Below are 56,107 nucleotides of genomic sequence, written 5' to 3'. Positions count from 1 at the left end.
ATCACCGCCCGCGTGTCCTACACCGGCCCCCTTCAGGCGCCGGTGGCCAAGGGCACGCAGGTGGGCCAGATGGAGGTGACGCGCGGCGACATCAAGGTGCTGGAGGTGCCGCTCTTCACGCGGGAAGATGTGCCCGTGGGCTCGCTCTGGGATCGCGCGCTCGACGGTGGAATGACGTTCCTCGGGGATTCCGCGCGCGGGCTCGTGGCGCAGGCGGTCGCGAAGCTGCATAAATGACGGCCCGAAGCTTCAAGGGCGACCCCATGGACCGATCATCTGTCTCCCGCCACCAGGCGCACGCGTCACGATGAGCGCGCGCGGCCTGTTCATCACCCTGGAAGGCGGCGAAGGCACCGGCAAGTCGACCCAGGCACGGCTGTTGGCCGCCCATCTGCGCGCCCGGGGGCGCCGGGTGGTGGAGACACGGGAGCCGGGCGGTTCCGCGGGGGCCGAGGCGGTGCGCCATGTGCTGTTGTCGGGCGCGGCCGAGCCGCTCGGGCCGCGCGTGGAAGCGCTGTTGTTCGCCGCGGCTCGCGCCGATCACGTGGCGGTGCTCATCGCCCCGGCGCTTGCGGCGGGCACCGTGGTGGTGTGCGATCGCTTCATGGATTCCACCCGTGTATACCAGGGCGTCGTCGGCCATGTGGAGCCGGAGCTGCTGCGCGGGCTGGAGCGGGTGTGCGTGAAGGCCCGGCCCGATCTCACCCTGGTGCTCGATGTGCCGCCCGAGGTGGGCCTGGGGCGCGCCGCCGCTCGTGGCAAGGGCGCTGTCGCCGACCGGTTCGAGCGGGAGGGGCTGGCCTATCACGGCGCGGTGCGCGATGCTTTCCTCGCCCTCGCCGCGGCCGAACCGGAACGGTGCGCTGTGGTCGACGCGACCCCGGCCGCGGAGGCCGTGGCCGTCCGGATCGCCGCGCTGGTGGATGCGCGCCTCGCGCTGGAGTCGACCGGCGCCGAGGCGATGCGATGAGCGAGGTGCTGGCCGGGGATGTGCTGCCCGATGCTCCGCATCCGCGCAGCCAGGATCACCTGTTCGGTCATGCCACGCTGGAGGCGGACCTGTCCGCCGACTGGCGCGCGGGCCGGCTGCCCCATGCGCTGCTGCTGGGCGGTCCGGAGGGGGTGGGCAAGGCGACCTTGGCCTATCGGCTCGCCCGCGCGGTGCTCGCCGGCCCCGCGGCTCTGGTCGGTGCCCAGGGGCTGGACCTGCCGGCGCAACATCCGGTGTTCCGGCAGGTCTCCTCTCTCACCCATCCGGACCTGCTGGTGCTGCGCCGCGCGCCGGAGGCGGGTGAGGACAAGATCCCCACGGTGATTCCGGCGGAAATGGTGCGCCGCGTGCGCGCCTTCTTTGGCGCCACGGCGGCCGGGGGCGGCTGGCGGGTGTGCATCGTGGATGCGGTGGACGAGCTCAACGCCTTCGGCGCCAACGCGTTGCTGAAGACCCTGGAGGAGCCGCCGCCGCAGGCGCTGTTCCTGCTGATTTCCCATGCGCCGGGGCGGGTGCTGCCCACCATCCGCTCGCGCACGCGCCTGGTGCGCCTGCGCCCGCTGCACACGGACGAGGTGCTGGCGGCGCTGGACCATTTACGCGCCCAGGGCGTGGAGCTTGATCCCGCGCTTCTGCCATCGGCGGCGGAGGCAAGCCAGGGCAGCGTGCGCCGGGCGGTGGTGCTGGCGCGCGGGGAGGGGATGGAGGTGCGATCGGCCACCCTGCGGGCGCTCGATCAACTGCCGGCGCCCAAGGCGGAAGAACTGCACGCCCTCGGCGCGCGCCTGCAGGGCGACCGGGGCGACGGCCTTGCCTTGTTCATCGAGGCGGTGAGCGATTACATCGCCGCGCGCGCCACCGGCGGCGGCGAGACGCCCCATCGCCTTGTCCGGCTGGGCGAGGTGTGGGAGAAGGTGCGGCGCAACGCGGTCGAGGCGGATGTGTTCAACCTCGATCGCAAGGCGCTGGTGTTCCGCATCTTTGCCGACCTCGCCGACGCCGTGCGCTAGACTGGGGTAAGACCCGGGCGCCGGCCCGGCCGTGGTCGGCCAGACCTCGATCCGCCCCGGCCGCCGGTGCGGTCGAAGAGACGTCCAAGAGCTGCCCATGTCGACGAAGCCGCCGTTCTACATCACGACCGCCATCGCCTATCCCAATGGTGTGCCGCACATGGGCCATGCCTATGAGGCCATCGCATCCGATTGCATCGCCCGCTTCATGCGGCTCGACGGCTACGATGTGCGGTTCCTGACCGGCACCGACGAGCATGGCATCAAGATGCTTCAGACCGCCCAGAAGGCGGGTCTGACACCGCGCGAACTGGTGGAACGCAACGTGCCGCGCTTCCAGGCCATGGTCGAGACCTTCGGCCTGTCCATCGATGATTTCATCCGCACCACCCAGGCGCGGCACGCCGCGTCGAGCCAGGCCATCTGGGAGAAGATGGCGGCCAGGGGCGACATCTACAAATCCACCTATTCCGGCTGGTACTCAGTCCGCGACGAAGCCTATTACGCCGAGGACGAGACGGCGTTGAACGCCGATGGTGTGCGGCTCGGCCCCCAGGGCACGCCGGTGGAATGGGTGGAGGAGGAGAGCTATTTCTTCCGCCTGTCCGCCTATCAGGACCGGCTGCTGGCCTATTATGCGCAGAACCCCGGCTTCATCATGCCGGAGGCACGCCGCAACGAGGTGGTGAGCTTCGTGTCCGGCGGGCTCCAGGATCTCTCCATCTCGCGCACGACGTTCGATTGGGGCATCCCGGTGCCCGGCGATTCCAAGCACATCATGTATGTGTGGGTGGACGCGCTGACCAATTACATCACCGCGCTCGGCTATCCGGACACCGAGGGCGAGCTGTTCAAGCGCTACTGGCCGGCGAATCTGCACGTCATCGGCAAGGACATCATCCGCTTCCATGCGGTCTATTGGCCGGCTTTCCTGTGGTCGGCGGGGCTGGAGGCGCCCAAAAGGGTGTTCGGCCACGGCTTCCTGTTCAACCGCGGGGAGAAGATGTCGAAGTCGGTGGGCAACGTGGTCGATCCGTTCGATCTTGCCGCCACCTATGGCGTGGACGCCATCCGCTATTTCTTCCTGCGCGAGGTGTCGTTCGGCCAGGACGGCTCCTACAGCCACGAGGCCATCGTGGCGCGCATGAACGCGGATCTTGCCAACGACCTTGGCAACCTCGCCCAGCGCTCCTTGTCCATGATCGCCAAGAATCTCGACGGCGTGGTGCCGCAGCCGGGTCCGCTTTCGGCGGAGGACGAGGCCATCGTGGCGCTCGCCGACGGCATTCTGGAAAAGGCGCGGGAGGCCATGTCGTCCCAGGCCATCCACCAGTATCTCAATGCGGTGTGGGCGGTGGTGGCGGACGCCAACCGCTATTTCGCCGCGCAAGCGCCCTGGGCTTTGCGCAAGACCGATCCCGCCCGCATGGCGACCGTGTTGTGGGTGACCGCGGAAATCATCCGCGAGGTGGGCATCCTGGTGCAGCCGGTGATGCCGGAGAGCGCTGGAAAGCTCCTTGACCTCGTGGCGGTGCCGCCGGATGCGCGCGGCTTCGACCGGCTGGGACCCGCCCACCGCCTGTCGGCGGGCCTGCGCCTGCCGACGCCGGTCGGGGTGTTCCCGCGCTATGTGGAGCCCGACACCGCCTCGGCCTGACCGGGGCGGTGGGATGTCCTGCGGCCGGGCACGGTTCGGCCGTCACCCGGCCAGGCGGGTGGTGACCTCCGTCAGGTGACCGTCGGCGGTGGTGTAGGCCTTGATCGCGCCTTCAATATCCCCGGCCTGAAGCTTGCGCCCCAGCTCCCGCGCGGCGGCGCGGATGGCGGTCAGATGGGGCGCGACGGCCTCGCGCACGATCGGCGGCAGCAGCCGCTCGGCGCCGAACGGCGGGTCGTCATAGGCCCGATCCGCGCGGGCGCCGACGAGGCATTGGGCGAGGGCGCCGCGCCAGTTGGCGAGTTCCGCCGCGAATGTCATCGGCGTGTAGGCATGGTCGCCGTCCACGTCCAGGCCGTCGAGCACCGTCATCGCGGCGGCCTGGGCCTTGGCCAGCAAGGCGCCGGACGAATCGCCATCGGCCTTGTTCTGAGTCGCGAGGCGGGCCACCTCGGCGAGGGAGGCGGCGATGGAATTGGTGGCGGTCTTCTGCTCGCCCAAGGCGTGGCTGATGCTTTCGATGCGCTCGGTGGCGCCGCCCACGCGCTCCGACACCTGATCCATGTTGCGCGACACCTCATTGAAGGCGCGGGTGCCGCTTTCCACCCGGCCGCCGCCATCGGCGACCGCCTGGGACACGGCGGCGAGCACCTGATTGAGCTCCGCCAGCTTGGCGCTGATGTTGGCGGTGGTGCGCGCGGTCTGCTCGGACAGAGCCTTCACCTCCGAGGCCACCACGCCGAAGCCGAGGCCCGCCGCCCCGGCCCGCGCCGCCTCGATCGTGGCGTTGAGCGACAAGAGCTTGGTCTGCTTGGAAATGGTGTCGATGTCGCGCGCCATCTCGCCAATGGCGCGGATGGCCTGGGTGAGTTGCCCGATGCGGGATTGGATGTCGGAAAAGGCCGAGGCGATGTCGCCGATGGCGCTTGCCGCCTGGGCCGCCTGTCCCACCGTCTGCGACACGATGCGGGCGGCGTCGGTGGACTGGTCATAGGTGGAGGTGGCGGCCGAGGCGATGTTGTCGGTGGTGCGGGCCAGCTCCTCCACCGCGCCGGAGATGGCGACGCTTTCTCCCGACAGGCGCTGTGCATTGCCGCTGCCCCAGGCGAGCAGGCAACTGAGGTCTCCCAGCAAGCGCGCCGCTTGCGTGATGCCGGCGGCGAGTGCGCCGGTCCGGTCCTCGGCGGCCGAGGCGACGATCACCGCCCCCCCGCCGTTGGTGACAACGGTGTGGTCCCTGTAGGCGTCCATATGGCTTTCCCCTGCAGGCGTTCATTGTTTCTTTGCAGGAACAATATTTTCCGGCAAGTGGTACCGCCGGCTCTCCCTGTTCTCAGCTTGCGTCGGCGCGGCGCCGCTGTCCATTGCGCGTGCAAGGAAAGGTTCGCGGATTTTGATCCAACGCATTGATTTTGCGGTGCAGCGTAATTCTGCATGGCACTCTGCCCTGGCCGTCGAGTGATTTCTCTCGCTTGGTTTTTGTGGCGGTCGGTCCGCGTTATGCGACATATTCGTGCAGGCGCGGAGGCGGGTTTCTTTGTGTATTGGCGCCGTTCGACACCGGTGCGGGCCGGACGGCGCCCCTCCCTGCGCGTAGGCGACTCGGCTGTCGGCGATCCGCATGACGCTAGGACAACCGGTTCATGGATTTTCGCAATTCAATGATGCGGGAAAATGCTTTAGGGTGCCGCCGTCGTGCGAGGCGTGTGGCGCCGTTGGACGGGGAGGTTGCGGGAGCAGTGCCGATGACGAGGCTGAAAGGGGTGTTTGGACTCGCTGCGGTGCTGCTCGTGACAGCCTGTTCGAGCGATCGCGTGGCTCAGACCCCGGCCAATTATGACCCGATTCCCCCCATGATGCCGGCCGGGGCGCCGCCTCCGGTGCCCGAGGGGCCCACGGTGCCCCGCATCGAGGTGCGCTTGCCTGCTGCGGATGCGACCCTGGTCCGCGGACGGTTGGCCACCGCGCGGCGCGCGCGCGGCTATGCCATCACCGTCGATCAACCGGCCCAGCTCGTGGCGGAAAAGCGCCTGCCGCCGGATGAAGCGCTGAAGCGCACCAACGGGGCCTCTTCCAATGCGGCGTTCCGGCTGGACTACATCTTCAACACGTCCGGTGGCGCGGTCACGGTGTCGCTGGAGGCGTCCATCGTCACCAATCCGGGCAGTCCGGGTGAGGTGGTGCGGGCCATCGCCATGCCGGGACCGGACGCGGAAGCCCTCAAGAAGGAAATTGCCGATTCGGTCTGAGCGGCCTTGAACGTCCGCGCATCCCGGCTTCAGTGCCGGGGCGTGCCCGCGAGGCGTTCCACCACGATCACGGTGGCGAGGGCGGCGATGGACTTCACCGCCGCGCCCGGCAGGAAGGGCAGGAAGGCCTTGTCCAAGGCCACGGCATAGCCGCCCTTGATGGCGATCCAGCCCGCGCCCATGGCCATCAGCACCAGATGGCCCAGCGCCAGCGTGGCGAACAGGGGTAGCGGACGCAGCCGGGCCCAATATTGCTGGAGCGCGCCAACACCGACGCCAACCACCACGAACCCCGCGATGAAGCCGGCCGACGGACCCGCGAGCACGGCCAGCCCGCTCCCCCCGTTGGCGAACACCGGCAGGCCAGCCAGCCCGAGCGCCACATAAGCGGCAACCACGAGCGCTCCCAGCTGCCAGCCGAACAGGGCCGCGAGGGTGAGCAGCACATAGCTTTGCAGGGTGATGGGCACCGGCTGGACCGGAAGGGACACCTGCGCACTCCACGCCAGCAGCGCGACCGAGAGCACCACGAGCGCGGCGGCCCATGGCAGGGACGCCTCCGCGAGGCGCTGGAAGGCGGGGCGGAAGGGCGGCACGTTGGAACTCCTGCTGGGCGAGTCGAGGGGCGGCATCCTGGCACGCCGCCCACCGGCTGTCGCGCCGCCTCGACGGCGCGCGCCGATGGGCTTATGGGAAGGGTCATCTTCCGGATATGCGTGACCCGCCATGCTCGTCGACAGCCATTGCCACCTGGATTTCCCCGATTTTTCCGCCGAACTGCCGGACGTGGTGGCGCGCGCGCAGGCCGCGGGCGTCGGCCATCTGGTCACCATCTCGACGCGGGTGCGGAAGTTTGAGGCCATCCGCGCCATCGCCGAGCGGTTCGACGCGGTGAGCTGCTCCGTGGGCACCCATCCCCATTACGCGGTCGAGGAACTCGATGTGACCACCGCGGACCTCGTGGCCCTGGCGGCGCACCCCAAGGTGGTGGCCATCGGCGAGGTGGGGCTCGACTATCATTACGACACCTGCCCGCGCGCGGCGCAGGAGCAGGGCTTCCGTACCCACATCGCCGCCGCGCGCGAGACCGGCCTGCCGCTGGTGATCCACGCCCGCGACGCGGACGATGACACCGCCGCCATCCTGGAGGAGGAAAGCGCCAAGGGCGCCTTTCCCTTCCTGCTGCATTGCTTCACCGCCGGCCCGGAACTGGCGCGGCGGGCGTTGGCGCTGGGCGGTTATATCTCCTTTTCCGGGGTCATCACCTTCAAGAAAAGCGAGGATCTGCGGGCCATTGCCGCCACGGTGCCGGAAGATCGCATTCTGGTGGAGACGGATTCGCCCTATCTCGCGCCCGTGCCCCATCGCGGCAGCCGCAACGAGCCTTCATTCGTGACCCAGACCGCCAAGGTGCTGGCGCAGGCGCGTGGTGTGAGCGCCGAGCAGGTGGCGCAGGCCACCACGGACAACTTCGCCCGGCTGTTCCGCAAGGCGAAGCTCTGACGCCGCGGGCAAGGACGACAGAACGGGAGGCGGCCATGAACCATGATCAGTACGCCGACAGCTATATCCGCGGCATCTTGGAAGAGGTGCGCACCATTGCCATCGTCGGCGCCAGCACCAATAGCGCCCGGCCGTCCTATTTCGTGATGAAATACCTCTCCGAGCGCGGCTATCGCGTGTTCCCGGTCAATCCGGGGCAGGCCGGCAAGGTGGTGGCCGGGCTCACCTTCGTCGCCCGCCTCGCCGACGTGCCCGAGCCCATCGACATGGTGGACGTGTTCCGCGCGCCGGAGCACCTGCCGGCCGTGTGGGAGGAGGTGGCGGCCCTCGTGCCCCCGCCGAAGGTGCTGTGGATGCAGCTCGGGGTGCGCAACGACGAGGTCGCCGCCAAGGCCGAATCCGCCGGGCTCAAGGTGGTGATGAACCGCTGCCCGAAGATCGAATATGCGCGCCTCTCCGGCGAGATCGGCTGGACCGGCGTGAACTCCCGAACCCTGTCGTCGCGCCGGCCGAAGCGGCTGGGGGAGGGGGTGCAGCGGCTTTCCATCGCCTCCCGCAAGCCCCAGGGGCCGGCTTCGGGCGCCTGACGCCACGCCGCGCGGGCTTGACCCGCCGGGAATTTGTTAAACCCCTGCGAGGCTTGCGTGTTTCGAGGCGCGAAGGCATGGGCATTCGCGCGCCTTGGGGCAAGCCGCGAAAAAAATGTATTTTCCAACAAAATACATCGGAATATAAGACTTAACGACGGCCCAAGGGGCCGGCATCCTGGGAGGATCCCGATGACCGACGAGACCAACCCCGAGGCCCCCGTGCACGAGCCGGGATTCGCGACCTTGGCGATTCACGCCGGCGCCCAGCCCGACCCGACCACGGGCGCGCGCGCGACCCCCATCTACCAGACCACGTCGTTCGTGTTCGATGATGTGGACCATGCGGCGGCGCTGTTCGGGTTGCAGACGTTCGGCAACATCTACACCCGCCTCGGCAACCCCACCAATGCGGTGCTGGAGGAGCGGGTGGCGGCGCTGGAAGGCGGCACGGCGGCGCTGGCGGTGGCCTCGGGCCATGCCGCGCAGCACCTCGTGTTCCACACGCTGCTGACGCCGGGGGATGAGTTCGTCGCCTCGCGCAAGCTCTATGGCGGCTCCATCAACCAGTTCAGCCACGCCTTCAAGAGCTTCGGCTGGAACGTGAAGTGGGCGGACCCGGACGACGTCTCCAGCTTCGAGGCGGCGATCACCGACAAGACCAAGGCCATCTTCATCGAGAGCGTGGCCAATCCCGGCGGCGTGGTGGTGGATGTGGCGGCCATTTCCGCCATCGCCAAGAAGGCCGGCGTGCCGCTGATCGTGGACAACACGCTGGCGACGCCCTACCTGTGGCAGCCGATCAAGGACGGCGCCGACATTGTCGTGCATTCGGCCACCAAGTTCCTGGGCGGCCACGGCAATTCGCTCGGCGGCGTCATCGTGGACGGGGGCACCTTCGACTGGTCCGCCTCCGGGCGCTATCCGTTCCTGACCGCGCCGCGCCCGGAATATCAGGGCTTGGTGCTGCACGAGACCTTCGGCAATTTCGCCTTCGCTATCGCCGCGCGGGTGTTGGGGCTGCGCGATCTTGGCCCCTCGCTGTCGCCTTTCAATGCGTTCCTCATCCTTACCGGCATCGAGACGCTGGGTCTGCGCATGCAGCGGCACAGCGACAACGCCCTTGCCGTGGCAAAATACCTAGCGGCCCATCCGAAGGTCGCGTGGGTGAGCTATCCCGGCCTTGAGAGCGATCGCTACCATGCCCTGGCGCAAAAATACCTGCCGAAGGGCGCGGGCGCCGTGTTCACCTTCGGCCTGAAGGGGGGCTACGAAGCCGGCGTCCAACTGGTGTCGAACGTGGAACTGTTCTCGCACCTCGCCAATATCGGCGATACGCGTTCGCTCATCATCCATCCCGCGTCCACCACCCACCGCCAGCTCACCGACGAAGCCAAGGTGATCGCCGGCGCCGGGCCGGAAGTGGTGCGCCTTTCGGTGGGCATCGAGGATGTGGCGGACATCATCGCCGACCTCGACCAGGCGCTCGCCAAGGTCTGAGCCGGGTTCGGACCGTTGCGGGTGGAGACATCCGGCTCCACCCGTCCATTCGCCTGGCCGCGTCCTGCGGCCGGGCGAGAGCCGATCAGTGCTCGAAGTCCTTGTGGAGCAGCTTATAGTCCGGGCCGAACTTGAAGTCGTAGACGTGACCGTCCGCGCAGGTGGCGTTGTCCACCTCGAAGAGACCGTCGTCGACCTTCATGGAGCCGCCCTTGCACCCTTGCGCGGTGAGCGCGGCCTGGACTTTTTCCTGCTCATCCGCGGTGAGCGCGCGATCCGCGAACGCGGCTCCGCTGCTGACCATGAGCAGAGCCATTGCGGCAAGAATTTGCATCTTCATCTGACTCATCCCCCAAAGTGCGAGTCGCGGCCCGACGGTCGCGATTGTAGCGACGCCGATGTTACATCCTCACGAATGGCACCTACCATCCCGGCGTGTATCGCGGCGTGACCGGGCGATGGACAATCGCGTCCAACAGTGCGACCTCCAGCATGGCGGCTGGCGGGCATGATCGCGCCGGTGCCGTGGAGCAAAACCGTTCATCGTTTCCAGCCGACGCGAGGGGGAGCCGTGCCGCAGATGATCTTCCATCCCGTTCTTGTGGTGTTTCTGGGTGCAGGCCTCGGCGGCGTGGTGCGCCATCTGGTGAACCTCACCATCCCCAGGCTGCTCGGGGTCGGCTTTCCCTTCGCCACCCTCTTCATCAATGTCACCGGCAGCTTGTTGATGGGCCTCATCATGGGGTATTTCGCCTTCAAGGACGGCGAAAGCTGGACCCAGAGCATGCGCCTGTTCCTCACCACCGGTGTGCTGGGCGGCTACACCACCTTCTCCACGTTCTCGCTGGATTTCTTTTTCCTGATGGAGCGGGGCGACAGTGGTCTTGCCCTGCTGTATGCGGCGGCATCGGTGGTATTCGGCTTTCTCGGCGTGTTCGCGGGTATCTGGCTGGTGCGCACCCTCACCTGAGCAGCGGGCCGCGACGGTCGAGACGTGACGGCGCGCCCGCCATGCACTATTGCCTGTCGTGAACGCGCGAGCGATGGCGCCCGAGGATCGACACAAGATGGCAGTTGAACTGAAGACGGTGAGTGAGGACGAGGCCGGCATGCGCCTCGACCGCTGGTTCAAGCTGCATTATCCCGACCTGTCCTTCGGTCACCTCCAGAAGCTGGTGCGGACCGGGCAGGTGCGGGTCGATGGCGGTCGCGTCAAGACCTCCACCCGTCTTGATCCCGGCCAGTCCGTGCGCGTGCCGCCGCTCGGCGACGGCGAGGAGGCCCCGGCGGCGCCGGGTGCCCCGAATGCCGCGGGCCGGACCGGAAGCGCCGCCGGCACGGGGCCGGGCGGCGTCCCGGCCAAGGCCGCGCGACCGGGCGTCAAGGTGAATGACGATCTCGCCTTCCTCCGATCCCTGATCCTCTATGAGGACAAGGACGTGATGGTGCTCAACAAGCCGTTCGGCCTTGCGGTGCAGGGCGGCTCCGGCACCTACCGCCATCTGGACGGGCTGCTGGAGACCATGCGCGACAAGGACGGCCAGAAGCCGCGCCTCGTCCACCGCATCGACAAGGATACCTCCGGTTGCCTGCTGGTGGCCAAGACCCGCCTTGCCGCCTCGGTGCTGGCCAAGAGCTTCCGCTCGCGGGAGGCGCGCAAGGTCTATTGGGCGCTGGTGCCCGGCGTGCCAAAGCCCCGCCAGGGCCGCATTTCCACCTATCTCGCCCGCGACGAGGAAGAGGAAAAGATGCGCGTCGCCCGCCACGGCGAGGACGAGGCGAGCCACGCGGTGACCTATTACGCGGTGGTGGATCAGGCGGCGCAGAAGATGAGCTGGCTGTCGCTGAAGCCGGTGACCGGTCGTACCCATCAGCTGCGCGCGCATCTTGCGCACATCGGACATCCCATCGTGGGCGATCCGAAGTATTTCAACATCGAGAACTGGGAGCTGCCCGGCGGCCTCCAGAACAAGTTGCACCTTCTGGCGCGGCGGCTCGTCATTCCCCATCCGCGCGGGCAGGGGGTGATCGACGTGTCGGCGCCGCTGCCGCCGCACATGGCCCAGTCCTTCGCCGTGCTCGGCTTCGACGCCAGCCAGTACGATCCGATCCTGGAGGCGCCGGAGGGATGAGGGCGCCCCTCCCGCGGCTGCTCCTGCTGCTCGCCCTTCTGGTGGCGCCGGCGGTGGGGCGCGCGCAGGAGCCGGACATCCTGGACCTTTATCGCGAGTTGCAGATCGCGCAGCCCAACGGCTTTCCGGCCTATGAGATCACCCTTTCACCCCACGGGCCGACCGCGTCGGGCGGCCTGCTTTATGGGGAACGGGCGCGGGTTTCGGTGCTGCTCGACGTGCCGCGATTCTATCTGCGCCTCACCGACCGGGGCGATATGGACCGCGCCGATGGCATGGTGACCGAAGTGGCGGCCTGGATCGATTCCGAAGGCGCGCCCCTGGTGGGGCTGAGCGAGGTGGCGGTGCGGGTGGGCCGACCCTTTGCCGGGCGGCTGCGCTTCTATTCCCGCGCGTCGGGACGCTGGAACCTCGTCACCGGGCAGGTGTGGCCCCAGGATCTAGGGGCGGACCTGTGCCGCGGCGAAAGCCCCGAAGTGGTGGAAGAAGCCGCAGCCTGGGAGGGGCTTGGCCCGATGGTGGCGCTGCTGCCGCGCAACGGCACCGATATCCAGGTCTGGTGTGTCGGGTCGAGCCCCGTCGCCGGCGTCGGCGCGGCCGTTCTGTGGACGCGCGCGACCGGATCCTTCGCGCGCGGGCCGGCGCTGCCGGGGCCTGTCCCCTGGGCGGAAAAGCCGGAATGAGGTTGTGGCGGGGATCTGCGCGGCAACTCGTCTTGTGCAACGCGGTAGAAGCGCGTGGCGTGCGACTTTTGTCTTAAGCGTGTCCACATCAGAAGGCCGCCACAGGGCCGGGCGGGGCGATTTGACCGCCGCTGCACTTGAAGTGTGGTCCCGTTCGCCTATGGTGCCGCCTCAATGGGCTGCCGTTTTCGTCAATGCAGGCGGCCTGCGATAAACGGTCGCCCGAGGGACGTAACCCATGACACCCCTGCTTGCGCTCGCCCGCGGCATCGATGCGGTCAACAGGCGCATCGGCAAGATTGCCGCCTGGCTCATCGTCGCCGCTATTTTCGTTTCGGCGACCAATGCCGTGGTGCGCAAGGTGTTCGACCTCAGCTCCAATTCGTGGCTGGAACTGCAATGGGTGCTGTTCTCGGCCGTGTTTCTGCTGTGCGCGTCGTGGACCCTGCTCGACAACGAGCATATCCGCATCGACATTGTGAATTCCCACCTCTCCAAGCGGGTCCGGGACGGCATCGATATCTTCGGCCACCTGTTCTTCCTGCTGCCGTTCTCAATCCTGCTGCTGTGGACCTCGGTGCCGTTCTTTCTTTCCTCCTTCGCCATCGACGAGCAGTCCCTGAATGCCGGCGGCCTGCCACAATGGCCGGCCAAGGCGCTGGTACCTCTGGGTTTCTTCTTCCTCACGCTGCAGGGCATCTCCGAGCTCATCAAGCGCGTGGCCATCTTCACCGGGCGCATGGAGGACCCCAACGAGGGCACTGGCGGCAGCCATGCGGCGCTCGCCGCCGAAGCCGAGCGCCTGCTCGAAAGCCAGGCTGATTCCGCAGCCGCTCTCCCGAAGACCGAGCGTTGAGGAGGCCGATGATGCTCGCACTGTTCTCGGCCCTGCGCCGCCCGCGTCTCGCGCATCTGGCCGTCGTGCTGTTTGCGGCGTTCGCGCTCGTCTCGTTCCTCCCCGACACCGCCTTCGCCGCCGAGCCCGGCTTTCGCGGCTGGTTCATCCACAACATGGCGCCCATCATGTTTGTGGCACTGGTGGTGTTCCTGTTGCTGGGGTATCCAGTTGCCTTCTCGCTGGCAGCCAACGGCCTCATCTTCGGCCTCGTCGGCATCTGGCTCGGCCTGTTCCGACCGGATTTCCTTCAGGCGCTGCCCGAGCGCGTCTATGGCACCATGAACAATGAGGTGCTGCTTGCGGTGCCGTTCTTCACCTTCATGGGCCTCATCCTGGAACGCTCCGGCATGGCCGAGGACCTGCTCGATACCATCGGGCAGGTGTTCGGCTCCATCCGCGGCGGCCTTGCCTATGCGGTGATCTTCGTGGGCGCGCTGCTTGCCGCGACCACCGGCGTGGTGGCGGCCTCGGTGATCTCCATGGGCCTCATCTCGCTGCCCATCATGCTGCGTTATGGATATGACCGGCGGGTGGCCTCCGGCGTCATCGCGGCATCGGGTACCCTGGCGCAGATCATTCCGCCCTCGCTCGTGCTCATCGTCATGGCCGACCAGCTCAACCGCTCGGTGGGCGACATGTACGAGGGGGCTTTCATCCCCGGCCTGATGCTCGCGGGGCTCTACGCAGTCTACATCTTCATCGTCTCGTCCTTCTTCCCGAATGCGGCGCCCGGCCTGCCGCTGGCGGCGCAGACCCTGCGTACGCCCGACGAGAAGACCGGTTTCGCCCGCGTGCTCGGGGCGCTGACCGCTGCCGGCTTTGCTCTGCTGATCGCCACCGGCGGCCTGCCGCATCTCAGCGCCGACCTGCTGCCCGCCGTTGCCAACACGGTGGTGTGGGGCGTGGGCGCGTTCGTGGTGCTCTATTTCATCATGGCCGGAACGGCGCGGCTGCTCACGCCCTCGCTCTATCTCACGCTGGCCCTCGCCATCGCCCTGTCGATCGTGCTCATGGGGCGCAGCGGCGTGAAGTTCGGTTCGGATTATGTGGTGCTCGCCATGTCGGCGACGGTGGCGCTCGCCTTCGTCATCGCGGTGGTGAACCGGGTGTTCCGTTTGCACCTGTTGTCCAAGCTGGCGGAGCAGGTGGTGTTCGTGATGGTGCCGCCGCTGGCGCTCATCTTCCTGGTGCTCGGCACCATCTTCGTCGGCGTCGCGACCCCGACCGAAGGCGGCGCCATGGGCTCGGTGGGCGCGCTGGCGCTGGCCGCGGCGCGCGGGCGGCTCAAGTTCGACCTGATGCGGCAGGCCACCTATTCCACCGCCAAGCTGTCGGCGTTCGTGTTGTTCATCCTGCTCGGCGCGCGCGTGTTCTCGCTCACCTTCTACGGGGTGGACGGGCACAAATGGGTGGAAGAGCTGCTGGTGTCACTGCCGGGAGGGCAGACGGGCTTCCTGATCGCGGTGAACCTCCTGGTGTTCGTGCTGGCCTTCTTCCTCGACTATTTCGAGCTGGCCTTCATCATCATTCCGCTGCTGGGACCGGCGGCGGACAAGCTCGGCATCGACCTGATCTGGTTCGGCGTGATGCTGGCGGTGAACATGCAGACTTCGTTCATGCATCCCCCGTTCGGCTTCGCGCTGTTCTTCCTGCGCTCGGTCGCAGCCAAGACGCCTTACCTCGATCGGGTCACGGGCAAGCTCACCCAGCCCGTGACCACCGGCCAGATCTATTGGGGCGCGGTGCCGTTCGTGGTGATTCAGCTCATCATGGTGGCGCTCATCGTCCTGTTCCCGCAGATGGTGACCCATTACAAGGGCAGTGCCGTGCAGCTCGATCAGCAGCAGATTCAGCAGCAGTTCGACAGCCTGTCTCCGAACCTCGACGCTGCGCCACCGCCCGCTCTGGATTTCGGCAATCCCAATTAGGCGCTGCCACATTGCTCTGTTAGAGCTGCTTTTCGGCGCCGCCGTGCGGGCGGGGCTGAAAAATCAGGCTCTCCTGACATGGTCGGGGAGACGCAAGCTCGCCCCGGTCGAATCGGCCCGGCGGGGCAGGTGCCGCGGACCGGTCTGGCGAGCCAGTCGGCGGGCGACGGAGACGGTGAGGTATGAACACAAAGCACGACTTCTGTCCCGGCTGCGGCGCGCAGGTCTATCCCGAGGAGACGCAGTGCCCGTTCTGCGGTCGCTCCCTGCGCTCGGGCGTCCTGACGCCGGTGGTGGTGGGGCTTTCCGGCACAGTCGTCGCGCTCGTGGCCGGTGCCCTCGTGTGGTGGGTGCTGTCGTCGCCGGCGCCGCGGGGCTCGGCGTCAGCGCCCGTGGCACCGCCGGCCGCGGTCACGGCTCAGGCGCCAGAAGCCGCGGCGGAATCTGCGGTGCCGCCGACGGTCAACGTGCTGCCGCGCGTGGACGTGCCGACCGCGGCGCCCGTTTCGCCGCCGCCCGTGGCAGCCGAGCCGCCGCTCGCGCCGCCGCCGGCCGCGCCCCTGTCCGCTGCGCCTGCGCCGCCGCGCGCCGTCTTGCCTGAACCTGCGACGACACCGCCGGCCATGCCCTTTGCCCCGCCGCCGGGGGCCGCCGCGCTGGATTCGGCGCCGCGCGTGGCGGTGACGCCCACGACCCCCGTGGCGCCGGCGGAGGACGCCCCGGCGGGTGATCCCGAATCCCGCCGCGCCTTTGCCAAGAACAAGCAGGACAGCTTCGCCCAGAACGGCCTCGACCTGCAGGTGAGCACCTCGGGGCCCCAGGACACCACCTTGACCATCAAGTTCAATTTCTCCGCCAAGACGGCGGCCGAGCTGATCGTCGCGGGGCCTTTCCCCAAGCAGTGCGAGCAGCGTGGCTTCAAGGAGATCTTGTTTCAGGACCCTTCGGGGGCCACATGGGTCTATGATATCGCAACCCAGAAGATGTCCGTGCGATGAGTTTGCCTGACGGTTCTTCCGCCACGCCAGAGGCTCCGCTCACCCTGGTGCTGTTCGATTGCGACGGCACGCTGGTGGACAGCCAGCACATGATCGTCGCCGCTATGCACGACGCCCACGGGGCGATGGGCCTTGCCGTGCCCGAGCGCGGACGGCTGCTCTCGGTGGTGGGATTGTCCTTGCCGGAGGCGTTCACGGTGCTGGCGCAAGGGGATGCGGCCTATCCAGTGGCGCAGATGGCGGAGGCCTATCGCAGCGCCTTCATGCGGCTGCGGGACGCACAGCCGCCGGAGCCCATGTTTCCCGGCGCGCGGGAGGTGCTGGCGGCGTTGCGGGCGCGCGACGACGTGGTGCTGGGCATGGTGACCGGCAAGGCCCGGCGTGGCGTGGCGCGGGTGCTGCAGGCTCAAGACATGGATGGCTGGTTCACCACCATCCAGACCGCCGACGACGCGCCCTCCAAGCCGCATCCGGCCATGGTACAGCAGGCGATGATGGAGGTGGGCATCGGCCCGGCGCGCACCGTGGTGGTGGGTGACACCTCCTATGACATGGCGATGGCGCGCGCCGCCGGTGCGGCGGCGCTCGGGGTGTCGTGGGGCTATCACGCCACGGATGAATTGTGGCACGCCGGCGCCCAGCGCGTGGTCGAGCGCTTCCACGACGTGCCGGAGGCGGTGGCGGACCTGCTGGCATCGGCTTCAGGCGCGCGCGCGGGAGGACCAGGATGCGCGAACTGCTGACAGACCTTGAGGCGGGCGGCGCAGAGCCGGCCGATCCCGTGGCGCGGGCCCAGGCGGCACTGCGGCCGGCGCGGCCCAAGCGCTTCTATAAGGATGTGACGGTCAGCGCGGCCGAAGGCGGCTTCACCCTTCTGCTCGATGGTCGGGCGGTGCGGACGCCGGCGCGCAACCTGCTCCTGGTCCCGACCCGCGCCCTTGCCGAGGCCTTGGCGAAGGAATGGGACGCCCAGGCGCGCGAGATCGATCCGCTGTCCATGCCTTTGACACGCCTTGCGAATGTGGCCATCGACCGGGTTGCGCCGGAGGCTGATGCCGTGCGCGACGAGGTGGTGCGCTATGCCGGCACGGACATGCTGTTCTACCGCGCCGAGGGGCCGACCGCCCTGGTGGAGCGGCAGGCGCGGCACTGGGATCCGGTCCTGGACTGGGCGCGGGAGACCCATGGGGCGCCGTTCTTCCTGTCGGAAGGGGTGTGCCATGTGGCCCAGCCGGGGGACTCCCTGGCGCGGGTCGCGGCCCTGCTCCCCGGCGCGGCGCTGCCGCTGGCGGCGGTGCATGTGATGACGACCCTCACCGGTTCGGCCCTGCTGGCGCTGGCCGTGGCCGAGGGCGTGATCGACGCTGATACCGCATGGCAGGCCGCTCATGTGGATGAGGACTGGAACCGCGAGCTGTGGGGGGAGGACGAGGCCGCCACCGCCCGTCGCGCCGCCCGCCGGGTGGAAATGGATGCCGCCGTCACCGCGCTGCGCCTCGGTGCCGACGTGGCCGCCTGATCTCGCCCGTGGTGTCCGCGCGCTTCATCGCGGCGAGGGCGATCGGCGTGAGGCCCCGATTGTCGGGAGCGCAAGCTGCGGCGCGGCCACGACACGGAGCTCCACAATGAGCACAGCCGGATCGAGCGTGTCTTCAACAAAATCAAAGAATTTCGACGCGTTGCAACACAACACGATAAGATTCTCGTCAACTTCAGGGACTTCGTCAAACGCGCCGCAATCGCCGTCTACTTCAAATGGCGAAATCGTTGCCGCAACGCAGGGGCTATCCGATGAGCCGCGCTCGGCCGAAAACGCTCTAGCCATCTGCTTCGGCGCAAATGCGCCTCACACTTTTACTGAAATTGCTCTGGCGTCCTATAAGTATACGCATATGGAGGTACCGTGCTAATGGATCTCTGGACACGGATTCTGCTTCTGCTCGCAGGGCTCATGGGCGCCTGTGGTGTCGCCGCGGCGGCGGTCGCGGCCCATGTGGGCGGCGGCGCCACGCTGGAAACAGCAGCCTATTTCCTGATTTTGCACGCCGCCGCGGTGGGCGGGCTGGCTGCGCTCGCGCTCCAGCTCACCCGCGGCAGCTTTCCGCTGCGCCTGGGCGCATCGGCGCTGGTGTTCGGCGCCCTGCTGTTCAGCGGGGACCTGTCCTCCCGCGCCTTGCTGGAGGCGAAGCTGCTCGGCGGCAGCGCGCCGTTCGGTGGCAGTCTCATGATCGCGGGGTGGCTGGTGGTGGCCGGCACCGCCCTGGTGGCGCGCCGGGCCTGAGCCGCGAGCGCCTATCCTGCAAGCGCCTGTCCCGCGCGCGCCATCGCTCCGGCTGTTGCATTCAGGCCTTTTCTTCACACGGGGCATCCCTTGCGTCGGAAGAGGCCCTAACCCTCCGGGCGCGGGCGCCACACGCAGGTGCGCTTGATGTCCATGTCCTCAAGCTCGCGCGTCACTGGAACATGATATTCGGCGAGCTGCTCCAGGCGATCCTTGGGCAGGTAGGTGCGCCCCGGATCGCCGATGAGCACGCGGGCGCCGCGCCGGGACAGATCGAGCAGCCAAGCATACACCCGCTCGGCGAGGTCCTTCTCATAGCAGATGTCACCCGCGAGCACGGTGCCCCAGCCGAGATCCCGGCCGATGAGATCTTCCCCCCATGGCCGCAGCACCACGCCATTGGCCGCCCCGTTGAGGGCGATGGCGCTCAAGGCGAAGGGATCGATATCCGCGCAGGTCACGGCGGCGGCGCCGGCTTTCATGGCGGCGATGCCCACCAGCCCCGAGCCGGAGGCGAAATCGAGCACCTCCTGCCCGGTCACCGTATCCGGATGATCGAGCACATGGCGCGCCAGCGCCTGCCCACCGGCCCAGGCAAAGGCCCAGAACGGTGGCGGCAGGCCCATCTCGCCCAATTCTTCCTCGGTGCGATGCCAGATGGGCACCGCCTCGTCGGCCACATGAAGCGCGATTTCCGGCACCAGAGCGGTGGGTCGCAGGCGAGTCTCGGCGCGGATGAAGGCGTCCGGGTCGGCGATGGGCCGACTCACACCCCACCCATGGCGCACAGAAGCTCCCATTCCTCGTCGGTCACCGGCTGCACGGAGAGGCGGGAATATTTGATGAGCGCCATTTCCTGGAAGCGCGGATCGGCCTTGACGGTGGCGAGGCTGACGGGGGTCTTGAGCGGCTTCACCGCCTTGAGGTCCACCATCACGAACTTGCCCGTGGGGTCGGAGGGGTCGGGGTAGGCCTCCTTGATGACCTCGACGATGCCGACGATCTCTTTGCCCTCGTTGGAATGGTAGAAGAAGCCGGTGTCGCCGATCTTCATGGCCAGCATCTGCTGTTTGGCGAGGTGGTTGCGCACGCCGTCCCAATGGGTGCCCTTGGCGCCGGCCTTCACCTGCATGTCCCAGGACCATTTGAAGGGTTCGGATTTGTAGAGCCAATGGGCCATGAGACACTCGAAATGCTGTGAAGAACAGGGATGGTGTGCCGCGTCCCCCGCGCCTTTGCAAGCGGCTTGGGCACCACGCCGGCCCCTGTTGCGCGCGGGATGATGTATGAGAAGCGCCGCGGCGTCCCCCCGCCCCAAGGAGGACTCGAGCATGGTCTATGAGGTCGCAACCATCGAGATCAAGGACGGCGCCGCCGAAGCCTTCGAGGCGGCGGTGAAGGAGGCCGCCCCTTTCTTCCAGCGTTCGCGTGGCTGCCGGGGTCTCAAGCTGGAACGGTCCGTGGAAACACCGAGCCGCTATTTCCTGGTGGTGACCTGGGACAGCGTGGAAGACCACATGGTGCACTTCCGCAACGCACCGGAGTTTCAGGAGTGGCGCCGCCTCGCCGGGCCGCACATGGCGAGCCCGCCCCAGGTGGAACACCACGCGGTCGCCTTCACCGCCTTCTGAACACGCGACGGGACACATGAAAAAGGCCCCGGCGAACAGCATCGCCGGGGCCTTCTCCATTCGATCACGGGTGTGGCGTGGACCAACGCGAGGCCGTCACAGTCCGAAAAAGCGGCGCTTGGTCTCGGGCTCCTCGCCGGCCGGGCCTGGATCGTCCGGCAACGGCGGCACGGGCAGGATGGGATCGGCCGGGCGCCGCTGCGGCGACGCGTCCTGTGGGGGAGATTGCGGGGCCTTCGCCGCCACAGGAGCGACATCGGCCGTAGGCGCGGCAGGGGCCGCGGCGCTCTCCGGCGCGGATATGGCCTCTTGAGCCGCCCGCTCGGCGGCCTCGGCCAGGGCCTTGGCCTGCTCTCCGGCGCGCACGGCGGCGATGGCCGCCATCACCCGCTCGGCCCCATGTTCGAGGACCGGCGTTGCCGAGACTCCCGGAGGCACCGCCCACACGAAGGCGTCGAGCCGGCCGGTGACCGGCGAGACGGGTTGCCAGTGGTCGGAAATCACCCCGTCGGCGATCCAGGCCGGATCGCGGGCGGCGTGCACGGCGCGCGCCGTCCATTCGCGGGCCTTGCCCACGTCGCCGTGCTCCGCCGCCTCCAGTTCCGCCATCAGCAGGCATACCCGCTGGCTGGGCGCGTCGAGCAGCGGTTCCAGGGTGCGCCGGGCCTCGTCATACTCGTGCGCGTCAAGGGCCGCGCGGGCGAGGGCGATGGCGCTTTCCACATGGGCCGGCGCCTTGCCGGCCAGCATGCGCACGCGGCGCAGCCGGTCGAGGGCGGCGTCGCCGGGGCGCAGGTGCGCCTCCACCTCGGCCAGCTCCGGATGGGGATGGGCCGCATAGGCGGTCTCGACGATCTTCGCTGCCTTCTTCAGTTCTCCGGCGGCGCCGATGAGCCGGCCGGCGCAGGCCGCGGCCGGCACCAGGGTGGGCGCGAGGCGCACCGCCTCCTGCGCCAACTCGCGCGCCACCAGCGGATCGGCGTGCTCGATCGCCATGGCCTCGGCGGTCAGCAGCACCGCGCGACGGCGGCGATACTGGGCCTTGTCGATGCCCTTCTGCGCCATCTGGCGTTCCAGCACCGTGCGAGCGGCGCGGAAGTCGCCGGCGGCGCAATGGGCCTCGATGACCGCATCCGCGGCCCAGGCCAGCGTCGGCGCATGGGCCACGGCCTCGGCCGCGATGGCGGCGGAGGCGGCCCGGTCGCCACTCTTGCGGGCCTCCATGTGCAGGCCGCGCAGCCCCAGAAGGCGGGTTTCCGCACGCGCGGCCATGGCCTTGAAGGCCGCGACGGCGGTTTCCGGATCGTTGTCGAACTGCGCCGCCTGGGCGGTCAAGAGGTGGGTGAGCGGCTCGTGGGGCAAAAGCCGGGCCGCCTCCGCCCGCGCCTTTCGGGCGGTGGCAGCATCGCCCGAGCCGATCGCGAGAAGGCCCCGGCTGAGGGCGCGCAGGCCCTGGTCCCGTCGCCGGCGGCGGGAGAGCGCCGCGACCAGCTTCGGCGAGGCCAGAAGGAAGGCGATGAGCCGCCACAAGGCGAGCATCACGCCGGTGACCACGGCGATGACGGCGAGCGCCACCGGCACCGTGGTATCCACCCGCCAGCCTTGCCAGACCACCGAGATTTCACCCGGCCGGTCGGCAATCCAGGAGGCGCCGAAAGCCAGCGCCGCGAGCAGAACGAGGATCAGGACGAGACGGATCACGGCGCTTTCCCCGAAATGGCGGCAAGCGCCTGCTGATAGAGCGTGGCAGCCGCCTCGGCCGCGCGACGGCGGGCATCGATCTCGCCCACCACGGCGGCCAGCTTCTGCTGCACCGGCGCCGGAAGCTGCTTCAATGTCGCCTGCGCCGTATCGAGGTTTCCGGCCTGGACGTCGGCGACCGCGCGCTTCAGCACACCGCGCAGGCTGTCCGGGTCCATGCCGTCGGCGGGGCGCACCTTGACGAGGCTCTGGGCGCTGGCGAGAAAGCGTGTCATCAGCGACGCATCGGCCGCCGGGGCCTCGGGTGCCGGAGTCAGGCCGTCGATGGCGGCGTCGCCCGCCACGGCCAGTTGATCCGCGAGCTTCGGCAGCGGCGGAAAGCCGGTCTGCGCCAGGGCCGCGAACGGCTCCAGCGGGGCCGCGCGGGGGCCGAGCAGGGCGCGGGCGGCCTCAAGTTCGGGTCCATAGGGTCGGCCGGCGTCGATGGATTGCTTCAAGGTGCCGAGCACCAAAACGGCGGCCGCGCCGCGATTGATGGCGGCCGCAGCGCTGGCGGCGTCGATCGCCTCTTTGCGCACCGCGTCGATATGGGCCGTGAGCCCGTCCAGGCGCGGCCCCAATTGCTGGGCCTGTCCCTGCGCCTGCTGGGCCGCCGCATTGGCGGCCGCGACCGAGGCCTGAAGGCCGTCCTGGGCCGATTTCAGCGTGTCCTGGCTGGTCTTGAGGACATCCACCCGCGACGCCACATCCGCCACCGCCGCTTCGGTCTTGGCGAGAGCCGCCTTCAGCGCATCCACATTAGGCGCAGTCGCGGCAGCGCCGGCACCTGCGGACGCGGGCGCCGCCTTCAGGGCCGCCAGCGCGGAATCGAGCGCGGCGAAGCGTGCATCCGCCTGGCCGAGGCTCTGCCGCAGGGCGGCAAGCGCCGCCGGATCGGCCACCGGGCGTGCCTCCAGCACCGAAAGGCGGGCGGTGAGCGGCGAAAGGCCCACCGGCGCCGGCTGCGGCGCATGCTGCATGGCGTAATAGAGAACGCCACCACCGGCGCCGCCGCCGGCCAAGGCCCCGAGGACCAGAGCCGCGATCACCGTCCCGGCCCCGCCCCGTCGCGGCGCGGCCGGTGACGGTGGGGTGGCGGTTGCGGTGGACGGGCTCTCCGCCCCCTGTTCTCCGGCCCCTTGTTCTCCGGCCGTCAGCGCCACCTCGGGCGCGGCGTCATCCGCGCTGGAGGCCGAGGCTTCCGGCGCGGACGAAACCGCCGCCTCGGACGCGCTGCCATCGGTGATCGGAACGCCGGCTTCGGACGCACCTGCGGCAGCGGGCGAATCAGCGGCGGGGGCCGCGCCTGCGTCTGGCGTGGAATCGGGGGCGCTGCGCACCTCCTCGGCCTTCAGGTCGAGGGTCGGCGGAGTGCGGGGACGACGGGACGAGCCGCCAGCCGCCGTGGGATTATCGCTCGCCATGGGCCTCCTCGTGGGATCGATCCGCCGGATACTTCGGATAGACCGCCCGGCGGTCCATCGCAACCTTCGGCAGGTGGAGCGCGATCAGAACAGCGCGAACAGGGCATCCTCATTGGGCGCGGATGCCGCTTCGATGGGGTAGCCGGCCTTGACCAGAGGTCCGCCCACCTGCTCGGACAGGCAGAATTCGCGCACCCCGGCGAGTTGGCGGGTGAGCCCCGCCGCCGTCACGCAGGCGAGGAGCGTCTTCACCGTGCGCTGCGAGAAATGCAGCGCGGCGTTGATGTGCCCGGCCGCGAGGGCAGCGCGGGCCTCCTCCGACAGCGCATCCGCCGGCTCGGCGGCATAGATGATGGTGAGCACCAGATCGAGACCCGGCGCCTTCAGCAGCTCGGCGAGGTCCGCCGCCCGGTCCTCGCCCGCCGGATTAAGCACCCGCGCGCCCTTGGGCAGCGCTTCGGCCAGGCGGCCGGCAAGGGCGTCGGCATCGCCCGCGCAATCGGTGACATGGGTGAACCCTGCGGCCCGCGCCGCCTTGGCGGTGCGGGTGCCCACCGCAAAGGCCGGCAGATGGAACAGCTCTCGCCCCTGCGGATGGGCGGCAAACGCCGTCACGCCATTGATGGAGGTGAAGGCCACCGCATCGAACGGCCCGGTGGGCAGGGGCGCCGTGGTGGCCGCGATGCGCAGCATGGGATCCACCGTGACCGCGTGGCCGAGCTTGCGCAGGCGTTCCGCCGTCTGGGTGGCGGCGGGTTCCGGGCGGGTAATCAGGAAATGCATGATGATCGTGTCCCGTTCGCGCGCAGGCCCGGTTTGCTCACAGACCCAAGGCCCTGGCCGGCGCGCTGTCCCGCAGCCGCCCTCCGCAGCGGGCGCCCAGGGCGGCGGCCTCCGCGATCGGCGCGCTGTCCTCGGTCTCGGCGGCGTCGGAGCCGTCGAGGGCGAGCACCAGCCCCGCGAGCCGCACCAGATCTCCCTCCACAGTGGCAAGCCCGGCGATGGGGGTGCGGCAGGAGCCGTCGAGGGCAGCGAGAAACGCCCGCTCGGCCGCAAGCGCGATGCCGGTGTCGCGGCAGGCGATGGCCGCGATGGCGGCATTGGTCGCGGCATCCGCCACCCGGCATTCGATGGCCACCGCCCCCTGACCCACGGCCGGCAGGAAGCTGCGGGTCTCCAGCACCGCGTTGGCCTCGTGGGCGAGGCCGAGGCGGGAGAGGCCGGCGAACGCGAGCAGGGTGGCGTCGAAATCCCCCTCGCGCACGCGGGCAAGGCGGGTGTGCACATTGCCGCGCAGCAGCTCCACCTTCAGATCCGGGCGCAGGCGCTTCATCTGTGCCGCGCGGCGCAGCGAGGCGGTGCCCACCTTCGCGCCCGCCGGCAGGTCATCAAGACCCGCGCCGCGCTTCAGGATGAGGGCGTCGCGCACGTCGGCGCGCGGCAGGTAGCCGGAAAGGTGCAGGCCTTCCGGCAGCACGGTGGCCACATCCTTGGCCGAATGCACGGCGAGGTCGATGCGCCCCTCCAGCAGGGCGTCCTCGATTTCCTTGGTGAAAAGGCCCTTGCCGCCGGCTTCCGAAAGGGCGCGATCCTGGATCGTGTCGCCGGTGGTGCGGATGATCTCGATGGCGATCCCCTCCGCCGGACGGCCAAGGGCGGCGGCCAGCGCCGCCTGGACCGCATGGGCCTGCCAGAGGGCCAGCGGGCTACCGCGCGTGCCGATGCGCAGGCGCGGCGCGACGGCTTTTGACGCGGATGCGGGGGACGGGCTTGTTTGGATGTTCGTGTCTGCGCTCATGGGCGCGTACAATGCTCGCAGGAATCAAATCGGGGTAGAGCGGCGTTCCGGCGCAGCGCGGAAAGCGGGGGCAATTTGGCGGATCTTCTCGTTCTCGGCATCGAGACCACCTGCGACGAGACCTCCGCGGCGGTGGTCGCCCGCTCGTCGTCGGGCGCCAGCGACATCCGCTCCAACGTGATCCGTTCGCAGATTGCCATTCATTCGCCCTATGGCGGCGTGGTGCCGGAGATCGCCGCGCGCGCCCATGTGGAAATCCTCGACCATGTCATCGCCGAGGCGATGCGGCAGGCGAATTTGTCCTTCTCCGAGCTGTCCGGCATCGCGGCGGCGGCGGGGCCGGGCCTCATCGGCGGGGTCATCGTCGGGCTCACCACCGCCAAGGCGATCGCCCTTGCCGCCCGCAAGCCGCTGGTGGCGGTGAATCACCTGGAGGCCCACGCCCTTACCGCCCGCCTCACCGATGGGGTGGCGTTCCCCTATCTGCTGCTGCTGGTCTCCGGCGGCCACACCCAATTGCTGGCGGTGGAGGATGTGGGCCGCTACACGCGGCTTGGCACCACCCTTGACGACGCCGTGGGCGAAGCCTTCGACAAGGTCGCGAAGATGCTGAGCCTGCCCTATCCGGGCGGCCCCCAGGTGGAGGCCCAGGCGGCCCAGGGCCATGCTGATCGCTTCGCCTTTCCCCGCCCCATGCTGGGCCGGCGCGAGCCGGACTTCTCGCTGTCGGGCCTCAAGACCGCCGTGCGGCTGGAGGCGGAAAAGCTCGCCCCCCTCACCGACGAAGACGTGGCCGACCTGTGCGCGAGCTTTCAGGCGGCGGTGGTGGAGGTGATCGTGGACCGGGTGAAAGCGGGCGCGCGGGCCTTCCGCGACCGGCTGGGGCGCGGCCCCACCGCGCTGGTGGTGGCCGGCGGAGTGGCCGCCAACGGCGCCATTCGCGCGGCCCTCGCCCGTCAGGCGGCGGAGCTCAACACCCGCTTCGCTCTGCCCGCCCCCGACCTGTGCACCGACAACGGCGCCATGATCGCCTGGGCCGGGGCCGAGCGGCTCTCGCGCGGCCTGCATGATTCGCTGGAGGTGAGCCCCCGCGCCCGCTGGCCGCTCGATCCCGTTGCGGCGGCCTCGCCCCACGCACGGGCCTGATCGTGCCGGCATTCGACACCATCGGCATCGTGGGTGCCGGCGCCTGGGGCACGGCGCTCGCCAATGCCGCCGCCCGCGCCGGACGGCAGGTGTGCCTCTACACGCGCGACGCCCAGGCGGCGGCGGCCATGGCGGCGCAGCGGGAGAATCGCCATGCCTTGCCGGGCATCGCCCTCGATCCCCGCGTGACCCCCACCGCCGATCTTGCCCAGGCGGCGGCCTGCGACGCGCTGCTGTTGGTGGTGCCGGCGCAGGCGTGCCGCGCCGTGGCGCAGGACCTCGCCCCCCTGATCGCGCCCGGCACGCCGGTGGTGTCCTGCGCCAAGGGCATCGAGCGCGGCAGCCGGGCCTTCATCACCGAGGTCATCGCCGAAGCGGCGCCGACGGCGGTGCCGGCCGTGCTGTCCGGGCCCAGCTTCGCCAGCGACGTGGCGGCGGGCCTGCCCACCGCCGTCACCCTGGCGAGCAGCGAAGCCGCCCTTGCCTCCGCTTTGTGCGATGCCCTCGGCTCGTCCACCCTGCGGCTTTATTTTTCCACCGACGTGCGCGGGGTGGAGATCGGCGGCGCCACCAAGAACGTGCTGGCCATCGCCGCCGGTATCGTGGCGGGGCGCAAGCTCGGGGCGAGCGCGGGCGCGGCGCTGGTGGCGCGCGGCTTCGCCGAGCTGACACGCTTCGCCAAGGCCTATGGTGGGCGGGCGGAAACCATGACCGGCCTGTCCGGCCTCGGCGACCTGATCCTCACCACCTCCGGCCCGCAATCGCGCAATTTCGCCTTCGGCGCGGCGCTTGGCTCCGGGGCGGCGACGCCCGACAAGCTGGCGGAAGGTGCCTTTACCGCCGGCGTGCTGGTGGAGATGGCGCGGGCCCGGGATGTGGACATGCCGGTGAGCGCGGCCGTGGATGCGGTGCTCCAGCATCGCCTGACGGTCGAAGGTGCCATCGAGGCCCTGATGGCCCGTCCGCAGAAGGCGGAACGCTGAGGCCAGCGTCGCCGCGCCAGCAGACCGCGCCGAATGCGGCGGGGCGACCGGCTTCCACCAACGCGAGCGCGGCCCGGCATCCCCTTGCGTAATGCGCATGTCACCTTCCGCCGCTACATGGGCGGGATTGCCTGCGGCCAACCTGGGAGGTCCGCCATGGCCATCCGCAGAGCCCCCAATGGCGCAGCGGCCGACGCGCCTTTCGTTCCCAGCGCCCGCTTCAAGGCGGCGGCGGACGACCAGCCAGCGAGCCCACCCGGCGCCACCTTCGGCGACGTTCTGGCGGAGCGGCTCGGCCGCCGCGACCTTATCAGGGGGCTCCTGGGCGTCGCCGCGCTCGGCGCGGGGCTTTCCTCCCTCGCAACGGCTGTGGGCACCACGGCCGCGCGCGCGGCCGACGCGGACGACACGGCCGTCGATCGCTTTCCGTTCGCAGAACTGACCGCGCCGGCCGATGCCACCATCCATGTGGCGGAAGGGCACGATGCACAGGTGCTGGTGCGCTGGGGCGACCCGGTCCTGCCCGACGCCCCGGCCTTCGACCCGCATGCGCAGAGCCCGGAGGCGCAAGCCCGGCAATTCGGCTACAACAACGACTTCATCGGCGTCATTCCGCTGCCTGAACACGATCCGGCGCGCCGGGCCCTGCTGGTGGTCAATCACGAATATACCAATGAGGAGCTGATGTTCCCCGGCATCGGCGCGCAGACGGCGAAGACCGGGTTTCCCGACATGACCCGCGCGCGGGTGGACATCGAGATGGCGGCCCACGGCGGTTCGGTGTTGGAGATCGCCCGGATGGACGGACGCTGGCAAGTGGTGGCGGGCTCGCCCCATGCGCGGCGCATCACCGCCGAAACCCCGATGGCGCTCACCGGCCCGGCCGCCGGCTCCCGCTGGCTTGTCACCTCGGCCGATCCGCACGGGCGAACCGTCAAGGGCATGCTGAACAATTGTTCCGGCGGCGTGACGCCCTGGGGCACATGGCTGTCGTGTGAGGAGAACATTAATTCCTATTTCTCCGGCACCCGCGACGGCCTGGCGGACGCGGAGGCGCTGAAGCGCTACGCGATCCCCGGCAATGCCACCGCCTGGGCACGCTACCACGACCGCTTCGACCTCCAGAAAGAGCCCAACGAACCCAACCGCTTCGGCTGGGTGGTGGAGATCGACCCCCTTGATCCTTCCGCGCCGCCCAAGAAGCGCACGGCCCTCGGCCGCATGAAGCATGAGGGCGCCGCCGGCCTCACCAATGGCGATGGCCGCTATGTGGTCTATCTCGGCGACGACCAGAAGATGGAGCATGTTTACCGCTTCGTCTCCCGTGCCAAGGTGGACCCCTCCGACCGCGCCGCCAATCGCGACCTGCTGGACGCAGGCACGCTCTCGGTGGCAGTGTTCCATGGCGACGGCAGTGGCGAATGGCGTGACCTGGTGTTCGGGCAAGGCCCGCTCACCCCGGCCAACGGCTTTGCCGATCAGGCTCAGGTGCTGGTGCATGCGCGCCTCGCCGCCACCCATCTGGGCGCCACCCGCATGGACCGCCCCGAGGATGTGGAGGCAAACCCCAAGACCAACAAGGTCTATGTGATGCTCACCGCCAACGACACGCGGACCGAGATGGAGGTGGAGCCGGCCAATCCGCGGGCGAAGAACATCCATGGGCATATTCTGGAGATCACGCCCGCCGGCGGCGACCATGCCGCCCGCGCCTTCACCTGGGATGTCCTGGTGCGCTGCGGCGATCCCGCCAAGGCCGAGGGCGGGGCGGTCTTCTCCCCGGCCACCACGGCGTTCGGCTGGTTCGGCAATCCCGACAATTGCGCGGTGGACCACCAGGGCCGGCTGTGGATCGCCACCGATGGCAACACCCCGCGCGCCACCGACCGCACCGATGGCCTGTTCGCCCTGGAAACCGAGGGTCCGGCGCGCGGCACCGCCAAGCGTCTGGTCTCGGTGCCGATCGGAGCTGAATTGTGCGGCCCGTTCTTCACCGCCGACGACACCACCTTGTTCGTTGCCGTGCAGCATCCCGGCGAGAGCCAGGATGGCCGCGTCTCCAGCTTCGACGCCCCCTCCACCCGCTGGCCCGATTTCGCCCCCGACATGCCGCCGCGCCCCTCGGTCGTGGCCATCACCCGCAAGGGCGGAGGACCGGTGGGCAGCTAGGGCAATAGCGGCAAAAACGCGACGCGGTTTTGCGTCCGGAATTTCCGAAAAAACAAATAGTTAGAGCATTTCCAGAGAACCTGGGTTCGCCGGAAATGACCTAGGCGCTGTCGCGCGACGCCTCAGGTCTCGCCAGGAAACCGAGTGGCGGCCCGATCGCCGGGAGCGATTGGCGCCGGCCAAGGCGGACGGATGTGCGCCGGCCGACGGCGTTGAATCGTCCGCGCCGGGGCTATGCGTCGCTGCGGTCGGCCCCATCGTCCCCGACTGGTGCCACGAGCCGCAACGGGCGGGCGCGGATCTGGCGGCTTTGGGCCCAATGGACCAGGGCGTCTTCGGCGCCGTGGGTGACCCACAGCTCCTCGCAGCCGGTGGCGCGGATGGAGGCGGTGAGGCCGTCCCAATCGGCGTGGTCGGACACCACCAGCGGCAGTTCGACGCCGCGTTGGCGGGCCCGCGCGCGCACCCGCATCCAGCCGGAGGCAAAGCAGGTGATGGGATCGGCGAAGCCCCGCGCCCACAGATCCGTCATGGCCATGGGCGGCGCGATGACGATGGCCCCGGGCAGCGCCTTCCGGTGCGTGTCGGCCACCGGCTCCAGGAGGCCGAAATCCAGGCCCCGGCTCGCGTAATAATCGGTGATGGGGGCCAACGCCCCATGCAGATGGAGCGCCGCCGCATATCCCCTCTGGCGGATCAGCGCCATCAGCCGCTGCGCCTTGCCGAGCGAATAGGCGCCCAGAAGATGGGTGCGCTCCGGAAACAAGGCGACGGAGGCCAGAAGCTTGTCCACCTCCGCCGCCGCATCGGGATGGCGGAACACCGGCAGGCCGAAGGTGGCCTCCGAGACGAACACATGGCACCGCACCGGCTCGAAGGGGGTACAGGTGGGGTCCGGCACATCCTTGTAATCACCGGACACCACGATCACGAGGCCGTCTTTCTCCAGCCGCACCTGGGCCGAGCCCAGCACATGACCGGCCGGGTGGAGGCTGACGGTGACCCCGCCGATCTCCACCGGTGTGCCATAGTCGAGGGCCTCCTGCGCCGCGGCGAAATTGGGGCCCAGCCGCAGCGCCATCAGGTCGAGCGTCTCGCGGGTGGCGAGCACCCGGCCATGGCCGGCGCGGGCGTGGTCGGAATGGCCATGGGTGATGACGGCGCGCGGCACCACCCGCACCGGGTCCACATGGAAGTCCCCGGCGGGGCAATACAGGCCCTTCGGGGAGGGGCAGAGCAGGTCTTCGGGGCGCACGGCTGGTCTCGCGGGGGAGGCTTATATATGGGAAGCGCAACTGAACGTGCGAGGTCCCGTGGCCGCTCTTCCCCATTCCGCCAGTTCGGGCGATCCCGCCCTCGATCGCCGCCTCGATTGGGCCCGCGCCCTGTGCGACGAAGGCGATTGGCCGGCAGCCGCCGACCTGCTCGCCGACACGGTGGCCGCCGCGCCCGGCTTCGCCGCCGCGTGGTTCCTGCTGGGCGAGGCCCGTCAAGCCGCCGGCGATGCGGCGGGCGCGGCGGAAGCGTTCGCCACGGCCCGCGCCTGCGATGCCGACGACACCCTCGGCGCCGGTCTGCGGCTGGCACGCCTGGGGCAGGCGCCGGCGGAAGGGGCCATGTCGGCCGCCTACGTGCGCACCCTGTTCGATCAATATGCCGACCGCTTCGACAGCGCGCTGCGGGACAAGCTTGCCTATCGCGGACCCGAGCTGCTGCTCGCGGCGCTGGTGCGGGTGGCGGGCGAAGGCCGGCGCTTCCGCCATGGGCTGGACCTTGGCTGCGGAACCGGCCTCGCCGCTCCCCTGATCGCGCCGCGCGTGGAGGTGCTCGACGGCGTCGACCTCTCCCCCGCCATGCTGGCAAAGGCGGAGACGCTGGGGCTCTACGGCCGGCTCGACGCCGCCGACATGGGCGATGCCCTGGCCGCCGCGCCGCGGGCGGGCCTCGACCTGATCGTGGCGGCCGATGCCCTGTGCTATCTCGCCGACCTTCAGCCCCTGTTTGCGGCGGCGGCGCGCGCGCTGGCGCCGGGCGGCCTCTTCGCCTTTACCGTGGAGACTCACGAAGGGGTCGGCGTGCTGCTGCGGGAGACGCTGCGCTATGCCCATGCCGCCGCCACCGTGCGCGCGGCGGCGAACGCCGCCGGACTCGACGTGCGGCGGCTGGAAGAGGCTTCCACCCGCACCGAAAAGGGGGTGCCGGTGCCCGGCCTCGTGGGCGTGCTCGAACGGCCCTGAGGGGGGCGGACCGGTATTCCGAAACCGGAATCCACCGCGCCAGAAAAGGCCCTAAAGTCGTGCGGCCCGCTCGCCCGCACTGACCGGCAGGCAAAACGGCTCGCCCTCGAACGCATCCCGTCCACGCCCGATGGTGGAGATGGCCGCCACCATCCGCCCCTGACGGCCCAACGCCGCGTCGGCCAGGGCCACGATGCGCGGATTGGGCGTGGCGGTGGGCGAGGCGCGGCGCAGGCGCCGTGCGAGTTCCACCTCGTTCTCGTCGGGCAGCAGCGCGCACAACGCGGCATAGGCCGCCGCCGTGGACCGCGAGATGCCGGCGAAGCAGTGGATCACCAAGGGCGTCTGGCGTGGCCATCCATGCACGAAGTCGAACAATTCGTGCATGTGGTGCTCGGCGGGGACCACCATGCCCGCCATCTCCTCGACGATGTCGTTGAGGCCGAGAAACAGGTGGTTGGTGGGGTCCACATTGCTCGGGCGGGTGAATACGGTGTCGCCATTGATGAGCGAGATCACATGGCGCGCGCCGGTCGCCGCCACGGTCTCGTGCAGTTTGGCCAGGGAGCATACATGGATCATGTTTCAAGCTCCTCGAAGCGTTGCAGGAATCGCCGCTTGGCGATGTCCGCCTCCCAAGGAGTGAGATAATCGCTTTCCTCTAGGTCGTCGAGGCGCACCGGACGCCCGAAGAAGCGGCGGGCCTCCGCCTCGGAGAAGCCGGCAAGACGGGTCGCCTCCAGGAAAGCGGAGGCGCGATCGGCCGCCTTGACGATCTTTACCAGCGCGGCGGGCCAAGCGGTGGGCAGGGAAAAGCGCAGGGAGATGGCCGCCAGCAGCCGCGCCTCCACTCCCTTGTAGTCGCCGCCCAGAACCGCCTTGAAGGGCGAGATCATGTCCCCGATCACATATTCGGGAGCGTCGTGCAGCAGCACGCACCGGCGCGAGCGCGCATCAAGATCGGGGTGGGCTTCCTGCGCGAGGCGCTCCGTCAGCAACGAATGCTGGGCCACCGAAAAGATGTGGGCGCCATGGGTCTGCCCATTCCAGCGCGCTACCCGCGCGAGACCATGGGCGATGTCCTCGATCTCCACGTCGAGGGGCGAGGGGTCGAGCAGGTCCAGCCGCCGCCCGGAGAGCATCCGCTGCCATGCCCTGGGCGGAGCGGGCGCGCGGGTCCGGGTGGGGTGGGACGAGGCGCCGGAAGGCCCGGCATCAGGTGCCGGAGAAGAAGATCGGGGGGTCACGAATCGCACGCTCCGTTATCCGCGGGCGGTCATAGCCTATCGTGGTGAAGGGGAGGCTGTCGCACGCTGAAGGGCTGCCTCCCGCCGGGGGCGGATCGAAACCGGCGGGACGGCGGTCGAAGAGCGCGGCCGATGGTCTAGGATACCCCGGCGACCACCCGCCGCACAGGAGATCGCTTGCCAGGAGAACGCGTCATGTCGGCACCATCGGCAACCGCCCCCGATGTCATCCGCCCCATCCTCGCGGCGAGCGCCGCCGTGTTTCGCGGGCCGCTGGTGCTGCTGGCCCGCCGTGGCACCGCCCCCGGCACGCCCGGCGCCGGCCTCTGGAGCCTGCCCGGCGGGCGGGTCGAACCCGGTGAGACCCTGGCCGATGCCGCCCGGCGCGAAGTGCGGGAGGAAGTGGGGGTGGACGCGGATCTGGTCGCGGTGGCGGCGGCGCGGGACATCATCCGCCGCGATGTTGAGGGGCGGTTGACGGCCCATTTCGTGGTGATCGCGTATGCCGCCCGCTGGCGCTCGGGCGAGCCTCGCACCAGCGACGAGGCCCCGGAGGTGGGTTGGTTCCACCCGGCGGATGTCGCCCGCCTTGCGGGCACGCAGGGGCTCGCCGAAGTGGTCGCGGCGGCGGCGAAGATCCTCGGCCGGACGGACCTTTCGGGATCCTCTGTCGCGATTTGAGAGGGCGCCATCCGGCCACGGCGTGCAGGCCCGAGCGGACGCCCCGCGCGCACGAACCAAAAACCACAGATCTCCACAAAATGGCACGTTTATTGTTTATAGTCAGAGAGAATCCCAACGAGGAGCAGCCGCATGGCTTTCGTCCACCGCATCGGCGCCCGGTCCCATGCCTTCGCAGACCTGAAGGACCTGATGGCCAAGGCGACGCCGCCCCGCTCCGGGGACATGCTCGCCGGCATCGCCGCCGCCTCCGCCGAGGAGAATGTGGCCGCCAAGATGTGTCTTGCGGAGGTGCCGCTGAAGACGTTCCTCAGCGAAGCGCTGGTGCCCTATGAACAGGACGAGGTGACCCGCCTGATCCTCGACGGGCATGACCCGGTGGCCTTCGCCCCGGTCTCTGCCCTCACAATAGGCGATTTTCGCGACTTTCTGCTCTCCGAACAGGCAACGCCCGAGGTGCTGGCCGGGCTTGCCAAGGGCCTCACGCCGGAAATGGTGGCGGCCGTCTCCAAACTCATGCGCAACCAGGACCTCATCCTGGTGGCCAAGAAGTGCCGGGTGGTGACCCGTTTCCGCAACACCATCGGCCTTCCCGGCACCACGGCGGTGCGGCTCCAGCCCAACCACCCGACCGACGATGCCGCCGGCGTCTCCTCCACCATCCTCGACGGCCTGCTCTATGGCTGCGGCGACGCGGTGATCGGCATCAATCCCGCGTCCGACAGCTTGCCCGTCATCGACCGCCTGCTGCGGCTGATGGACGAGGTGATCCGCCGGTTCGACATCCCCACCCAGAGCTGTGTGCTGACCCATGTCACCAGCTCCATCGCGCTGATGAACCGGGGTGCGCCGGTGGATCTGGTGTTCCAGTCCATCGCGGGCACCGAGGGGGCGAACCGCTCGTTCGGCGTGGATCTCAATGTGCTCCAGGAAGGCTACGATGCCGCCCGCGCCCTGAACCGGGGCACGGTGGGGCAGAACGCCATGTATTTCGAGACCGGCCAGGGCTCGGCCCTCTCCGCCGGCGCCCACCACGGGGTCGATCAGCAGACGCTGGAAGCGCGCGCCTATGCGGTGGCGCGCAAATACGAGCCGTTGCTCGTCAATACCGTGGTCGGCTTCATCGGCCCCGAATATCTTTATGATGGCAAGCAGATCATCCGCGCCGGTCTGGAGGATCATTTCTGCGGCAAGCTGCTCGGCGTGCCGCTCGGCGTGGATGTCTGCTACACCAACCATGCCGAGGCCGACCAGGACGACATGGATACCCTGCTCACCCTCCTGGGGGCGGCAGGCGTCACTTACATCATGGGCATTCCCGGCGCCGACGACGTGATGCTGAACTATCAGTCCACCTCGTTCCACGACGCCCTCTACATCCGCGAGGTGCTGGGCCTGAAGCGGGCGCCCGAGTTCGAGGCGTGGCTGGAGCGCATGGGCATCACCGATCCATCGGGCAGGCTGCTGCCGGCCAGCGGCGCCCATCCCCTTCTCGGTTTCGTGCGGGAGCAGGCGGCATGATCGACCGCGATCCCTGGCAGAGTTTCGCCCGCTATACCCCGGCGCGCATCGCCCTTGGCCGCACCGGCGCCAGCCTGCCCACGGCGGAAGTGCTGCGCTTCTCCCTTGCCCACGCCCAGGCGCGCGACGCCGTGCATATGCCGTTCGACGCCGCGACCGTGGAGGGCGAGATCCGCGCCCTCGGCTTCGACACCCTCCGGGTCGAGAGCGCGGCGCCCGCGCGCGATGTCTATCTGCGCCGCCCCGATCTCGGCCGCCGGCTGAGCGACGAGAGCCGGGCCAGGCTCTCGGCCCGAGACGCCGCGCCGGTGGACCTTGCGCTGGTGGTGGCGGACGGGCTGTCCGCCGCCGCCATCCATGCCCAGACCGCGCCCTTCCTCGCCGCCCTCAAGCCCTGGATCGAAAAGGAGGGTTGGAGCGTCGCGCCGGTGGCGCTGGCCGCCCAGGCCCGCGTCGCGCTGGGCGATGAGGTGGGCGAACGCCTCAAGGCGCGCGCGCTGGTGGTGCTGGTGGGCGAGCGGCCGGGCTTGTCCTCCCCCGACAGCCTCGGGCTCTACCTGACGCTGAACCCGCACGTCGGCCGCTCGGACGCGGAACGCAACTGCATCTCCAACGTGCGCGCCGAGGGGCTGAGCCATCCGCTCGCCGCCTTCAAGCTCGCCTGGCACATCCGCGAGGCGCTGCGGCTCGGCCTCACCGGCGTCGGGCTGAAGGACGAAAGCGACCTGCTGCTGATCGACGGCAGCCCGCCCGCGGCTCTTCCTGACCTAACGTAATTGTCTGAAAAGGCACAGAATTTGCCTTACGTCAGGCGGGCATGGACCAGCATCGGCCGCATGCCGGCAAGCAGCACGAGGGTGTCATGGCTGAGGTCAAGACGACTGACGGCAAAGGGAAGGGTGTGACCTACACCACCGTTGATGTCACCTATTTCGAGCAGCGGGCGCTGAAGCGCCATGCGCGGGTGTGGTCGCTGTGGGCGCTGGGTGTGGGGGCGGTGATTTCCGGCCATTTCTCGGGCTGGAACCTCGGCATCGCCTCGGGCGGCTGGGGCGGCATGTTCATCGCGGCCGTCATCATCGCCATCATGTATCTCGGCCTCACCTTCTCCATCGCCGAGATGTCGCCAGCGCTGCCGCACACCGGCGCGGCCTATTCCTTCGCCCGCACCACCATGGGGCCATGGGGCGGCTTCGTCACCGGCCTGTGCGAGAATGTGGAATATGTCATCACCCCGGCGGTGGTGGTGTCCTTCATCGGCTCCTACATGGGCTCCATCTTCGGCACCCCGCCGGCATTTCAGCCGGTCTACTGGATCTTCGGCTACATCATCTTCGTCGGGCTCAACGTGGTGGGGGTGGAACTGTCGTTCCGGGTGACGCTGGTGGTGACGCTGGCGGCGCTCGCCTGTCTCGTCGCGTTCTGGGTCAGCGCGCTGCCGGTGGCCGATTTTTCGCGGTGGGCGCTGAATATCGGGGTCGGCCCGGACGGCACGGCGGTGGAACTGCCCAACGGCGGCGGCCCGTTCCTGCCGTTCGGCCTCGGCGGCGCGTTCGCGGCACTGCCGTTCGCGGTGTGGCTGTTCCTTGCCATCGAGCAACTGCCGCTGGCGGCGGAGGAATCGGTGGACCCCAAGACCGACATGCCCAAGGGTATCATGCTGGGCATGGCGACGCTCATCGTCTCCGCCTTCATGATCCTGTGGCTGAACTCCTCAGTGGCGAACGGGTCGTTCGGCCTGTCCACCTCGCTGGAACCGCTGCTGGACGGCTTCAAGGCCATCTACGGCACCGGGCTCGCCAAGCTGCTGGCCGGCGTGGCGGTGATCGGCCTCATCGCCTCCTTCCACACCATCATCTATGCGCAAGGCCGGCAGATCTATTCCCTGTCGCGGGCCGGCTACTTCCCGCGTGGCCTGTCCGTCACCCACGGCGGGCGCAAGACGCCGCATGTGGCCATGGTGGCCGGGGCGCTGGTGGGTCTCCTCATCATGCTGGTGATCTGGTTCGCCCTGGGGGCGGATGCGGGCGCGGCGGCCATCGGCGGCACGCTGCTGAACATGGCGGTGTTCGGCGCCATGCTGTCCTACGTCATGCAGGCCATCTCCTTCATCCTGCTGCGCAAGAACATGGGCCACATCGAGCGGCCCTATAAGAGCCCGTTCGGCATTCCCGGAGCGGTCGCCACCATCATCATCGCCCTGGTGACCATCTATTACCAGCTCTCGGACCCGATCTACCGCTCGGGTGTGATCGGGGTCGCCATCTGGTTCGCGGTGGGCATCGCCTATTTCGCGGCCTATGGCCGGCACAAATTGGTGCTGTCCCCGGAAGAGGAGTTCGCGCTCTCCAAGGGCACCAGCGATTACAAGAGCTACTGACCGCAAACCGGCCCCGGGGATCCGGGGCCGGTCCACTCCGGACGCTCCAGCCCTTAGGCCGCCTCGACGGACACCACGCGGAAGGTGTGCATCTCGTCATCATCCCGAACGGAGATGTATTCGCCCACCTCGAACTTTTCATCACCGAAGCGGTAGCCCGCCTCATCGTCATCGGTGCCGGTGACATCGTAGCGGAACGCCCAGCTGCCGCCGGGGCGGCGCACCAGGTGACCCACCTCGTCGGGCTGATCGGGCCGGAACCGCACCACCCGGCAGTGCTCGCGGTGCTTGGCCCACAGCTCGGGATCGATCTTCCCATCGGCGGCGAGCGGCGCCACGAACGTGTAGCCGAACGCGCGTGATCCCTCGGGGAAGGCCTTTTCGCGGGCCAGCTCCATGCGGATCTCGTGCAGTCCATGTGGACGCTGCGTCATCGTGTCCTCCCGGCAACCCCAAGCTGCGGAGGCGTTCCCCGCGCCTTGGTCATCCCATTGCGTCCCGCGGGTTCAACGCCCCCTGGGCGTCGGCGCCGCGCGGACGGCATCACTCTAGAAGATCGGCAACGATTCGCGAGCCGGTGCCCGCCCGGCACCGGCGCTTTCGCGCTTGCCCGCGAGGCATCGAGAGCGCAACCTGCGTAAACCAAGCATGCCTGTATCGCGCAGATGGCGAGACATCCTGGCGACGGCCGGGAACAAAGGCGCCGCGCCCACGTTTGATAAGGTGGCCATATGCACTTTCCCGCCACGAGGCGGGGGATGTCGCCCGCCAGGGAGCGGGGGATATTGTGATTGTACCTTTGACCTGCCGCAACGCACCAAGGATGGTCTTGTGCGATATTTCTTTTCGTCTCTCCAGTTGAAGGTTGGGGGTGCGGAGGGAATGTTCGCCAATAGAAGGAGAGAAGCCATGAGTGATTTCACCATCTTCCCTGGCCTGAATCGCAACTGGAACCTCGGAGCGTCGCCCATGGTGGATCCGACGTCTGCGTGGAAGAGCTATTTCTTCGAGTGCCCGGTGGCCGTGGCGTCTCATCTTCAGCGCTTCATGATGCGGCAGGCGCAGGACCAGATGCAGGTTTTCGCCGAATTGGCGCGGGATCCGAACCCGACCGCCGCCGTATCGCGGCAGGCGGCGTTCCTCCAGCAGTCGGCGCTCGCCTGGAACACGGAGGTGATGGAGCTGGCGGAACTGATGCAGAGCAAGCTGCTCGCGACGCCGGCTTCCACCACCACCCAGCAGGACAAAGCGCCCCTCGCCCGCGCGGCCTGACGCGCCAGCGCCTCCGTCCGGGACTCCCCGCCGGAGGTGCGAAGGTCGCCGAACCCTTCAGATCACCGAAAACCAGTTCAGACGGCCGCCATGAGGGTTGCATTCCCTCCGGCGGCCGCTGTGTTTGTGGTGGTCGAAACTTCCCGCAGCAGCCAGGGCAGAATCGGGCCGAGGTCCATGGCCTCCCCATTGCCCCCATGTGGCGAAGCGTGGAGGGGCAAGACGTGCAGCGGCACCAGCGGCCCATCGCGCGCGGCGAGGCGCCGTGCCAAGGCCGCGATGTGGGCGGGCTCCCCCTCGGCCAGCGCGGCATCGAATGGACCGGTGCCCTGACCCGCTCCGGCCCATGTCACGCGGTGGCGGAGGACGCGGGGGAGGCCTTTCGGCGCGCTCATCGTCTCCGGCACTTCTGCCACCACGCGGTTGCCGGTGGCCAGGGCCGCCGCGATCTGCAGGTAAAGCCCCTGCTGCGTCCGCGCCGAAACCAGGACGGTGCCGCGCGGCACGAGGGTGTAGTGGTTGCTCTCTCCCACCGGCCCCGGCATATCCACGCTGGCCCCCAGGGGCGCGCTGACGGCGAAGGCCCGCGCGCACTGGGCCAGGGCACCGAGCCCCCGCACATCGAGCCATTGCGCGAAGGCGAGCGCGCCGGCATCGGTGGTTTCCCCGGCGGTGAACGGCACCTCTGGCCCGCCTTGCACCAGCCGCTGGAGATAGAGCGGCCCGCCCGCCTTGGGGCCGGTGCCCGACAAGCCCCGCCCGCCGAACGGCTGCACGCCGACCACCGCGCCGATGATGTTCCGGTTCACATAGATGTTGCCGGCACGCACGCGCCCGCTTGCGCTTGCGATGGTGCTGTCGAGCCGCGTCTCAAGGCCGAACGTCAGCCCGTAGCCTGTGGCGTTGACCGCATCGAGCACCCGCCGCAGATGGCGCCGCCGGTAGCGCAGCACATGCAGCACCGGACCGAACACCTCTGCCTTCAGCTCCGTGAGCGCGGAGATTTCGATGATGGTGGGGGCCACGAAAGCGCCGTGCGCCGTTTCCGGTGGCAGGGCGGCGCGGAAGACGGTGTGACCGCGCGCCGCCATCTGCGCCACGTGGGCCTCGATCACGTCCCGCGCCGCCGCGGAGATGACAGGCCCGACGTCGGTTGAAAGCTGGTCCGTCGGCGCCACCCGCAGCTCGGCCATGGCGCCGCGGATAAGGTTCAGGACGCGGTCGGCGATCTCCTCCTGAAGGCACAGCACGCGCAAGGCGGAGCAGCGCTGGCCGGCGCTGTCGAAGGCGGATGCGAGCACGTCCGCCACCACCTGCTCGGCAAGAGCCGAGCTGTCCGCCACCATGGCATTCTGCCCCCCGGTTTCGGCGATGAGGGGCAACGGGCGCCCGTCCGCCGAGAGCCGGCCGGCGAGCTGATGCTGAATCAGCCGCGCCACCTCGGTGGAGCCGGTGAACAGCACGCCCGCCACCTGCGGCGCCGCCACCAGGGCCGCCCCCAAGAGCCCATCCCCCGGCGCGAGCTGGAGCACCTCCCGCGGCACGCCGGCCCGATGCAGAATACGCACCGCCTCGGCCGCGATCAGGGGCGTCTCCTCCGCCGGCTTGGCGAGCACGGTGTTGCCGGCCGCCAGCGCCGCCGCGACCTGCCCGGTGAAGATGGCCAGCGGAAAGTTCCAGGGGCTGATGCACACCATGGGACCGAGCCCGGCCTGATCGGCCTGGAGGTCCTCAGCCGCGCGGGCGTAATAGCGCAGAAAGTCGATGGCCTCGCGCACCTCCGCCACCCCGTTGGCGGCGGACTTGCCCGCCTCCCGCATGAGGAGCCCCATCAATTCGCCCATGCGTGCCTGCATCTCGTCGGCGGCGGCGAGAAGCGGTGTCGTGCGGCGCGCCACCGGCGTGCGCGCCCAGTCCGGCGCGGCGGCGGCGGCCGCCGCCGCCATGGTGGCGACCTCATCCGCGTCGCACTCGGCCACCGTGCCGACCCGGTCGCGCGCGTCACCGGGATTGCGGATCTCCCGTGCCGCCCCGGCGCCCGAGGGCGCAGCCGCACTCCAGCTCCGCCCGGCGCTCACGCCGAGATCCAGGCGGAGCCGTTCGAGTTCATCCTCGTCCGACAGGTCGAACCCACGGGAATTGCGCCGGTCCGCGAACAGGTCCGGCGGCGCCGTGATGCCCGGATGCGGCGCACCCGGCTCCGGCAAGGCGCGCACGCGGGCGACCGGATCGGTGGCAAGCTCCTCCACCGGGACCTCCGGATCGGCGATGCGATGGACGAAGGAGGAATTGGCGCCGTTTTCCAGGAGCCGTCGCACCAGGTAGGCCAAAAGGGTATCGTGGCGGCCCACCGGCGCATAGATGCGGCAGGGCCGCGCCAGCCTGTCCTTGCCCACCACCTCCCCGTAAAGACGCTCGCCCATGCCATGGAGGCATTGGAATTCGTAGGACCCAGGCGAGAATTGCGTCCCGGCCAAGTGGTAGATGGTGGCCAATGTCTGTGCGTTGTGGGTGGCGAACTGGGGAAACACCACCTCCCGCGCGGCCAGAAGCCTGCGCGCGCAGGCGATGTAGGAGACGTCCGTGTAGTCCTTGCGGGTGAACACCGGAAAATCGCCGACGCCCTCCATCTGGGCGCGCTTGATCTCGGCATCCCAATAGGCGCCCTTCACCAGCCGCACCATGATCCGCCGCCCGCTGCGGCGGGCGAGATCGATGATCCAGTCGATGACGAGGGGGCAACGCCGTCCATAGGCCTGCACCACGAAGCCGAGCCCGTTCCAGCCGGCCAAAGCGGGGTCGGTCGCGAGGGCCTCCAGGAGGTCCAGGGACAATTCCAGCCGGTCTTGCTCCTCGGCGTCGATGTTGAGGCCGATGTCATAGCTCTTGGCGAGCAGTGCCAGATGCGCGAGGCGCGGCAGCAGCTCCGCCATCACCCGCCCGGCCTGGGCGCGTCCATAGCGCGGATGGAGGGCGGAGAGCTTGATGGACAGGCCCGGCCGGTCATACGGCCCGCGCCCGGTCGCCGCCTTGCCGATGGCATGGATGGCGTCTTCATAGGCGGCAAGATAGTGCGCCGCGTCGGCGGCGGAGACGGCGACCTCGCCCAGCATGTCATAGGAGTAAAGGAAGCCCGCCGCCTCCTGCGCCGGCGCCCGCGCCAGGGCGGCCTCCATGGTCTCGCCCATCACGAACTGCGCACCCATCCGCCGCACGGCGCGGCCAACCGCCCAACGGATCACGGGGGCGCCGCAGCGCCCCGCCCACCGCGCGAGGGCCGCGCCGAACCCGCTCTCGTCTTCGCCCCGCGCCAGCCAACCGGTGGCGGTGAGCCCGCAGATGGCGGCGTTCATGGACCAAGGGCGGCGACCGCCCCTGAGATGGCGCAACCAATCCGACGGGCCGATCTTGTCCCGGATGAGCGCGTCGCGCGTGGCCGCATCGGGAATCCGCAGCAGCGCTTCCGCAACGCTCATGAGGGCAATCCCCTCACGGCTCGACAAGGGAAACTCCCGCAAAAGGGCTTCCACCAACGACCCGTCGCGCCGCGCCCGCAGCGCCTCCACCAGCCGGCGCGTGGTGGCAGCGACCTCCGCCCGCATCCCGCCCGGCAGGCTCGCGGCCTGGAACAGCGGCGGCAGGCACTCCGCTTCGGGGCGGCGGGTGGCGGCGGTGATGGCTTGGCGCAAGGCCGAGCGGGCGGCCACAGGCGCGGCAAAAGGCGGGGAAACCGGGTCCGAGGGCACACGGGCGCAAAGGTCTGCGGTCATGGTGTCAGCGGTCATGGTGCTCTGTCTCCAGGGCAGCCGGTCCACCGCGCGGCACAGCCACGGCGGGCCTCCTCATTCACCGACAGTGTAACAGGACAGGTGGCGACAGACCGACTTTTCAAGCTGTGCGCGCCCGCACGGCTGGATCGCGCCAACCACAACAGCGCATCCGGAAACTTCCGATTGTCGGTGTGTGTTCCGCTCGCTCGTGGTGCCGCTCGGTACGAAGCCCTTGATCCGCACCCATTGAGCATTTCGAAGACCATCGCAATCCATCGCCGACCCCTGAGAATCAGTGTTGAATCTGATGTGCGATAGAGTGGGAAACCCAGATCCTTAAATCGTCGCTTCACCCTGGAGCGGCGTGGAATCGGCCGCGAGGATGCAGGCCTCACCGCGTGCCCATGAGCCGGTTGCCTTATGGGGAGCGCGCGGGAGCGAGCGGTGCCCACGTGCGTGACGCATGGCTCGACGAGGGGATATGCACCCAAAGTCGGGCTTCCGGGTGCCTTGTGGAGAGGAGGCGAGGTCAGCATAATCCCGCCCAATAAAGGCGAGGCCAAATCGCCGAAAACCAAGGATTGCGCGCCGTCCCGTCCGTGCGCACGGAGACGCGCCGGCGGTGGAAATGACCAAGGTTGCGGGCCGGATGGCCCGCTGGAGGGAGGCAAAAGCCATGTCCGATAAGATTTATGATGTGCCATCCGCCTGGGCTGAGCGAGCTTATGTGGACGATGCCCGCTACCAGGCGATGTATGCCGCCTCCGTTGAAGATCCCAATACCTTTTGGGGCGAGCACGGCAAGCGAATCGACTGGTTCCAGCCCTATACCAAGGTGAAGAACACCTCGTTCGATCCCGGCCACGTCTCGATCAAGTGGTTCGAGGACGGCATCACCAACGTCGCCTACAATTGCATCGACCGGCACCTGGAAGCGCGCGGCGACCAGCCGGCCATCATCTGGGAAGGCGACAGCCCGGACGAATCGAAGGTCATCACCTATCGCGAGCTTTCCAGCGAGGTGAACAAGCTCGCCAACATTCTGCGCAATCGCGGGGTGGAGAAGGGCGACCGCGTCACCATCTACCTGCCGATGATTCCCGAGGCGGCTTATGCCATGCTGGCGTGCGCGCGGCTCGGCGCCATCCATTCCATCGTGTTCGGCGGCTTCTCTCCGGACAGCCTTGCCGGCCGCGTTTCCGATTGCGGCTCCAAGGTCATCATCACCGCCGACGAAGGCCTGCGCGGCGGCCGCAAGGTTCCGCTGAAGGCCAATGTGGACGCCGCCATCAACCAGATCGGCGACGATAGCGTCGACCATGTGATCGTGGTGCGCCGCACCGGCGGCAAGGTGGACATGGTTCCCGGCCGCGACGTCTATTATGACGAAGCTGCGGAACAGGTCACGGACGAGTGCCCGCCCGCGCACATGAGCGCGGAAGATCCGCTGTTCATCCTCTACACCTCCGGCTCCACCGGCAAGCCGAAGGGCGTGCTGCACACCACCGGCGGCTATCTCGTCTATGCGTCCATGACGCATCAGTACATCTTCGACTATCACGATGGTGATGTGTACTGGTGCACGGCCGATGTGGGCTGGGTGACCGGCCACTCTTACATCGTCTATGGGCCGCTCGCCAACGGCGCCACCACGCTGATGTTCGAGGGCGTGCCCAACTACCCCACCACGTCCCGCTTCTGGGAGGTGATCGACAAGCACAAGGTCACCATCTTCTATACGGCGCCGACCGCCATCCGCTCGCTGATGCAGGGCGGCGAGGAGCCGGTGAAGAAGACCTCGCGTGCGTCCCTGCGCCTGCTCGGCTCGGTGGGCGAGCCCATCAATCCGGAAGCCTGGGAGTGGTATCACCGCGTGGTGGGCGATGAGCGCTGCCCCATCGTCGATACCTGGTGGCAGACCGAGACCGGCGGCATCCTCATCACCCCGCTGCCCGGTGCCACCCGGCTGAAGCCCGGCTCCGCCACGCGCCCCTTCTTCGGTGTCCTGCCCGAGGTGGTGGATGCGGAAGGCAAGGTGCTCACGGGCGCCTGCGAGGGCAACCTCGTGATCGCCGATTCGTGGCCGGGCCAGATGCGCACGGTCTATGGCGACCATGAGCGCTTCGAGCAGACCTATTTTTCCACCTATCCCGGCAAATACTTCACCGGCGACGGCTGCCGCCGGGACGAGGACGGATATTACTGGATCACCGGCCGCGTGGACGATGTCATCAACGTGTCCGGCCATCGCATGGGCACGGCTGAGGTGGAAAGCGCGCTGGTCGCCCATCCGAAGGTGTCGGAGGCGGCCGTGGTGGGCTTCCCGCATGACATCAAGGGCCAGGGCATCTATGCCTATGTGACGCTCATGGACGGCGTGGAGCCGACCGAGGAATTGCGCAAGGAACTGGTGGGCTGGGTGCGCCGGGAAATCGGCCCCATCGCCTCCCCGGATCTGATCCAGTTCGCGCCGGGCCTGCCCAAGACCCGTTCGGGCAAGATCATGCGCCGCATCCTGCGCAAGATCGCCGAGGACCAGTTCGAGAGCCTGGGCGATACCTCGACCCTCGCCGATCCCGGCGTGGTGGAAGACCTCATCAACAATCGCCAGAACAAGCGCGACGCTGCGGCCTGACGCTGGCGCGCGTGATGTTTTGTGGAACCGGCGCCCTTCGGGGCGCCGGTTTCTTTTTGGCATCGATCACGTCTGGACGCTAAGGGCGCTTCAGGACACGCAAAAGAAATGGGCGGATCGGGTTTTCGCCGATCCGCCCAAGTGAAGCGGTTCCTCTGAAGCGGTTCCTCAAAACTCAAGACGCGGTTCTTCAAGATCACACCCTTGGGCGCGCCGTGGGCCCGCCCTGGAGGGGATCAGTGGCGGCTGCCGGCGATGGTGTATTCACCGGAGCGAACCCGATCCCCGAGGCTCTCGACGAACTCGGCGCAGGCGTCCTCGCCATAGGTGGCGACAAGGTTGCGCAGTGCGGTGAAAAGCGCCGCCTGCACGAGGTATTCCTCTTCCAGGCCGTCGCGGACGGCTTCGACCCAGGCGTCGTTCAGATAGGTCAAAGCCGCGTGGCGATCATCCGCAGCCATGTCCGCAATGTCGGGAAGATCGATGGCAGGATTCGGCAGTGTGGACACGTCTTGGCCTCCGGCCGCGCGCTGGCGGCGACAGGACATTCCTACCACGGGACGGCGCTGCGTGGAGTCCAGTTCTAACCAAAAGGTTAACGGCTCCGCAGGGGCATTCATCAATTGCCGCCGTAGCGCACGACGATCTCATGGGCGAGATGGGACCCCTCCTCGAGCTGACGCTCGACAGCGGCCCGCGCGGCCGGCGTACAGGCGCGATAGACCTGCGCGAAGCTGGAATAGCCGCGGTTGAAGGAGGCGATCATCTTGCCCTTTCGGGTGTCCGAGGGTTGCTCGGTTTCGATCAGCGCGGCCATCTCGTCGCGCCAGCGCTGGGCTTCGCCGGTGGCACCGCACAGGGGGCGCAGATAGTGCAGGCCGCCGAGAATCTCCGCAAGCCGCAGCAAATCGTCGTCATAAGGGGGGGCCGCGCCCTCGGTGGCCGGCGCCGCAGCGAGTGGCCGCGCGGCGTCGGCGACGCCCAGCGCGAACGACGGCACCAGCAGAAGAGAAAGCAGCAGGGGGCGGATGCGCATGGCTCGTCCACAAAGTTCGCCTCTGTGGTGCGATCTTCCACGCCGCCGGTCAAGGGCGGGGCTGAGGTCCCATGCCATTCATGCCATCGGTCCCGGTCCTTGACCGGCGCCGCGTGGGACCGCGCAAGCGCCGCACAGGCTGAACCAAAGGCCCACGAGGCCGACTCATGGGCCTTTGGTCTCAGCTCTTGAGTCGGTCGAAGGTGCTTTCCATCTCGTCGCGACTCACCACATCGAGCGCGACGGTGGCGAAGGGATCGCCGCCATTGGCGAAATCGGCCTCGCAGTCGGGGCGGGCGAGGGCGATCTTCAGCGCCGCCACCAGATCATAGAGCCCCCAGGCGAAGCCGGCGTCGCGCATGGCCGATTGCAGTGCATTTTGCACCAGCCCGCGCACCGTGCGGTGGGGCTCCGACACCGGCACATTGTCGAGCCCGCCCTCGAGCGCGGAGACGCAGGCCTCTTCGTCGAAGGAGGCATGACCGCGGCAGGCCAGGGGCCGCACCGGATAGATTACGCAGATACCCTCCGCCAGGAACGGGCATTCGCGCACCAGCGCCATGGGGCGCACATTGCCCGAGGGCTCCACGAAGTCCGCGGCGCCATAGAGGCGGCCCACAAGGTCGATGCCCACATTCTTGAAGCCGGCGGCCATGCCCCGCACATAGCGGGCCACCATCAGCACCTCCGGCGCCGTGGCCGCCACCAGGATCTGGCAGCAGGTGCCACAGCCCTTGCGGCAGGCGAGGACCGGCAATTGGTGCGTCTGGTCCGCCACATTGCGCTCGAAGCTGGTGAAGGCCTGCATCCACACGCGGTCGAGCAAATCGGGCTTGGCCCGGTAGGCACTGAAGGTGTCGAGAAAGCCTTGGTGCTGGGCCTTGAAGAAGGCGACCGGACCTTCGGCTTCGGCGGGCTGTGCCGCGCTCTGGGCAATGGGCACCTTGGAACCTCCGAAAAATCAAAAATAATCGGAACGGAAAAATGAGACTGAAGATTGCGCCGCAGCAACCGTGCGTCCGCATTGATCTGGAGCAAATTATTCCCGCGCGGACATAACGAAACAATTCGGGAAAACTGCGTAGGCGGCGCAGCGAGGCCCTGGGAGACGGTATTCAATAGCCTCTCCACGGTGGAGAGCGGGGCGCGGTCGTCGCTTCCGCGGCCTCCGTCCGGCGCCGCCCGCGTGCGGCGCCTTGTGGCCTCCGCACGCGGGTGCTATGCGGCCCGGATGACCGCGAGCGCCCAGAAGAACATCCGCAACTTTTCCATCGTCGCCCATATCGACCATGGGAAGTCGACCCTCGCCGACCGCCTGATCCAGATCACCGGCGGGCTCACCGAGCGCGAGATGACCGATCAGGTGCTCGACAGCATGGATATCGAGCGCGAGCGCGGCATCACCATCAAGGCGCAGACGGTGCGCCTGTCCTACACGGCCAAGGACGGCGAGACTTATACGCTGAACCTCATCGACACCCCCGGGCACGTGGACTTCGCCTATGAGGTGAACCGCTCGCTGGCCGCCGTGGAGGGCTCCCTGCTGGTGGTGGACGCGTCCCAGGGCGTGGAGGCGCAGACGCTGGCCAACGTCTACCAGGCCATCGACAACAATCACGAGATCGTGCCTGTCCTCAACAAGATCGACCTGCCCGCGGCCGAGCCGGAAAAGGTGAAGGCGCAGATCGAGGACGTGATCGGGCTCGACGCGTCCAACGCCATCGGCATCTCCGCCAAGACCGGCCTTAACGTGGATCAGGTGCTGGAGGCCATCGTTACCCGCCTGCCGCCGCCCATGGGCGATCGCGAGGCGCCGCTGAAGGCGCTTCTGGTGGATAGCTGGTATGACACCTATCTCGGGGTGGTGGTGCTGGTGCGCATCATCGACGGCGTGCTGAAGAAGGGCCAGCGCATCAAGATGCTGGGCTCGGGCGCGGCCTATGACGTGGACCGCGTGGGCGTGTTCACCCCCAAGATGGTGGCCATGGCCGAGCTGGGGCCGGGCGAGATCGGCTTCCTCACCGGTTCCATCAAGGAAGTGGCGGATACCCGCGTCGGCGATACCATCACCGAGGAAAAGCGCCCCTGCGTGGAGATGCTGGCCGGTTTCAAGCCGGCGCAGCCGGTGGTGTTCTGCGGCCTGTTCCCGGTGGATGCGGCGGACTTCGAGGATCTGCGCGCCGCCATGGGCAAGTTGCGCCTCAACGACGCCAGCTTCTCGTTCGAGATGGAGACCTCGGCCGCGCTGGGCTTCGGCTTCCGCTGCGGCTTCCTGGGGCTGTTGCACCTTGAGATCATCCAGGAGCGGCTGGAGCGCGAGTTCAACCTCGACCTCATCGCCACCGCGCCCTCGGTCATCTACCAGATCGAGATGACGGACGATTCCACCATCGACCTGCACAATCCGGCCGACATGCCGGACGTGGTGAAGATCAAGGAAATTCGCGAGCCCTGGATCCGCGCCACCATCCTCACGCCGGACGAATATCTGGGCAGCGTGCTGAAGCTGTGCCAGGACCGGCGCGGCAACCAGATCGAGCTGACCTATGTGGGCGCCCGCGCCATGGTCACCTATGACCTGCCGCTCAACGAGGTGGTGTTCGACTTCTACGACCGGCTGAAGTCCATCTCCAAGGGCTACGCCTCGTTTGACTACCAGATCACCGAGTATCGCCCCGGCGACCTCGTGAAGATGTCGATTCTCGTCAACGCCGAGCCGGTGGATGCGCTGTCCATGCTGGTGCACCGCACCCGCGCCGAGGCGCGCGGCCGGGTGATGTGCGAGAAGCTGAAGGACCTCATTCCCCAGCACCTGTTCCAGATCCCGATCCAGGCCGCCATCGGCGCCAAGATCATCGCCCGCGAGACCATCCGCGCGCTGCGCAAGGACGTGACCGCCAAATGCTATGGCGGCGACATCACCCGCAAGCGCAAGCTTCTGGAGAAGCAGAAGGAAGGCAAGAAGAAGATGCGCCAGTTCGGCAAGGTGGAGATTCCCCAGGAAGCCTTCATCGCCGCGCTGAAGATGGACGAGTGAGGGCGTAGGCACCGCTCTTCGCGTCACGCTGAGTGGCTTTGCTCACAAGGCGTTGGGAGCGGAGCGGCGCCTTATTCCGCCGCCACCGCCTTCGGTCTGCCGGCCTTCGCCGCCCGCCCCTTGCGCCCCTTGCGCTTCATCCACCACACCGCCACGCCCGTCACCGAGAGCATGGCGATCAGCCCCCCCATCGCCGCGATCAGGATGCGCCCCGGCAGGCCGAGGATGCGGCCCGAGTGGATGGGGAATTGAAGCTGCATGAAGATGTCGCCCGCGGTTCCCGCGCCGGGCACCATCGCCCCGATGGGCGTGGCCTGATCGCCGCTGAGATAGAGCCAGTTCGCGCCCATGGGATCGTCGTGGTCGCCGAAGGCGACGCCGAAGATGCCGTATTGGGGCGAATAGAAGATCTCACTGGGCGGTCCGCGCCAGCCCCGGTCCTCCGCCTCGCGCAGGCCGGCGTTGAGCGCCGCGTCATAAGAAACCGTCCGTTCGCGCAACTGCGCGAGCGGGGGGCCGGAGAATGGCGGCGGCGTGACCTTCGAGAACAGCCCGACCACCGGCTCCACCACTTCCGAACGCAGATTCATGCTGACGGAGGTGATGGCGATGAGGATCAGAAAAACGAACAGCCAGAGCCCTGCGGCGCGGTGCAGATCGAGATTGAGGCGGAAGGTGCTGCCCCCCTTGATGCGGAACGCCGGCCGCCATTTGGCGAGGAACGGGCGTCCGCGCGGGAAGGTGAGGGCGAGGCCCACGAAGCCGTCCACCAGCCAGATGATGGCGACGACGCCCATGAACACCACGCCGATGGCGCCGGGCAGGCTCAGATTGTGGTGAAACTCATAGATGAACGGAATGAAATTCAGCGGCCCGAAGCAGCATTCGCCCCACAGGCGTTCAGCTAGAACGGCGCCGCTCACGGGGTCCACGTTGAACCAGTCGCTCGTCAACGCGTAGGGCGCGCCGGTCGCGGGGTCGGCCTTGCCCATGGCGACGACGAGCGCGGCATGACCCTCCTGGCGCTCCAGGGTTATGTACCAGACCTGCCGCCGCGGATCGCCCGCCTCCACGGCACGGGCCAGGGCCTCGGGAGAGAGGGGCAGGCCCCGCGCCGTTGCGTCATAGGCGGTCGGGTTCAGCGCCCGGTCGATCTCCTCATGGAAGGCGAGAAGGCTGCCCGTGAGTCCGGCCAGAAGCAGGAACAGGGCGGTCGTGAGGCCCGCGACCCGGTGAACCCAAACAAGGCCTGGGCGCAGGCTGACACGCGGGCGCGGCACGGCCGGTGTTGGGCCTTCTGGCACGGGAACGGCACTGCTGGCCATGGCTTAACCCGTCACCACCGGTAGCGGGCCGAGGCAAGCACCGTGCGCCCCTGCTGCCAATACCAGTAGCCCTCGTTCTGCAGCGCCTCTTGTTGATTGAACATATTCTTGGCGTTGATCTGCAGCTTCCAGGCGTCTTTCTCATAATATATGGCCGCGTCAACAGGGTACTGGCTTTTATTCTTGTAGGTGTTGTTGTTGTCCGCCCAGAATCCGCTGTAGTAGCGAATGCCGCCGCCGACGCCAAAACCCTTCATCGGACCGTCGAGGAAGGTGTATTTGAGCCAGAGCGAAGCGACATTCTCGGGCATATTCACGGGCGTTTTGCCGATGGTCGAGGTGTCGGCGCTCGAAAGAATTGTCCCCTGGGTATAAGTATAGGCTGCTGTCATGTCGAGGCCCTGGGCGAGTTCCAGCAGAGCTTCCGCCTCGAAGCCGCGCACGCGAATGTTGCCGACCGGGCTATAGACGTAGGAGGTCGGGTCCGGGACCGCGTAGTTGTCCTGCTTGATCTGGTAGGCCGAGAGCGTGAAGAAGCTCCGCCCGCCCTTTGGCTGGAACTTCACGCCCGCCTCATACTGCTCGCCGGTCGACGGCTCCAAAAGGCTGCCGTCGGCATCCACGTTCAAGGACGGCAGGAAGGACGTGGCATAGCTCACGTATGGGGCGATGCCGTTGGAGAATTCATAGAGCAGGCCGGCTTGCCAGGTAAATGCCTGGTCTGTGCGGGTCACGTTTTGCAGGTAGGTCTTGTCGCTCTGTTCCGAGTCCACGAAGTCTTGGCGGCCGCCAATGTTCAGGTGCCAGCCCTCGCCGAACGAAATCTGGTCCTGAAGATACAGCCCGAGCTGGTTCATGCTGCCGCCGTAAAGATCTGTAATGGCCGGCATGACGGCAAAATTATCGGCATTTGGGTCAAGCAGGTTGATGGGGGAGACATTATAGCCGTAGCCCATGCCGTAATTACTATCGGCCCAAATGTAGTCGAGGCCGCCAAGAACCTTGTGCTCCACTGGGCCAGTCTTGAAGTTGGCTTGGACCTGATTGTCCACCTGGAACGTGTCGAACGCCTCTATGTAATTTGCGGCGTAGACGTTCACCTGCGATCCGCTGGTGACTCCTGTCGGATACAGCCAATAGCTGTGATTATCGATGTGGCCGTAACGCAGATTTTGACGTGCAGTCCACACATCATTAAAGTCATGCTCAAGCTGATATCCGACCTGTTCCTGGGTCTGGATGATGGCATTATAATTCGTGCCGACTGGAATTTTCGTCAGAATGCCATTTGGCTGGTAAAAATATGTGCTCGCGGGAAGCTTTGTGCCGAGAATGTTGGCGAGCAATGTCAAACGTGTGGAATCATCCTTGAACGTTAGGGCTGGCGCAAAATAGATTTCGTTGTTCTTGGTGCCGGCGGCCGGAGCGTCGGCGTCGCGGACGACGCCGGTGAAGCGGTAAAGAATGCTGCCGTCCTCTTTGGCCTTGCCGCCGATGTCGAACGCGGCCTGGAGCCAATCGGGGTCGCCCAATTGCGCTTCCACCTCAGCGAAGGGGGTTTCGACTGGCATCTTGGAAATGCGGTTGATGAGGCCGCCGGGCACCGTCTGGCCATAAAGCACGCCCGCCGGCCCCTTGATGATGTCGATGCGTTCGAGGCCGTAAGGTTCGGTGCGCCAATAGGCGAAGTTGCCGGAAGCCTGGGACAGGCTGTCACGGTAGTCACCGCGGGACGTGACCGAGAAGCCACGGATGTAGATGTCGTCAAAACGCGGATCGTAGCCATAGGCGCCCGTGACCACGCCGGCGGTGTAGGACACGGCGTCAACCACGTTCTGCGCGGCCCGGTCGTCCATCTCCTGTCGTGTGACCACGGAGACGGAGCGCGGCGTCTGTAGGATCGGCGTGTCGGTCTTGGTCCCGGCACCGGATCGGGTTGCGATATACCCCTCGACCGGCCCCCAAGCGGTTTCCTGGGTGCTCTGAACGGTCACGGTCGGCAGGTCCACGTTATCGCCGGTGTCTTGGGCGAGGCTTGGGGTGGCGCCGAGCATCAATGCCGCGGAGCAGGTTGTTGAAGCTAGAATTGCTGAAACCGAGAGTTGTCGATTTGCAATATGCTGAACTCTGAAAATCCGAAGCATATGGAGAATCCTGAAAAACACTGTTCCCTATGTTGGAGGAGTAGTTTGACATTCGTGGTGGATCAAGTGTCGCGAACGCATTTTAAATACATTGGAAAATATACAATATTTCTAAAATATGTCTGTAATTAGAATAATTATATAACATTGCTTCGCTCTCTGAAGCGGAGAGAGTGGGGATCGGGCGTCGCGTTCGGTGTGCTCAAAGGCGCGGGCGCGTGCAGGCGTTCTGCAAGGGGCCGGGGCGCTTGCGCTCGGTTGGCGGTCGGGCCGAGGTGGGGCGAAGGATCGGAGGGCGTCCGTGTGCCGGACAGCTCGGAGCGCGCGCGCGGTCGGTCCGGAAGCCCCAGAGCCGGCCGCGTTCGGGCGCGGCGTGTCTTGCGCGGAGGGGGGGCGAAGGGGCCTTAAGAGCGGCGCGTGGTTCGGCCCCTCGGGTTCCGGACAAGGCGCCGCCTCAAGTCCGCGACGGACCGGGCTGGGAGGGGATTGGTGTCAGCCTTTCGCGCCGGCGTGGCGCATGGGGCAGTCGTGGCGCCGCCGTGAGTCGATGCCTGCTCGGCAGGGGGCCGCGGGGCCGGCCGCTCAGCGGGCCGGCCTCGTCACGTCATCAGCAGCGCACGTAGACCATGGTGCCGTAGCGCTTGGCCACGTCCGTATCCACCCAGCGCAGCACCAGCACGTTGCCGTCGAAGCGCATCACCTGCCGGTCGGCCTGGCTGCCGGCGGGCTCGTCCGGCGGGCCGATGAAGATGGGGCCGTTGCCCACCTGCTTGGACACCACCTCACTCAGCTTGTTGTCGTCGGCGAGGTACATCATCACGCCGCCGCTTGAGCCGGCGGTGATGACGTAGGGGTTGGAGCACTGTTCCTTGGCCTGGGTCTCGGTGCGGCCGGCGTCATCGGGGCGATGATAGGCGGCAAGACCATAGCGGCCGACCAGCCGATCCGGCGCGATCGGGCTGAAATATTGCGGCTTGGCGGGCGGCGGCGGCTCACTCGGGGTGGTGGTGCAGGCGGCGAGCGTCAATGCCAGCGCGGCAGCGGCAACCCCGGCCAGGCCGACGCGACCCCGCGCGGCGCGACAATGCTTCTCGGGGCGCGCGTTCGATCGTGCAAGCAGAATGTTCATGGGGTATTCCGAGGCCTCCGCCGTCTCAACTCCGGTCCTTGCCATCGCCCACACGGGTGCCGGCCGGCGCGCCGACCATAACGGGTCATCCGTGCTGCGTCGATAACGCGTGACGCCGGATGCCGCCGCTGCGGGCGAACCGCCTCACGCGCCTTCGGAAATTCAACATAAGGGGTGTCGGTTACCGGTTCGTATCCCACATCCTTCACACCTCAACTTCTCTATGCGCGCCTTGACGGACCGGGGCGGCGCGCTTATCTCCGCGACGAGCTTGGCACTCTTGTTCTAGGAGTGCCAGCAGTGCGAGCAGCGGCGAACGCCGCGGCAAATCCATGTTCCGAGAGGAATAGACCCATGTCCTTCCGTCCCCTGCACGACCGCGTGGTGGTCAAGCGCATCGAAGCCGAGCAGAAGACCGCCGGCGGCATCATCATCCCCGACACCGCCAAGGAAAAGCCCCAGGAGGGCGAGGTGATCGCGGTGGGAGCCGGCGCGCGCGACGAGGCCGGCAAGCTCGTTCCCCTCGACGTCAAGGCCGGCGATCGGGTGCTGTTCGGCAAGTGGTCCGGCACCGAGGTCAAGATCGACGGCCAGGATCTGCTCATCATGAAGGAGAGCGACATCCTCGGCGTCATCGCCAAGTGATGTTTGGTTCTCGGAACGTTTGAGCATTCAATTTAGGAGGCCGAAATGGCTGCCAAAGAAGTGAAGTTTTCCGCCGACGCGCGCGAGAAGCTGCTGCGCGGTGTCGATATCCTCGCCAATGCGGTGAAGGTGACGCTGGGCCCGAAGGGCCGCAACGTGGTGATCGAGAAGTCGTTCGGCGCTCCGCGCATCACCAAGGACGGCGTCTCTGTCGCCAAGGAGATCGAGCTCGAGGATCGGTTCGAGAACCTCGGCGCCCAGCTGGTGCGTGAAGTCGCCTCCAAGACCAACGACCTGGCCGGCGATGGCACCACCACCGCCACCGTGCTCGCCCAGGCGATCGTGAAGGAAGGCGCCAAGGCGGTGGCCGCCGGCATGAACCCGATGGACCTCAAGCGCGGCATCGACCTCGCCGTCGCCGCCGCCATCAAGGACATCCAGGCCCGCGCCAAGAAGGTCTCCTCCTCCGCCGAGGTGGCCCAGGTCGGCACCATTTCCGCGAACGGTGATTCGTCGATTGGCGAGATGATTGCCGGCGCCATGCAGCGCGTGGGCAACGAGGGTGTCATCACCGTCGAGGAAGCCAAGACCGCCGAGACCGAGCTCGACGTGGTCGAGGGCATGCAGTTCGATCGCGGCTATCTCTCTCCGTACTTCATCACCAATGCGGAGAAGATGATCGCCGACCTCGAAGAGCCCTACATCCTCATCTTCGAGAAGAAGCTCTCCGGCCTTCAGCCGATCCTGCCGGTCCTCGAGGCCGTGGTCCAGTCCGGCCGTCCGCTGGTGATCGTCGCCGAGGACGTGGAAGGCGAGGCGCTCGCCACCCTGGTGGTGAACAAGCTGCGCGGCGGCCTCAAGGTCGCGGCGGTGAAGGCGCCCGGCTTCGGCGATCGCCGCAAGGCGATGCTCGAGGACATTGCGATCCTCACCGGCGGCACCGTGATCTCCGAGGATCTCGGCATCAAGCTTGAGAACGTGACCCTCGCCCAGCTCGGCCGCGCCAAGAAGGTGATTCTCGAGAAGGAGAAGACCACCATCGTCGACGGCGTCGGCGAGAAGGCCGATATCGAGGCCCGCGTCGCCCAGATCAAGGCGCAGATCGAGGTCACCACTTCCGACTACGACCGCGAGAAGCTCCAGGAGCGTCTGGCCAAGCTCGCCGGCGGCGTGGCGGTGATCCGCGTGGGCGGCTCCACCGAGGTGGAAGTCAAGGAGAAGAAGGACCGCGTGGACGACGCGCTCAACGCCACCCGCGCCGCGGTGGAAGAAGGCATCGTTCCCGGCGGTGGCGTGGCTCTGCTGCGCGCCAAGAAGGCGGTCGAGGGTCTGACCTCCGAGAACGCCGACATCAAGGCCGGCATCAAGATCGTGCTGCGTGCGCTTGAGGCTCCCATCCGCCAGATCGCCGAGAATTCCGGCGTGGAAGGCTCCATCGTGGTGGGCAAGGTGCTCGAGGCCAACGAGCCGAACTTCGGCTTCAACGCCCAGACCGAAGAGTATGTGGACCTCGTCGCCGCCGGCGTCGTGGACCCGGCCAAGGTGGTGCGCACCGCGCTGCAGGATGCGGCCTCCATCGCCGCCCTGATCGTGACCACCGAGGCGCTCGTGGCCGAGCTGCCGAAGAAGGATGCTGGCATGCCCGCGATGCCCGGTGGCGGCATGGGTGGCATGGGCGGCATGGACTTCTGATCGCGGTCCATCGGATCGTGAAAAAAGGAAAAGGGCGCGGCTTTGGCC

At 68.0% G+C, this 56,107-nt stretch carries 51 protein-coding genes and 1 pseudogene (1 of these 52 cut by a window edge); 31 read left to right on the top strand and 21 right to left on the bottom strand.

Annotation, left to right across the window (positions count from 1 at the left end; all coding sequences use genetic code 11):
* From HUW53_RS14925 to metG, 4 genes are all read left to right on the top strand, one after another.
* Positions 1-237, top strand: partial view of a D-alanyl-D-alanine carboxypeptidase family protein gene (locus tag HUW53_RS14925; protein WP_237346558.1) — the final stretch only. It extends 969 nt beyond the left edge of the window; the window shows 237 of its 1,206 coding nt (coding positions 970-1,206); its start codon lies off the left edge, out of view; it ends in the stop codon at positions 235-237.
* A 70-nt stretch (positions 238-307) separates the two neighbouring features.
* On the top strand, positions 308-970 hold the full coding sequence (tmk, locus tag HUW53_RS14920; protein ID WP_237346557.1) for a dTMP kinase: 663 nt from the start codon (positions 308-310) through the stop codon (positions 968-970).
* Complete coding sequence (locus HUW53_RS14915; protein ID WP_237346556.1) at positions 967-2,001, top strand: DNA polymerase III subunit delta'; 1,035 nt, start codon at positions 967-969, stop codon at positions 1,999-2,001. Before tmk ends, HUW53_RS14915 begins: the two co-directional genes overlap by 4 nt.
* Positions 2,002-2,098: 97 nt before the next feature.
* Positions 2,099-3,658, top strand: coding sequence for a methionine--tRNA ligase (gene metG, locus HUW53_RS14910; protein WP_237346555.1), 1,560 nt, complete (start codon positions 2,099-2,101; stop codon positions 3,656-3,658).
* A gap of 42 nt (positions 3,659-3,700) precedes the next feature.
* Here the strand turns inward: metG and HUW53_RS14905 are convergent, their stop codons facing one another.
* Positions 3,701-4,909: a methyl-accepting chemotaxis protein gene (locus tag HUW53_RS14905; RefSeq protein ID WP_237346554.1), complete on the bottom strand. Its 1,209-nt coding sequence runs from the start codon at positions 4,907-4,909 to the stop codon at positions 3,701-3,703.
* Between the two features lie 494 nt (positions 4,910-5,403).
* Here HUW53_RS14905 and HUW53_RS14900 point away from each other — a divergent pair, with 494 nt between their 5' ends.
* The gene (locus HUW53_RS14900; protein WP_237346553.1) at positions 5,404-5,907 is read left to right on the top strand and encodes a hypothetical protein; all 504 of its coding nucleotides are present in this window, start codon (positions 5,404-5,406) and stop codon (positions 5,905-5,907) included.
* Positions 5,908-5,936: 29 nt separating this feature from the next.
* Here the strand turns inward: HUW53_RS14900 and HUW53_RS14895 are convergent, their stop codons facing one another.
* Positions 5,937-6,503, bottom strand: coding sequence for a biotin transporter BioY (locus tag HUW53_RS14895; protein WP_237346552.1), 567 nt, complete (start codon positions 6,501-6,503; stop codon positions 5,937-5,939).
* A 130-nt stretch (positions 6,504-6,633) separates the two neighbouring features.
* Between HUW53_RS14895 and HUW53_RS14890 the strand changes: the two genes are divergently transcribed.
* The 3 genes from HUW53_RS14890 to HUW53_RS14880 all read left to right on the top strand — a co-directional run bounded on the left by HUW53_RS14890 (position 6,634) and on the right by HUW53_RS14880 (position 9,497).
* Positions 6,634-7,410: a TatD family hydrolase gene (locus HUW53_RS14890; RefSeq protein ID WP_237346551.1), complete on the top strand. Its 777-nt coding sequence runs from the start codon at positions 6,634-6,636 to the stop codon at positions 7,408-7,410.
* A gap of 35 nt (positions 7,411-7,445) precedes the next feature.
* Positions 7,446-7,997 carry a CoA-binding protein gene (locus tag HUW53_RS14885; protein WP_237346550.1) on the top strand — a complete coding sequence of 184 codons (552 nt, stop codon included), beginning with the start codon at positions 7,446-7,448 and terminating at the stop codon, positions 7,995-7,997.
* A 192-nt stretch (positions 7,998-8,189) separates the two neighbouring features.
* Positions 8,190-9,497, top strand: coding sequence for an O-acetylhomoserine aminocarboxypropyltransferase (locus HUW53_RS14880; protein WP_237346549.1), 1,308 nt, complete (start codon positions 8,190-8,192; stop codon positions 9,495-9,497).
* 85 nt (positions 9,498-9,582) lie between these two features.
* Here HUW53_RS14880 and HUW53_RS14875 read toward each other — a convergent pair whose 3' ends face one another.
* On the bottom strand, positions 9,583-9,837 hold the full coding sequence (locus tag HUW53_RS14875) for a PepSY domain-containing protein (protein WP_237346548.1): 255 nt from the start codon (positions 9,835-9,837) through the stop codon (positions 9,583-9,585).
* Positions 9,838-10,077: 240 nt separating this feature from the next.
* On the opposite strand from HUW53_RS14875, the gene crcB reads away from it, so the two are divergent.
* From crcB to HUW53_RS14830, 9 genes are all read left to right on the top strand, one after another.
* Positions 10,078-10,467, top strand: coding sequence for a fluoride efflux transporter CrcB (gene crcB, locus HUW53_RS14870; RefSeq protein ID WP_237346547.1), 390 nt, complete (start codon positions 10,078-10,080; stop codon positions 10,465-10,467).
* A gap of 73 nt (positions 10,468-10,540) precedes the next feature.
* Entirely contained in the window at positions 10,541-11,629 is a 1,089-nt protein-coding gene (locus HUW53_RS14865) for an RluA family pseudouridine synthase (RefSeq protein WP_370877851.1), read from the top strand.
* Positions 11,626-12,312: a hypothetical protein gene (locus tag HUW53_RS14860; protein ID WP_237346545.1), complete on the top strand. Its 687-nt coding sequence runs from the start codon at positions 11,626-11,628 to the stop codon at positions 12,310-12,312. Before HUW53_RS14865 ends, HUW53_RS14860 begins: the two co-directional genes overlap by 4 nt.
* A gap of 238 nt (positions 12,313-12,550) precedes the next feature.
* Positions 12,551-13,168, top strand: coding sequence for a TRAP transporter small permease subunit (locus HUW53_RS14855; protein WP_237346544.1), 618 nt, complete (start codon positions 12,551-12,553; stop codon positions 13,166-13,168).
* Between the two features lie 155 nt (positions 13,169-13,323).
* Positions 13,324-15,138: a TRAP transporter large permease gene (locus tag HUW53_RS14850; RefSeq protein ID WP_237346583.1), complete on the top strand. Its 1,815-nt coding sequence runs from the start codon at positions 13,324-13,326 to the stop codon at positions 15,136-15,138.
* A 182-nt stretch (positions 15,139-15,320) separates the two neighbouring features.
* Positions 15,321-16,136 (top strand): zinc ribbon domain-containing protein, encoded by an 816-nt coding sequence (locus HUW53_RS14845; protein WP_237346543.1) that lies wholly within the window; start codon positions 15,321-15,323, stop codon positions 16,134-16,136.
* Positions 16,133-16,879: an HAD-IA family hydrolase gene (locus HUW53_RS14840; protein WP_237346542.1), complete on the top strand. Its 747-nt coding sequence runs from the start codon at positions 16,133-16,135 to the stop codon at positions 16,877-16,879. Before HUW53_RS14845 ends, HUW53_RS14840 begins: the two co-directional genes overlap by 4 nt.
* Complete coding sequence (locus HUW53_RS14835) at positions 16,864-17,655, top strand: ATP12 family chaperone protein (RefSeq protein WP_237346541.1); 792 nt, start codon at positions 16,864-16,866, stop codon at positions 17,653-17,655. The genes HUW53_RS14840 and HUW53_RS14835 overlap by 16 nt, the downstream gene beginning before the upstream one ends.
* 390 nt (positions 17,656-18,045) lie before the next feature.
* On the top strand, positions 18,046-18,417 hold the full coding sequence (locus tag HUW53_RS14830; protein WP_237346540.1) for a DUF423 domain-containing protein: 372 nt from the start codon (positions 18,046-18,048) through the stop codon (positions 18,415-18,417).
* Positions 18,418-18,524: 107 nt separating this feature from the next.
* Here HUW53_RS14830 and HUW53_RS14825 read toward each other — a convergent pair whose 3' ends face one another.
* Together HUW53_RS14825 and HUW53_RS14820 are read right to left on the bottom strand one after the other, a co-directional pair.
* Positions 18,525-19,217 carry a class I SAM-dependent methyltransferase gene (locus HUW53_RS14825; protein WP_237346539.1) on the bottom strand — a complete coding sequence of 231 codons (693 nt, stop codon included), beginning with the start codon at positions 19,215-19,217 and terminating at the stop codon, positions 18,525-18,527.
* Positions 19,184-19,597 carry an EVE domain-containing protein gene (locus HUW53_RS14820; protein ID WP_237346538.1) on the bottom strand — a complete coding sequence of 138 codons (414 nt, stop codon included), beginning with the start codon at positions 19,595-19,597 and terminating at the stop codon, positions 19,184-19,186. Before HUW53_RS14820 ends, HUW53_RS14825 begins: the two co-directional genes overlap by 34 nt.
* Before the next feature lie 151 nt (positions 19,598-19,748).
* Between HUW53_RS14820 and HUW53_RS14815 the strand changes: the two genes are divergently transcribed.
* On the top strand, positions 19,749-20,048 hold the full coding sequence (locus HUW53_RS14815; RefSeq protein WP_237346537.1) for an antibiotic biosynthesis monooxygenase family protein: 300 nt from the start codon (positions 19,749-19,751) through the stop codon (positions 20,046-20,048).
* A gap of 96 nt (positions 20,049-20,144) precedes the next feature.
* Here HUW53_RS14815 and HUW53_RS14810 read toward each other — a convergent pair whose 3' ends face one another.
* The 4 genes from HUW53_RS14810 to hemC all read right to left on the bottom strand — a co-directional run bounded on the left by HUW53_RS14810 (position 20,145) and on the right by hemC (position 25,010).
* Positions 20,145-21,749, bottom strand: coding sequence for a heme biosynthesis protein HemY (locus tag HUW53_RS14810; RefSeq protein ID WP_237346536.1), 1,605 nt, complete (start codon positions 21,747-21,749; stop codon positions 20,145-20,147).
* Positions 21,746-23,212: a COG4223 family protein gene (locus HUW53_RS14805; protein ID WP_237346535.1), complete on the bottom strand. Its 1,467-nt coding sequence runs from the start codon at positions 23,210-23,212 to the stop codon at positions 21,746-21,748. Before HUW53_RS14805 ends, HUW53_RS14810 begins: the two co-directional genes overlap by 4 nt.
* 84 nt (positions 23,213-23,296) lie before the next feature.
* Positions 23,297-23,995 (bottom strand): uroporphyrinogen-III synthase, encoded by a 699-nt coding sequence (locus HUW53_RS14800; RefSeq protein WP_237346534.1) that lies wholly within the window; start codon positions 23,993-23,995, stop codon positions 23,297-23,299.
* A 37-nt stretch (positions 23,996-24,032) separates the two neighbouring features.
* Positions 24,033-25,010: a hydroxymethylbilane synthase gene (gene hemC, locus HUW53_RS14795; protein WP_237346533.1), complete on the bottom strand. Its 978-nt coding sequence runs from the start codon at positions 25,008-25,010 to the stop codon at positions 24,033-24,035.
* 75 nt (positions 25,011-25,085) lie between these two features.
* On the opposite strand from hemC, the gene tsaD reads away from it, so the two are divergent.
* The 3 genes from tsaD to HUW53_RS14780 all read left to right on the top strand — a co-directional run bounded on the left by tsaD (position 25,086) and on the right by HUW53_RS14780 (position 29,308).
* Positions 25,086-26,156, top strand: a complete 1,071-nt coding sequence (gene tsaD / locus HUW53_RS14790) for a tRNA (adenosine(37)-N6)-threonylcarbamoyltransferase complex transferase subunit TsaD (RefSeq protein WP_237346532.1) — start codon at positions 25,086-25,088, stop codon at positions 26,154-26,156.
* 2 nt (positions 26,157-26,158) lie between these two features.
* Positions 26,159-27,139: an NAD(P)H-dependent glycerol-3-phosphate dehydrogenase gene (locus tag HUW53_RS14785; protein WP_237346531.1), complete on the top strand. Its 981-nt coding sequence runs from the start codon at positions 26,159-26,161 to the stop codon at positions 27,137-27,139.
* Positions 27,140-27,295: 156 nt separating this feature from the next.
* Complete coding sequence (locus tag HUW53_RS14780) at positions 27,296-29,308, top strand: PhoX family protein (RefSeq protein WP_237346530.1); 2,013 nt, start codon at positions 27,296-27,298, stop codon at positions 29,306-29,308.
* A gap of 232 nt (positions 29,309-29,540) precedes the next feature.
* Here HUW53_RS14780 and HUW53_RS14775 read toward each other — a convergent pair whose 3' ends face one another.
* Positions 29,541-30,563, bottom strand: a complete 1,023-nt coding sequence (locus HUW53_RS14775; RefSeq protein ID WP_237346529.1) for a ligase-associated DNA damage response exonuclease — start codon at positions 30,561-30,563, stop codon at positions 29,541-29,543.
* A 58-nt stretch (positions 30,564-30,621) separates the two neighbouring features.
* On the opposite strand from HUW53_RS14775, the gene HUW53_RS14770 reads away from it, so the two are divergent.
* Entirely contained in the window at positions 30,622-31,545 is a 924-nt protein-coding gene (locus HUW53_RS14770; protein WP_237346528.1) for a class I SAM-dependent DNA methyltransferase, read from the top strand.
* 51 nt (positions 31,546-31,596) lie between these two features.
* Here HUW53_RS14770 and HUW53_RS14765 read toward each other — a convergent pair whose 3' ends face one another.
* Both HUW53_RS14765 and HUW53_RS14760 read right to left on the bottom strand, forming a co-directional pair.
* Entirely contained in the window at positions 31,597-32,127 is a 531-nt protein-coding gene (locus HUW53_RS14765; RefSeq protein ID WP_237346527.1) for a tyrosine phosphatase family protein, read from the bottom strand.
* Positions 32,124-32,687, bottom strand: coding sequence for an HD domain-containing protein (locus tag HUW53_RS14760; protein WP_237346582.1), 564 nt, complete (start codon positions 32,685-32,687; stop codon positions 32,124-32,126). Before HUW53_RS14760 ends, HUW53_RS14765 begins: the two co-directional genes overlap by 4 nt.
* Positions 32,688-32,987: 300 nt before the next feature.
* On the opposite strand from HUW53_RS14760, the gene HUW53_RS14755 reads away from it, so the two are divergent.
* From HUW53_RS14755 to HUW53_RS14740, 4 genes are all read left to right on the top strand, one after another.
* Entirely contained in the window at positions 32,988-33,473 is a 486-nt protein-coding gene (locus HUW53_RS14755) for an NUDIX hydrolase (protein WP_237346526.1), read from the top strand.
* A 132-nt stretch (positions 33,474-33,605) separates the two neighbouring features.
* Positions 33,606-34,994 (top strand): ethanolamine ammonia-lyase subunit EutB, encoded by a 1,389-nt coding sequence (locus HUW53_RS14750; protein WP_237346525.1) that lies wholly within the window; start codon positions 33,606-33,608, stop codon positions 34,992-34,994.
* Complete coding sequence (gene eutC / locus HUW53_RS14745; RefSeq protein WP_237346524.1) at positions 34,991-35,770, top strand: ethanolamine ammonia-lyase subunit EutC; 780 nt, start codon at positions 34,991-34,993, stop codon at positions 35,768-35,770. The genes HUW53_RS14750 and eutC overlap by 4 nt, the downstream gene beginning before the upstream one ends.
* 86 nt (positions 35,771-35,856) lie before the next feature.
* A complete protein-coding gene (locus HUW53_RS14740) occupies positions 35,857-37,374 on the top strand; it encodes an amino acid permease (protein ID WP_237346523.1) in 1,518 nt (505 codons plus the stop codon).
* Positions 37,375-37,427: 53 nt separating this feature from the next.
* Here HUW53_RS14740 and HUW53_RS14735 read toward each other — a convergent pair whose 3' ends face one another.
* A complete protein-coding gene (locus tag HUW53_RS14735; protein WP_237346522.1) occupies positions 37,428-37,808 on the bottom strand; it encodes a hypothetical protein in 381 nt (126 codons plus the stop codon).
* 475 nt (positions 37,809-38,283) lie between these two features.
* Between HUW53_RS14735 and HUW53_RS14730 the strand changes: the two genes are divergently transcribed.
* Positions 38,284-38,646: a hypothetical protein gene (locus HUW53_RS14730; protein ID WP_237346521.1), complete on the top strand. Its 363-nt coding sequence runs from the start codon at positions 38,284-38,286 to the stop codon at positions 38,644-38,646.
* Positions 38,647-38,723: 77 nt separating this feature from the next.
* Here HUW53_RS14730 and putA read toward each other — a convergent pair whose 3' ends face one another.
* Together putA and HUW53_RS14720 are read right to left on the bottom strand one after the other, a co-directional pair.
* Entirely contained in the window at positions 38,724-42,416 is a 3,693-nt protein-coding gene (putA, locus tag HUW53_RS14725; protein WP_237346581.1) for a bifunctional proline dehydrogenase/L-glutamate gamma-semialdehyde dehydrogenase PutA, read from the bottom strand.
* A gap of 143 nt (positions 42,417-42,559) precedes the next feature.
* A pseudogene (locus HUW53_RS14720) lies at positions 42,560-42,692 on the bottom strand (IS5/IS1182 family transposase); the annotation flags it as partial.
* Between the two features lie 400 nt (positions 42,693-43,092).
* Between HUW53_RS14720 and acs the strand changes: the two are divergent.
* Positions 43,093-45,051, top strand: a complete 1,959-nt coding sequence (gene acs / locus HUW53_RS14715) for an acetate--CoA ligase (RefSeq protein WP_237346520.1) — start codon at positions 43,093-43,095, stop codon at positions 45,049-45,051.
* A gap of 236 nt (positions 45,052-45,287) precedes the next feature.
* Here the strand turns inward: acs and HUW53_RS14710 are convergent, their stop codons facing one another.
* The 3 genes from HUW53_RS14710 to HUW53_RS14700 form a co-directional block, all read right to left on the bottom strand.
* Positions 45,288-45,560: a hypothetical protein gene (locus tag HUW53_RS14710; protein WP_237346519.1), complete on the bottom strand. Its 273-nt coding sequence runs from the start codon at positions 45,558-45,560 to the stop codon at positions 45,288-45,290.
* A gap of 110 nt (positions 45,561-45,670) precedes the next feature.
* Positions 45,671-46,087: a TIGR02301 family protein gene (locus tag HUW53_RS14705; RefSeq protein WP_237346518.1), complete on the bottom strand. Its 417-nt coding sequence runs from the start codon at positions 46,085-46,087 to the stop codon at positions 45,671-45,673.
* Between the two features lie 181 nt (positions 46,088-46,268).
* The gene (locus tag HUW53_RS14700; RefSeq protein WP_237346517.1) at positions 46,269-47,030 is read right to left on the bottom strand and encodes a YkgJ family cysteine cluster protein; all 762 of its coding nucleotides are present in this window, start codon (positions 47,028-47,030) and stop codon (positions 46,269-46,271) included.
* Between the two features lie 288 nt (positions 47,031-47,318).
* Here HUW53_RS14700 and lepA point away from each other — a divergent pair, with 288 nt between their 5' ends.
* Positions 47,319-49,124 carry a translation elongation factor 4 gene (gene lepA / locus HUW53_RS14695; protein ID WP_237346516.1) on the top strand — a complete coding sequence of 602 codons (1,806 nt, stop codon included), beginning with the start codon at positions 47,319-47,321 and terminating at the stop codon, positions 49,122-49,124.
* 71 nt (positions 49,125-49,195) lie between these two features.
* Here lepA and HUW53_RS14690 read toward each other — a convergent pair whose 3' ends face one another.
* The 3 genes from HUW53_RS14690 to HUW53_RS14680 form a co-directional block, all read right to left on the bottom strand.
* The gene (locus HUW53_RS14690) at positions 49,196-50,449 is read right to left on the bottom strand and encodes a PepSY-associated TM helix domain-containing protein (protein WP_237346515.1); all 1,254 of its coding nucleotides are present in this window, start codon (positions 50,447-50,449) and stop codon (positions 49,196-49,198) included.
* A gap of 11 nt (positions 50,450-50,460) precedes the next feature.
* Positions 50,461-52,593, bottom strand: a complete 2,133-nt coding sequence (locus HUW53_RS14685; protein ID WP_237346514.1) for a TonB-dependent siderophore receptor — start codon at positions 52,591-52,593, stop codon at positions 50,461-50,463.
* A gap of 607 nt (positions 52,594-53,200) precedes the next feature.
* Positions 53,201-53,722, bottom strand: a complete 522-nt coding sequence (locus HUW53_RS14680; RefSeq protein WP_237346513.1) for a hypothetical protein — start codon at positions 53,720-53,722, stop codon at positions 53,201-53,203.
* A 354-nt stretch (positions 53,723-54,076) separates the two neighbouring features.
* Here HUW53_RS14680 and groES point away from each other — a divergent pair, with 354 nt between their 5' ends.
* The gene (gene groES, locus HUW53_RS14675) at positions 54,077-54,367 is read left to right on the top strand and encodes a co-chaperone GroES (protein ID WP_237346512.1); all 291 of its coding nucleotides are present in this window, start codon (positions 54,077-54,079) and stop codon (positions 54,365-54,367) included.
* A gap of 45 nt (positions 54,368-54,412) precedes the next feature.
* Positions 54,413-56,059 carry a chaperonin GroEL gene (groL, locus tag HUW53_RS14670; RefSeq protein ID WP_237346511.1) on the top strand — a complete coding sequence of 549 codons (1,647 nt, stop codon included), beginning with the start codon at positions 54,413-54,415 and terminating at the stop codon, positions 56,057-56,059.
* The last annotated feature ends 48 nt before the right edge of the window (positions 56,060-56,107 follow it).

Source organism: Xanthobacter agilis (assembly GCF_021730435.1).
Taxonomy (GTDB): Bacteria; Pseudomonadota; Alphaproteobacteria; order Rhizobiales; family Xanthobacteraceae; genus Xanthobacter; species Xanthobacter agilis.
Note: the sequence above shows the minus strand (reverse complement) of the source record. Positions and strands in the feature narration are given on the sequence as shown.

Coding starts and splice junctions, on each gene's coding strand:
- HUW53_RS14890 (WP_237346551.1), top strand. CDS start 6,634: ATGCTCGTCGACAGCCATTGCCACCTGGATTTCCCCGATTTTTCCGCC.
- acs (WP_237346520.1), top strand. CDS start 43,093: ATGTCCGATAAGATTTATGATGTGCCATCCGCCTGGGCTGAGCGAGCT.
- HUW53_RS14705 (WP_237346518.1), bottom strand. CDS start 46,087: ATGCGCATCCGCCCCCTGCTGCTTTCTCTTCTGCTGGTGCCGTCGTTC.
- HUW53_RS14750 (WP_237346525.1), top strand. CDS start 33,606: ATGGCTTTCGTCCACCGCATCGGCGCCCGGTCCCATGCCTTCGCAGAC.
- HUW53_RS14835 (WP_237346541.1), top strand. CDS start 16,864: ATGCGCGAACTGCTGACAGACCTTGAGGCGGGCGGCGCAGAGCCGGCC.
- HUW53_RS14815 (WP_237346537.1), top strand. CDS start 19,749: ATGGTCTATGAGGTCGCAACCATCGAGATCAAGGACGGCGCCGCCGAA.
- HUW53_RS14755 (WP_237346526.1), top strand. CDS start 32,988: ATGTCGGCACCATCGGCAACCGCCCCCGATGTCATCCGCCCCATCCTC.
- HUW53_RS14875 (WP_237346548.1), bottom strand. CDS start 9,837: ATGAAGATGCAAATTCTTGCCGCAATGGCTCTGCTCATGGTCAGCAGC.
- eutC (WP_237346524.1), top strand. CDS start 34,991: ATGATCGACCGCGATCCCTGGCAGAGTTTCGCCCGCTATACCCCGGCG.
- metG (WP_237346555.1), top strand. CDS start 2,099: ATGTCGACGAAGCCGCCGTTCTACATCACGACCGCCATCGCCTATCCC.
- HUW53_RS14820 (WP_237346538.1), bottom strand. CDS start 19,597: ATGGCCCATTGGCTCTACAAATCCGAACCCTTCAAATGGTCCTGGGAC.
- HUW53_RS14845 (WP_237346543.1), top strand. CDS start 15,321: ATGAACACAAAGCACGACTTCTGTCCCGGCTGCGGCGCGCAGGTCTAT.
- HUW53_RS14860 (WP_237346545.1), top strand. CDS start 11,626: ATGAGGGCGCCCCTCCCGCGGCTGCTCCTGCTGCTCGCCCTTCTGGTG.
- HUW53_RS14900 (WP_237346553.1), top strand. CDS start 5,404: ATGACGAGGCTGAAAGGGGTGTTTGGACTCGCTGCGGTGCTGCTCGTG.
- HUW53_RS14805 (WP_237346535.1), bottom strand. CDS start 23,212: ATGGCGAGCGATAATCCCACGGCGGCTGGCGGCTCGTCCCGTCGTCCC.
- HUW53_RS14850 (WP_237346583.1), top strand. CDS start 13,324: ATGGCGCCCATCATGTTTGTGGCACTGGTGGTGTTCCTGTTGCTGGGG.
- HUW53_RS14760 (WP_237346582.1), bottom strand. CDS start 32,687: ATGCTCTCCGGGCGGCGGCTGGACCTGCTCGACCCCTCGCCCCTCGAC.
- HUW53_RS14800 (WP_237346534.1), bottom strand. CDS start 23,995: ATGCATTTCCTGATTACCCGCCCGGAACCCGCCGCCACCCAGACGGCG.
- HUW53_RS14730 (WP_237346521.1), top strand. CDS start 38,284: ATGAGTGATTTCACCATCTTCCCTGGCCTGAATCGCAACTGGAACCTC.
- lepA (WP_237346516.1), top strand. CDS start 47,319: ATGACCGCGAGCGCCCAGAAGAACATCCGCAACTTTTCCATCGTCGCC.
- putA (WP_237346581.1), bottom strand. CDS start 42,416: ATGACCGCAGACCTTTGCGCCCGTGTGCCCTCGGACCCGGTTTCCCCG.
- HUW53_RS14880 (WP_237346549.1), top strand. CDS start 8,190: ATGACCGACGAGACCAACCCCGAGGCCCCCGTGCACGAGCCGGGATTC.
- groL (WP_237346511.1), top strand. CDS start 54,413: ATGGCTGCCAAAGAAGTGAAGTTTTCCGCCGACGCGCGCGAGAAGCTG.
- HUW53_RS14780 (WP_237346530.1), top strand. CDS start 27,296: ATGGCCATCCGCAGAGCCCCCAATGGCGCAGCGGCCGACGCGCCTTTC.
- HUW53_RS14680 (WP_237346513.1), bottom strand. CDS start 53,722: ATGAACATTCTGCTTGCACGATCGAACGCGCGCCCCGAGAAGCATTGT.
- tmk (WP_237346557.1), top strand. CDS start 308: ATGAGCGCGCGCGGCCTGTTCATCACCCTGGAAGGCGGCGAAGGCACC.
- HUW53_RS14765 (WP_237346527.1), bottom strand. CDS start 32,127: ATGATCCATGTATGCTCCCTGGCCAAACTGCACGAGACCGTGGCGGCG.
- crcB (WP_237346547.1), top strand. CDS start 10,078: ATGATCTTCCATCCCGTTCTTGTGGTGTTTCTGGGTGCAGGCCTCGGC.
- HUW53_RS14735 (WP_237346522.1), bottom strand. CDS start 37,808: ATGACGCAGCGTCCACATGGACTGCACGAGATCCGCATGGAGCTGGCC.
- HUW53_RS14840 (WP_237346542.1), top strand. CDS start 16,133: ATGAGTTTGCCTGACGGTTCTTCCGCCACGCCAGAGGCTCCGCTCACC.
- hemC (WP_237346533.1), bottom strand. CDS start 25,010: ATGAGCGCAGACACGAACATCCAAACAAGCCCGTCCCCCGCATCCGCG.
- groES (WP_237346512.1), top strand. CDS start 54,077: ATGTCCTTCCGTCCCCTGCACGACCGCGTGGTGGTCAAGCGCATCGAA.
- HUW53_RS14865 (WP_370877851.1), top strand. CDS start 10,541: ATGGCGCCCGAGGATCGACACAAGATGGCAGTTGAACTGAAGACGGTG.
- HUW53_RS14915 (WP_237346556.1), top strand. CDS start 967: ATGAGCGAGGTGCTGGCCGGGGATGTGCTGCCCGATGCTCCGCATCCG.
- HUW53_RS14885 (WP_237346550.1), top strand. CDS start 7,446: ATGAACCATGATCAGTACGCCGACAGCTATATCCGCGGCATCTTGGAA.
- HUW53_RS14855 (WP_237346544.1), top strand. CDS start 12,551: ATGACACCCCTGCTTGCGCTCGCCCGCGGCATCGATGCGGTCAACAGG.
- HUW53_RS14830 (WP_237346540.1), top strand. CDS start 18,046: ATGGATCTCTGGACACGGATTCTGCTTCTGCTCGCAGGGCTCATGGGC.
- HUW53_RS14690 (WP_237346515.1), bottom strand. CDS start 50,449: ATGGCCAGCAGTGCCGTTCCCGTGCCAGAAGGCCCAACACCGGCCGTG.
- HUW53_RS14825 (WP_237346539.1), bottom strand. CDS start 19,217: ATGGGAGCTTCTGTGCGCCATGGGTGGGGTGTGAGTCGGCCCATCGCC.
- HUW53_RS14905 (WP_237346554.1), bottom strand. CDS start 4,909: ATGGACGCCTACAGGGACCACACCGTTGTCACCAACGGCGGGGGGGCG.
- HUW53_RS14685 (WP_237346514.1), bottom strand. CDS start 52,593: ATGCTTCGGATTTTCAGAGTTCAGCATATTGCAAATCGACAACTCTCG.
- HUW53_RS14740 (WP_237346523.1), top strand. CDS start 35,857: ATGGCTGAGGTCAAGACGACTGACGGCAAAGGGAAGGGTGTGACCTAC.